Consider the following 43,554-nt stretch of genomic DNA (forward strand, 5'->3'; position numbering starts at 1 on the left):
CGCTACAGGTACAGACCTAAAATGGTATGCGGCTGCTAATGATGGTACTGAGCTTGCTTCTACAGAAGCGATAACTACAGGTAACTACTTTGTGTCGCAAACGCTAAACAACTGTGAGAGTACAAGAACTCAGGTAGCAGTAACTGTAAATGTTACTCCTGCTCCTACAGCAACAGCTCTTTCTTTCTGTAATACTGCAACGGTAGCACAACTTACAGCTACTGGTACAAACCTTAAATGGTATGCTGCTGCTAATGGTGGTACTGAGCTTGCTTCAACTGCTACGGTTACAACAGGTAACTACTTCGTGTCGCAAACATTAAACAACTGCGAGAGTACAAGGACTCAGGTAGCGGTAACTGTAAATGTTACTCCTGCTCCTATTGCAATAACTCTTAGTTTCTGTAATACTGCAATGGTAGCACAACTTACTGCTACCGGTACAAACCTTAAATGGTATGCTGCTGCTAATGGTGGTACTGAGCTTGCTTCAACTGCTACCGTTACAACAGGTAACTACTTCGTATCGCAAACGCTAAACAACTGTGAGAGTACAAGAACTCAGGTAGCAGTAACTGTAAATGTTACTCCTGCTCCTACTGCAACAGCACTTACCTTCTGTAATGCTGCAACAGTAGCGCAACTTACCGCTACAGGTACAAACCTTAAATGGTATGTGGCTGCTAATGGTGGTACTGAGCTTGCTTCAACGACGGCGGTTACAACAGGTAATTACTTCGTATCGCAAACACTTAACAACTGCGAGAGTACAAGGACTCAGGTAGCGGTAACTGTAAATGTTACTCCTGCTCCTACAGCAACAGCTCTTTCTTTCTGTAATACTGCAACGGTAGCACAACTAACTGCTACAGGTACAAGCCTGAAATGGTATGCGGCTGCTAATGGTGGTACTGAGTTTGCTTCAACTGCTACGGTTACAACAGGTAACTACTTCGTGTCGCAAACATTAAACAACTGCGAGAGTACAAGGACTCAGGTAGCAGTAACTGTAAATGTTACTCCTGCTCCTACAGCAACAGCACTTAGCTTTGTAAATGAGGCGACAGTTGCAGACCTGACAGCTTCAGGTACTGATCTAAAATGGTATACAGCCTCAACAGGAGGCTCGGAACTAGCAGATACAACACCGCTTGCATCAGGAAGCTACTTTGTATCACAAACAATTAATGGTTGTGAAAGTAGCAGAACGGAAGTGATTGTAACAATTACAATAGAGATCCCTACTCCACCGGCACCGGTTGCAACGGATCTTGAATTCTGTAATGCTGCAACGGTTGCGGATCTTACAGCTGAAGGTACAGATTTAAAATGGTATGATATTGCAACAGGCGGTATTGAACTATCATTAAATAATGAGCTTTCTACAGGTAGTTATTTCGTAACGCAAACCGTAAATGGTGTAGAAAGTGAGAGAACAGAGATAGAAGTGACCATAAATGTAACAGCGCTTCCGGAAGTGATGCCATTAACATTCTGCCAGATAGCAAATACTGCTGATCTAACAGCAACAGGTACAAACCTGAAATGGTATACAACTGATAACGGTGATACAGAAATAACAGAAAACATCCTGCTTTCTAACGGTAATTATTATGTTTCGCAAACCTTGAACGGATGCGAAAGTTTAAGAGCTATGGTTCCGGTTACTATAAATGTTACTACATTACCTTTAGCCGAAAACCAAACTTTCTGTGAAGGAGCTACAATTGCTGAACTTACAGCAACTATTACCGGTGAAAACCTAAGTATTTATGAATCACTAACTGCGGATACCCCTCTTAGCGAAAACACGGTAATAACTTCAGCTAGTTATTTCATATCGCAAACCATAAACGGATGCGAAAGTCAGCTTAAAGAAGTGGTTGTTACAATACATTCTACAGATGCACCTGTGGGTAATACAGAACAAATATTTACTGAAGAAGAACATACAATTGCAGATCTTGTTGCAGAGGGACAAAACATAAAATGGTATGCCACAGAAGCTGATGCGCTTTCGGGCGAGAATGCTTTACCTGAAACTACCGTTCTGACATCTGAAACAACATACTTCGCAACCCAGACAATAGACGGATGTGAAAGTAATTCTGTTCTTGCAGTAACCGTAACACTAACACTTGGACGTGATGACGTAAATAAGTTCAGCTTTAGTTATTTCCCTAATCCTGTAACAGACAGACTTCAGATTATTTCTGATGAATATCTTACAGCGGTAAAAGTATTCTCATTAACCGGTCAATTGGTTATTGACAAACAAACGGATACTCAAAATGCAATTATTGACATGTCAAATTTAGAGTCGGGAGTTTATATCCTGAAACTAAACTTTGGAGATGTTGAGAAAACAGTAAGAATAGTGAGAAAAAAATAGTTTGTTTAAATAGTTTCTATCCAGTACAGGCTGCCAATTGGCAGCCTGTACTTATTATAAAACAACCAAAAAATGCTAGTTTACAAAAAAGAAAAGATTCGTTTATAAACACTTAACAACAATGCTTTTCTAAAAGTGTTAAATAACCATGCCGTAACTATTTGGCAATATTTATTTAGGCATAGCACAGAACGCTATTTATAATTTTACACCAAATAAAAACAATCAGAAAATGAAACAAATTTACGTTTTAGCTGCTGCACTAGCGCTAACTGCAGTAACTGCAAATGCACAGGACAATCTTATTATAAATGGTGATTTCGAAAACTGGACAGGTACAAATCCTGAAAATTTTGATCCAGCAGGAACTACTGTTCTTTATAACGACCTTATCACTAAAGAAACAACAACATCTCAGAGCGGTAACGCTGTTAAACAGCAATCTAAAGCTCAGGGAACTACACAATACCTTGAATACAGTGACCTTATACCTGTTGTACCTGGACACAGCTATACTATCAGCTACTGGTATTTAGACAACGATACTCAGGCAAGAACAAGACTATGGTCAAGTTGGCTTGATGCTTCTAATACAGCTCTTGCAACAGCTTTACAATCAAACATACAGCTATCTGACTATTCTGTAGACGGTGCTAACTGGGTAAATCAAACTGTAACTGTAACTGCACCGGAAGGAGCTGCTAAAATAAGATACCAGATAAGAGCATACCATCAGGATGGTGCAAGCGGAGGTTACATCTATTATGATAACCTATCGTTTGTAGACAATACAATTGCTGGTGTAAACGACAATAACATTGAAGGTCTTCTAATGTTCCCTAATCCTGTTTCTGACAGTGTATTAAACATCACTTCATCTGCTAATACTGAAAAAACTGTAGCTATATATGATATGCTTGGCAAACAGGTTCTTGCTACAACAGTAAACAACGGAACTGTAGATGTATCTAACCTTACTGCAGGTATTTATGTTGTAAACATTACTGAAGAAGGTAAGACTGCTACAAAAAAATTAATTAAAAAATAATTAGGCTTATATTTTTTAAGAGCATCCCGTCCTGGGGTGCTCTTTTTTATTTGTACCTGTTGCAACCATGAAAAAAAGTTTACTCCCGCTATGCTTATTAGGGTTATTCGGCCTTTGCAAAGTAACCGCGCAACAGCATTTACAGGTTAATGATTCCTATAGTGCGGAACAACTTGTAAATGCCTTAATTGATAATTCCTGTGCACAGGTTTCTAATATTAACATACAGGGATCTCACGGAAATAAAAGTTATGGCCATTTTACCAATGGCTCAAATACTTTTCCCTTTACAAACGGAATTGTTTTAAGCACCGGATTTGCTACATCTGCAACAGGACCTAACAATTCTCTCCTTAGCGAAGGCTCCACAGACTGGTTAGGCGATAACGATCTTGAAATCGCCCTTGGTGTAAGTAATACCATAAACGCTACTGTACTTGAATTTGATTTTATACCCTATACCGACAAAATAAGTTTTGATTATATCTTTTCGTCAGAGCAATACCTTACCAGCATTACCTCTCAAAATCAATGCAACTATACTGACGGCTTTGCCTTTTTAATAAAAGAAGCCTCAGGTAATACACCTTATACAAATCTTGCTGTTGTTCCCGACACAAACATACCTGTAAAAGTAAATACTGTAAGAGGCCTAGGAGTATGTCCTTCAGCTAATGAGCAGTATTTCGACAGCTTTAATGATTTTGAACATCCAACAAATTTTAATGGGCAGACTGTAATCCTACAGGCCAAAACCGATGTTATGCCCGGCACGACTTATCATATAAAACTCGTTGTTGCCGATCAGGGAAACAACCTTTATGACTCAGCTATCTTTTTAGGAGGTGGCAGCTTTAAAAATGTTACCGATCTGGGAGCTGATCGATTATTTGAAACTAACAATCCTTTATGCTCGGGAGAAACAATTCAATTAAATGCCTTCACACCTAATGCAACCGGCTATAAATGGTATAAAGATGATGTTTTACAACCTGTTACCTCATCAACATACAATATTACTTCGGGAGGTAATTATAGTGTAATTGTTGAATTTGGACTAGGCTGTACCTCTACCGGAAAAATCAGAATAGAAGAAAGTAACCCTCCAGTAGTTTCAGCATATACATTAATTCAATGTGATGACAATAATGATGGAATAACAACATACAATCTCGACCTTGCTTATAATATGGTCACAAACAATGATACATCACTTTTTGTATATTATTACCTAAACATGAATGATGCTCAAACAAGCAGTAACCATATAACAAACACAGCATCATTTCACAACAGTACGCCAAATCAAATCATCTACGCACAGGTAATGACACCTTACAGCTGTTTCAGCATAAGCCCAATAACCTTAGTAACATCCAATAATACACTGATTACTCCCTCGCCTATAGACAGCTGTGACGACTATGGCACCGATGACGGGATCACTATATTTGATTTAACCCAACGCGAATCACAAATACTACAGAACCTCCCATCAGGCTTAAGCCTTCAGTATTTTATATCTGCTAATGACGCTTTATTAGCTATTAACCCAATTGCAGATCCACAGAATTTTATAAATACAACTCCTGGCCACCAAACAATTTATGCCCGCATATACAGTAGTGGAGATTGTTACGGAATTGTACCAATAGAACTTTTAGTATACTCATTTGGTAGCGACCTTAATGATGAAGAAATTACACTTTGTGAAAACAAAACTCTTATCCTTGATGCCGGAAACAGCTATACCTCCTATGAATGGAGTACAAATCCGCCACAGTACTCTCAAAGAATTTCAATAAACGAACCAGGAAACTATTCTGTAACTGTAACAAACAACCATGGATGCGCCGGGACAAAAAATTTTATTATTACCCCCTCGGGCAAAGCCACAGGTGCCAATGTAATAATTGATGATTTTAAAGGCGAGAATAACATTGTAACTATAGAACCTGTTGGAAACGGTAATTATGAATTCTCTCTGGATGACAAAAATTATCAGGACATTAACACTTTCAACCATCTCCCCTCAGGAAAGTATAAAGCTTACATAAGGGATAAGAATGGCTGTGGAACATTAGAACTGGATTTTTTCATTCTTGATTATCCACGTTTCTTTACACCCAACAATGATACTATTAATGATGTCTGGACAATACGTTACCTAAACTTTATATCGGAAGCCGAAGTATATATTTTTGACCGATACGGAAAAGTTATTACAGGTTTCAAAGGATCCGGTAGTTGGGACGGGACTTTGAATGGAAAACCATTACCTGCAACAGATTACTGGTTTGTAATTACCATTAACAGCAGAAGCATTAAAGGACACTTTTCCTTAATGCGATAAAAATACCCCCAAATAGTGTTTAACTTTTTGGGGGCAGTTCAAAATGAGGCTTTTTTTATTTTTGCTTTATCAGATAAACATAAACCGGTAAGTGATCACTATAACCTATATCACCATTCCAGTTCCTGTTAGGATATCCTTTATATTGACCTGAAGATTGCAACAGATAAGGTTTTTTAAACACACCGCCTTTCCAATACCTGTAAGTAGTATAATCTTTTCTGATCAATGGCTCAGTAATTATGATTTGATCAAAAAGATCCCAGGCATCCCTGTAGGCAAGTGTACCTACACCGTCTTTAGACATTTGCTCCATTGGGTTAAACATACCGTGTGCCTTTACATCTTCTTTTTTTCCTTTAGCTCCTAGTACCTTTTTTATACTTTTATTATACGGTCCATCATTAAGGTCACCCATTGTAATAAGTTTCAAATCCGGATTGATCTTATATAAAGAATCTATTGTCTTTACATTCAGGGCAGCTGCGGCTTCACGCAAATGACTACTGGCCGCTTCTCCACCCCTTCTCGAAGGCCAGTGATTAACAATAAAACTTACCTCTTCACCATCCAACAAACCAGTTACCAATAGCTGATCCCTGGTATATATCCTCTTTGACTCACTATCTGCTTCAGAATTGTCTTCAGAATCTACCTTATCCAGACTAGCAACCGCTGCCTTTTTACTATCAGGTTTGGCAAAATCATCATAAATATATAACGGTATATTTATAAAGCTGGTTGGTTTAAAGTGTTTCTTCTGGTACAAAAGAGCAGTATCAATACCTCGTCTGTCCGGCGAATCAAATTGTACAATACCATAATCTTTAGAAGCAAGTTGCGGATCTTTAACCAAAGCCTCCAAAACTCTTCTGTTTTCAATTTCTGCCAAGCCAATAACCGTTGGAGAATTAGGATTCTCATCAGTACCTATTAATGAAATAACCTTAGCAAGGTTATTAACCTTTTTTCTAAAATTCTTAGCGGTGTATACCCACTCATCATCATTTGTTTTTGGATCGTTAATAGTGTCGTAAAAGTTCTCGACATTATAAAAAGCGATTGTGTGAACTTTGAATTGTTTTTCCTGTGCCTTTAGCCCGAATAATGTAGAAATAACGAAAGCTAAGGTTAAATAATTTTTAATCATTTTGACGAATATTATGTAAATATCAAGTTTAGTTTAAACCCTGCGACAAAAGTAAATAGGATAATCAAAACATCTAATTTTGTGCCCGTTAAGAAATTTTTAACTTAATGATTGGAGATTAACTTTACTTAAATTTATGAAAAAAACGCTACTCGGCCTTTTGCTTTTTCTGCAGGTCATAACGTGTTGGGCACAACAGGTTTCGCAGGTAAAAGGTACCGTAATCGATTCTAAATCGAAAAAACCATTGCAGGATATTGCTGCAACCCTTCAAAGCACAAATCTAACCGTTACAACAAATGCAGAAGGGGTATTTATCTTTGAAAATATAGCCGAAGGAAAACAGGCTATTGTAGTTCAGAGTGCCGGCTATGCACCAAAAACATTCAATTTGGAAATTAAGTCCGGACAACAGGCAGATCTTGGAATTATTTCTCTTGAATTAGACATAACTTCAGAACAGGAACTAAGCCTTATCACCATTACAGAAAATGACCTGGGTGATGATAACAGTGGATCTGAAAACACCGCAGGATTACTACAGGCATCACGAGATACATATCAGCAGGCTGCTGCCTTTAACTGGGGTTTAGCCCGTTTCAGGATAAGAGGTCTTGACAATGAATATGGTGTTACCATGATAAATGGTATAGTAATGAATAAAATATATGACGGAAGACCTCAATGGAGTAACTGGGGAGGTCTTAATGATGCTACCAGAAACCAGGAGTTCACTATGGGTTCGGCACCGTCTGATTATACTTTTGGTGGACTTTTGGGTACTCAGGAAATTAATACAAGGGCATCTATATACCGCCCGGGTACGCGTGTCTCATTCTCAGGCACTAATACAAATTACAGCTGGAGAGGAATGGGTACTTATGCTTCCGGGCTAAACAAAGACGGAATTGCATTTGTAATTTCAGGCTCAAGAAGATGGTCTACAGAGGGTTATTTTGAAGGTACCGATTATAGTGCCAATTCATTCTTTGCCAGTGTAGAAAAACGTTTTGGCGATAGTCACAGTCTTAACTTTACAAGTATTTATGCTGAAAACAGCAGAGGAAAAAATTCTCCTAATACACAAGAGGTTACTAACTTAGTTGGAGAAAAATACAACTCATACTGGGGATGGCAAAATGGCAAAAAAAAGAACTCAAGAGACAAAGATGTTGATGAACCTGTCTTAATGCTAAGCCATTTCTGGAAAATAAGCGAAAAAAGCACACTAAATACAAATGTTGCTTACCAGTTCGGAAAAATTGGCAACAGTCGTATTGACTATCAGGATGCCGATAATCCTGATCCTACTTATTACAGGAATTTACCGAGTTATTATACTTCTCAATACACAGATTCTAACAATCCTGAAGATTATTATCCCGGAGGTGTTGGTGGAAAATATATTGGTAATGATGAAGACATAGTAAGGATAGCTGATAAAACAAGAGAAGATTTTAAAGCTAATTCTCAAATTGACTGGGATGGAATGTATACAGCTAATACAACAGCGATTACCGATGCAAATGGTAATATTATAGGACGAGCACCTTCTAAAAGTAAATATGTATTGTATGAAGACAGAACAGATGATAAACTATTTACGGCTAACAGTATTTTTCACTCACAGCTTACGGATCACTTAAGTCTTGATGGTGGAGTGACTTATAAAAACCTGAAATCTCATAACTTCCAGAATCTTCTTGATCTTCTTGGTGGAACGCATTATGATGATATAGACTCTTTTTATAGTGGTAACCAGGCACAATCTGATTTGAATAATCCAAACAGACAAGTAGGTGTTGGTGATACTTTTGGTTACAACTATAACCTTCTGGCAAATACCATTGACGCTTTTGCTCAGGGAAGATTTACATATAGCAAAGCAGATTTTTATGTTGCTGCAAACTATACCCGATCAGATTATCAAAGAGACGGATTGTACAGAAATGGTATATACGCAAACAACTCTTTTGGAAAAAGTGAAAAGGTAAACTTTGACAATTTAGGTTTTAAAGCAGGTACTAACTATAAAATAACAGGAAGACATATGCTTACCCTTAATGGTATTTATATGACCAAAGCTCCTACCCTTAGAAACACTTTTCCTAATGCAAGGCTAAACAACAGTATTGTAGACGGTTTGGATAGTGAAACCATTTATGGTGGTGATCTTAGCTACATTATTAGAGCCCCTAAATTAAAAGCAAGATTAACAGGTTTTTACTCAGAGATACAAAACGCTACAGAAACATCATTTTTCTTTGCAGAAGGTATTGTTGAAGCAGATGATTCGGCAGATTCAAATGCCTTTATCGCCGAAACAGTTACAGATATAAATAAAAGGCAAATGGGTATTGAAATGGGTATAGAATACCAGTTCACTCCTACTATTAAGGCTATGGCTTCGGCTTCATACGGTCAGTATACTTACTCAAATAATCCTACCGTAAGCATCAACAACGATGGTATCGCTGCAGATCTTATTGAAACAAATCCCGGAGATGTAAATACTTCAGTAACTAACTTTGGTCAAGCATATCTTAAAGATTATAAACTACCGGGTATGCCACAACAAGCCTACTCTTTAGGAATTGAGTACAGAGATCCTAAATTCTGGTGGATTGGTGCTAATGGAAACTATCTGGCAAGTAACTACATAGATGTATCTGCCTTATTAAGAACAGATCACTTTTTGATAAACCCTGAAACAGGCTATCAATTCGGTGAAATTACAGATACCCGCACAAGACAGTTATTAAAACAGGAAAAATTTGATGGCTTCTTTTTAGTTAACCTTACCGGTGGTAAGTCATGGAAAATAGGAAATAACACTTTTGGATTCTTCGCAAGCATCAACAACCTTTTTGATGTTTCATACAAAACAGGTGGCTTCGAACAGGCAAGAAATGCTAATTACAGACAATTAAATCAGGACGTTTCAAGCGGAACTCCTTCTTTCGGTCCTAGGTACTTTTATGGATACGGCAGGACATATTTTGTTAACCTTTATATAAATCTTTAAAAAAAATATACTATGAAAACAGTTTTTAATAAATCAGTGATTGCATTGATACTAGCATCAGGCTTACTACTGACAAGCTGTATAAATGAAGACGATTACGATACTCCTACGCTTGATTGCCCTGAAAATTATATTTCAACAACATTAGAGCCTCAACAGGTTCCCGCTCCTGCAGTAGCAGCAAAATATACAAAAGAAGATGTTATAGCTGCTTATGTAGTATCAACGGATATTGAGGGTAACTTCTTTAAATCAGTTTCACTACAAACTGCCGACGGATCATTTGGTTTTAGCGTTCCGGCTGATGTAACGTCTATCTTCAAAAGAATGGAACCGGGACGTATGGTGTATGTAAAATTAAATGATGATTTTATTTATACTGACAAAAAATTTGGTTCTCTAAGAATTGGTGCCCTGTATCAGGGAGAAGTAGGAAGGTTGGCACCTGCAGATTTCAGAGAAGTCATTGTACCTTCTTGTACTATTATTCCTGAAGACCAGTTAGTACAAAAGTTAACAATTCAGGAAGCTTTAAAAGACGCCCGAATTAATACACTTATTGAACTTCAGAATGTAGAGTTCGTTAAAGAATCTGTATACGATACTTACTATGACGCCAGCAATGCAATTGGTGGTGCTACTAACCACTATCTTGAAGACGCAACAGGAAGAAGGGTTATTTTCAGAACAAGTGAGTTTACGGCTTATGCTTCACATACTGTTCCAAAAGAATCAGGAACTGTTAGAGGTGTAATGACTAAATATAATGACGATTACCAGTTTATTGCCCGTACTGAGGCTGATATAAAACTTACAGAAGCAAGATTTGGTGAAGCTCCACCGGAACCGGGACAAAGCCAGTCTGCTCAGGTGGGTTCTGCTCTTGCTTACACTGGAAGTCTGACAGAAGGCTTTGATAGCTATGCGCTTAATGCATCTTCTTTTCCAAAATACATTACTGATTATACAGTAGGTAACAGATACTGGCAGGTTAAACAGTTCCCTGCCGGTACAGGTAACAAATATATTGAGATGACTTCGTTTTCTGGATCAAGTACTCCGGGTGTAGATTCTAAAACGTATTTCTTTGTACCTGTAGATTTTACAGCAGCAAATACATTTAGCTTTAGTAAAGAGATACGATATATGACAGGAGAAGCTTTAAAAGTATATTATATTAAAGATGCAGATTATCAGGCAGGTTTTGATATTGACGAAACTAAACTTGTAGATATCACCAGTAGCTTCACTAATTTAATTTACCCTGCAAGCGGACAATCTCAAAATTCATTTACAACAGCAGGATCTTACAGCATCCCTGCAACACTTACCGGAAATGGTTATTTTGTTTTTGAATATACCGGATCGGCTAACGTTACAACCACAATTCAGATTGATGATATAGCTATAAACTAATCCATTTAGTTAGAATTAAAAAATCCATTTTACTTAATTGTAAAATGGATTTTTTATTTAGGGTTTTAAAAGAACTTAATCTCATAAAAAAAGAGGCTGTTTTAGGCAGCCTCTTTTGCTTTAAAATAGATTTACTCCTCTTCAACGCTATTCATCGCTTTCATAAGCAACGAATAAGCATTCTTAATAACCAGCTCTGAATTTGCAGACACTTTTTCAGAACTTATTTGCTTCATACCATTTTGAACAATACCAACAGTTACCGGTATCATTTCATAGCTGTTTTCTATTTTATGTTCAAAAACATAATTTTTGCCTTGCCACTCTGTTACGGCTTCTTCAGGTACAGTCAGCGATTTTTTATTGGATATGCTAACGTCTGCATTAACAAACTGCCCGGGAAGCAATGCGCTGTCATACCTGTCCAGTTTACAAATAATCTCTGCTGCCCTGTCACCATTAAGGCTTTGGTTAATGTACATAACTTTAGCAGATAACTTATCGCTGCTTCGATCGTTTAGATACACCTCAACCTTTTGACCTGTTTTAAGATAAGGTATATCTTTTTCAAAAGCATTGAATGTTAACACAATATCCTGCACATTTATAAGTTCAAAAAGCATTTCAGTAGCTGCAATATACTTCCCTACGTTTACATTTACTTTAGACACCAAACCGTTAACCGGTGAAACGATAGATAAGGATTTAGAAATTGTTGAAGCGGTAAGCCTTGACGGATTTACCCCCAGCAACGTCAATTTTTGACTTAATGATACCATGGTAATCCTATGTGTCTCTTTTTCGGCTGTTACCTGTTCAAAAAGCTTATCACTACTGGCTTTCTTTGCATTAAGTTCTTTTTGTCTGTTATATTCCATTTCCGAGAGTCTGAACTGCTCTTTTGCAGTAAGATAATCCTGTTGCAGCTGAATGTACTGCATATCTTCAATAACTGCCAAAACCTGTCCTTTTTGAACCTGCATACCGGGCATCAGGTTTGTTTTCCTTATGTATCCGCCAAGTGGAAAAGTAACATGTACAATACTTTGGGGGGGTACGGTAACGCTACCCTGTAACTGAATGGTACCACTCAGTTCCTTCTCCAGAGGTTTTCCTGTTTCTATGCCCGCATTTTTTGCCTGTTCAGTTGTGAGTTCAACCACGTTAGCAGCAGCAGTCGCAGGTTGTTTTTCAGTACTGGTTTCAGTTTCTTTTTTTCCACATGAAAACAATGTGGTACAAGCTAATATTGATACTATATAGCGTTTCATGATATTACAAATTGTTTAAGGTTTGCAGCACGATAACTGCCTTGTTATAATTATTTACAGTATCCAGATATTCATTTTTAATGGTAATGGCCTGATTTACCACCAGTACCCATTGCAGATAATCGATATCACCATTAGTAAACTGGCTATTTGCAGCATCTATAATAGTTTGTGCATTAGCCAGGCCGTCAGTTTCATAGTAATGCAAACTCTCCCTGAATTTTACAACCTCTTTATGAGCGTTGACCAATTGGGTAGTCAGTTCTGTTTTTACAGCTTCGTTTTGCGATTCCATATTTTGCCACTCGGCTTTAGCCGCTTTGTTTTTCGCCGACTGGCTACCAAAGAACAGCGGTATGCTAAGTCCCGCTGTAACATAACTAAATCGGTTTCCTGGTCCATAATAGCTGTCATTACCCGCCTTGTCAGTCTGATAACCTGTAATGCTCAGGTTATTATAACCAAGAGTAATATCCGGAAGCATACGTGCACGTTCAGACTTCCATCTCCATTTAGCAGCTTCTGCCTCCGACCGGGATAATTTAGACAACGGAAGATTACCGGCATCTGCCATTTCCAATGGAATTGCGAACTGAATTTTTATACTGTCTGTTTGAGGTGTATACACAAGGCTGTCCTGAAGAATAGTATTAAATGATCTTGAAGCGATTTCAATATCCTGCCTGATCATATTGAGCTGGTTTGTATAAAACTGCCTTGCCGATTGTGACGCACTTTTTTCCAATACATTGGTCTCCCCTACTTTAAACCTTAATTGGGACTTTTCCTCCATAAGACGGTAAACGCTGTCGGCATAGTGCAATAATTCCTTTTTGCTTTCAAGCCACACCAATTCATAAAACAAGGTTCTTACATTAGCTTTCACTTCTTGCAAAGTAAGCTGTGATTGTGCCTGGGCTGCATTATAATTTTCGGTAAGTGCTTTCTTTTGCCTTGAATACACTGTGGGAAAATTAAAACTCTGAATTATACTAAAACGGGTATCATTCATACGGCTGTTAAACTGTCCATAATCACCATCTATAACTGTTTTAGGGATATCATAGCCTGATTTAGACCTGTACTCCTGAGAGCGTTCGTTATGCTTTGCCGCCTGTAAACGTTTATTGTTTTTTGTGGCAATTTCTTCAGCCTTTATTAAAGGCACTTTAACAGGTTCCTGGGCTTTAACGCCAAATACTGTAAAAAGTGTGATAAGCAAAACCGTGGCTTTATTTTGCGTTTTATTTTTCATCTTTTTTCTGAATATTTTAGCATGGTAGGTCATAAGATAAATGGCCGGCAGTACAAAAAGAGTAAGCAGGGTTGCTGTAACAAGACCTCCTATAACTACAGTTGCCAACGGTCGTTGTACCTCTGCTCCTGCACCATTGCTTAATGCCATTGGCAGGAAACCTAATGATGCAACGGCCGCAGTCATCAGTACCGGGCGAAGCCTGTTTTTTGTACCGGTAAGTATTATATCTGAAGGATTGGTAATTTCTCCCTGTTTCTGGATACGGTTGAATTCTGATATCAAAACAATTCCGTTAAGTACTGCGACTCCAAACAATGCTATAAAACCAACTCCTGCCGAAATACTGAAAGGCATATCCCTAAGGGTAAGGGCAAAAACACCACCAATAGCCGAAAGTGGAATTGCAGTAAAAATGATGATACCTTCTTTAAATGACCTGAAGGCAAAATACAACAGTGCAAAAATCATTAGTAAAGCTGCCGGAACTGCTACCCCCAACCTGCTTTTTGCCTGTTGCAGGTTTTCAAATGCCCCTCCATAGGTTACATAATACCCGGGATCGAATTTGATTTCAGCATTTACCTTTTTTTGAAGCTCATCTACAATGCTCTGAACATCACGTCCTCTAACATTAAATCCTATTATTATTCTTCGTTTAGCATCTTCACGCTGAATCTGGTTTGGCCCTTCTACCTCATTTACTGAAGCAACCTGATACAATGGTATTTGCGCACCTGATGGCGTTGCAACCAATAAATTGCGTACATCATTGATATCTTTCCTTCCGCTGTTCCCTATACGAACTACAAGATCAAACCGTTTTTCACCTTCATAAATATTACCGGCTACTGCACCTGCAAAAGCTGCATTTACAGTACGATTTATGTCCTCTACATACAAACCGTACTTAGCCATTTCTGCCCAATTATAGTCTATAACAATTTGAGGCATACCGGTTACTTTTTCTACATATAGGTCTGCAGTTCCTTTTACAGTTCTGCTTATAGCCCCTAACTGCTCTGAATATTTTGCAAGCTTGTCTAAATCTTCTCCGTATATTTTACAAACCACATCCTGTTTAGCTCCGGTCATCAGCTCATTAAACCGCATCTGAACCGGATACTGAAAACCGGTTGAAACTCCCGGGGCAACATTTTGTATGGTTTCACCCATCTTTTCTGCCAGCTCAGGAAATGACGAGGCGCTTATCCACTCTGATTTGTCTTTAAGCACAATAATCACATCCCCTCCTTCAATCGGCATTGGATCGGTAGGAATTTCGGCACTTCCTATCCTTGAAACAACCTGTTTTACTTCAGGATATTTCTTTTTAAGTTCGGCAGAAATCTTTACAATAGTTTCAGTTGTAGTGGTAAGGTTTGTTCCTAAAAGCAAACGGGTTTCTACAGCAAAATCTCCTTCTTCAAGTTGAGGAATGAATTCGCCTCCCATCCTGCTAAAAAGAAACAGTGCCAAAGCAAACAATACAACTGCAGTGGCAACTACTGTCTTACGAATCTTTAAGGCTTTAACCAGCCAGCCTTCATACCAGCCCTCTAGCTTTGCCATAACCCTGTCGGACAAGTTAGGTTTGTGACTGATTTTTTTACTGATAAAAAGGGCACTAACCATAGGTACATAGGTTAACGACAATATAAAAGCTCCTAAAATGGCAAATGCAACCGTTTGAGCCATAGGTTTAAACATTTTACCTTCTATACCTTGTAATGATAATATAGGCAGGTAAACAATAAGGATGATTATTTGTCCAAAAACAGCAGCATTCATCATTCGCGCAGCCGATCCGGTAACTTCTTTATCCATATCTTCCTGAGATATGCTATTTACTGATTTATATTTCTTTGCTGAATGAAGGTGATGTAAAATAGCTTCAACTATAATTACGGCTCCATCTACAATAAGTCCGAAATCAAGTGCTCCAAGGCTCATCAGGTTACCACTCACTCCAAAAGTGTTCATCATGATAATGGCAAAAAGCATAGACAAAGGTATTACTGATGCTACTATAAATCCTGCTCTTAAGTTACCCAGGAAAAGCACCAGTACCAGTACTACTATCAAGGCACCTTCAACAAGATTCTTTTCTACAGTGCCAATGGCATTATCAACCATTTTGGTACGGTCAAGAAAAGGTTCAATCTTTAAGCCCTCCGGAAGTATCTTTTCAACCTCAGCTACTTTTTTCTTAACGCTAACGATTACATTGTTGGCATTTTCTCCTTTAAGCATCATCACGATACCACCTACGGCTTCACCGGTTTCATTGGTAAGCGCACCATAACGAATTGCCGAAGACAGTTTTACCTCAGCAATATTTTTTATAAGCACCGGTGTGCCTGCCATGGTAGATTTTACAACTATATTCTCTACATCCTGCATGCTTTTGGCAAGACCAACACTTCGAATGTAAGATACTGTAGGCCCTTTTTCTATATAGGCTCCACCAGTATTTTGATTGCTTCGGCTAAGTGCTGTAAATACATCGCTTATGGTTAAGTTTTGTGCTTTTAATTTAGCCGGATTAACAGCTACTTCATATTGCTTTAACTTTCCTCCAAAAGTAGACACATCGGCTATACCGGGAGTTCCCAGCAATTGCCTTCTGACTGTCCAGTCCTGTATGGTTCGTAAATCTTCTAATGAGAATTTGTTTTCATAGCCCGGCTGTGGTTTTAGCACATACTGGTATATTTCGCCAAGACCTGTAGTTACAGGTCCCATTTCGGGCGTATTGGCATTCTCATCAATCTCAACTTTCTGAAGTCTTTCTGCTACCTGCTGACGAGCCCAGTATACATCAGTATCATCTTCAAAAACTATGGTCACTACTGATAGCCCAAAACGCGAAATACTCCGGCTTTCTTTAAGTTGAGGAATGTTACTTATCGCCTGTTCTATTGGAAAAGTTATCAGGCGCTCTACATCTTCAGCACCCAATGAAGGCGCAGTAGTTATAATCTGTACCTGATTGTTAGTGATGTCAGGTACGGCATCAATAGGTAAACGGCTTACTTCATACACCCCGTAGACAATCCACAGCAATGTGAAGACACCAATTGCCAGTTTATTCTTAACTGAAAATTGAATTATTTTATTAAGCATAATATCGTATTGGAAATAAATAATATACATACCCACCGACACTAAAGTGCCTGAGCATTATTTTAAAATCCGGAAAAAGATATTAGGCAATAGGAGGCCTGAACAAAGCTCCTAAATGAGGATTGTGAAGAAAATTATTTTTGTAATGATTCTCTACCTGAGAATCTATTGGTGTAATTCTGACCGAAGAAGAATAGAAACGATTTGGTAAAAACACAAAATGTGTTACATCATGATGATCTAGTTTTTTATAAGGCAACTGCATATCACGGTCTTCATCATTATCTTTTGTGTTCCTGCTTCCATAATGTTGAGCAAGGAATTCACCAAAACCAATATCTGCGTTTCGTTGCTGATGTTCCATAAAATGCTGCACCAGCACAGGAACCTTTAATAGCTCTTCAAAAAAAGAGGTATTAAGGTTAACCAGGAAAATCAGTATGTAAACACAAAGCTTTTTCACGATGGCAAAGGTATAACAGCCTGCATAAACTCACAATGGTTTTACTGTTAATTATAGGTTAGTAATAATACGCAATTTGCTCTCTAAATCTGGAAACAATTAGGAATCTCAAAATTTTAAAACCGTTTTAATTTCATGCAGCAATCATGTTGACGGCTTTCAATTAAACGTTACCTGATATTTATCATTTTTTTACAATGCTCTCTATGATACTTTTGATATTGAAAAATCAAATTATATGGAAACATCAATAGTACAAAAATATAATGTTCCCGGTCCAAGGTATACCAGTTATCCTACTGTACCTTATTGGGATAATGGAAACTTTTCGGAACAGATTTGGAAAGAAAGCGCTATACGTTCCTTTAAAGAAAGTAACGCCAAAGAAGGTATAAGCTTATATATTCACCTTCCATTTTGTGAAAGCATGTGTACCTTTTGCGGCTGCAACAAGCGAATTACAAAAAGACACGAAACTGAGATACCTTACATAAATGCGATTCTTAAAGAATGGGCAATGTACAGAAGCCTGTTTAAAACAAGACCGCTCATAAAAGAATTACATCTTGGCGGAGGAACACCAACTTTTTTTAGCCCCGAAAATCTAAAAAAACTAATAAACGGCATATTTGAGCTTGCAATAGCTGCTCCCGGATATGAATTTAGTTTTGAGGGACACCCCAACAATACTACAAGAGAACATTTGCAGGTACTCTATAATCTTGGATTCAGGCGTGTGAGTTTTGGTGTGCAGGATTATGATGAAACCGTGCAAAAAGCTATTAACAGAATACAACCTTACAGCAATGTGGCCAATGTTACCTTAATGGCAAGGGAAATTGGCTATACATCCATTAGTCATGATCTGGTGTTTGGACTTCCATTCCAGACTATTGAAACTATGGTAGATACCATTGAAAAAACCAAAGCGCTGGAACCTGATCGTATCGCCTTTTACAGTTATGCACACACTCCATGGATGAAAGGTAATGGACAACGTGGTTATGACGAAAATAACCTTCCAAAGGATGAAGAAAAAAGAAGGTTGTATGAAATTGGAAAAATGATTCTGAATAAAGAGGGATACCATGAGTTAGGAATGGATCATTTTGCATTAAAAAGCGACAGCCTTTACCAATCATACCAACAAGGTAGCATGCACCGCAATTTTATGGGATATAGTTCCTCAAAAACACAACTAATGATTGGATTGGGGGTTTCTGCAATAAGTGATAGCTGGTATGGGTTTGCACAAAACGAAAAAAATCTTGAAGATTACTATATGAGAATTGAAGATAATGAGCTTCCGGTATACAGAGGCCATGTTCTCACTGCAGAAGATCTCATTATACGCAAACACATACTTAACCTGATGTGTAATTTTGAGACATCCTGGTGCAATGAAAATGAATTTTTGCCGGACTTACTGGAAATTGTACTGAGTCTGGAAGAAATGAAAAATGACGAGCTTATTGAGTTCAGTAAAGACCACATTAAGGTTACTGAAAAAGGAAAACCTTATGTAAGGAACATCTGTATGGCATTTGACCTAAGAATGCGGAGAAAATTACCCAATACCCAATTATTCTCCATGGTGATATAAAAAAATCCTCCTTTAAAAAGGAGGATTTTTTTATTTGCAAACAGAGCCCTGTTGTACAAAAAGACTGAAATCGGATGGTGATATGTAAGGAATACCTAATCCGAGACCACGAACAATAAATAACATTCCCATAAATACCATAGCATAAGGAACCAGCTTATTTAATGTGTTTCGCTGTTTAGGAGTAAACATACCGCCTGCAAAAACAACAATACTCATTAACGGTATGGTTCCTATTCCATATAAGATCATGTAAAGTACACCATAGCTAACATCCTGCATTGCTATAGCACCAAACAATGCTGCATATACAAGACCGCAGGGTAATAATCCGTTGAGCAGGCCAATCATAAAAAAGGTTTTATTATTTCGTTGCTTCAGCCTGCTGCCAAGGCCGGTTTTAATTTTCGAGATAATTCGGTAAACCGGTTTGGAAAAATTATACTGCGCAAACTTATTTTCCGGTATCATCACTATGATAATAATCACAATACCTGCTATGATAGATAACTGCTGCTGAATCCCGGCAAGGCTTAAAACCTTTCCGGCAATCCCGAAAAAGGCACCTAATATTCCATAAGAGAACAGCCTGCCTGTATGATACAATAAAAGCTGTAATACTCTCTTGGCCTCATTATTCCTGTCAAGCGGCAGCATCATGGCAATAGGGCCACACATACCTATACAATGGAGGCTGGATAATAAACCTAATATAAGTGCTGAAAAAAGCATCTGTATTAATTTAGTAAATGACAGGCATATATAAAATATCTGCCTGTCATTATCTTTAATTTGAAATCTATTCCAGGTTAAGCATCTGTTTATTCAGATAGCTTTTACCGTGATATTGCCAATCGGTAATAATGTCCCAGCGGCCGCCTGCCAAATCACTTTTAGGTATGAGCAGATGATTAGACGTGGATAATGCTATCTGGAGTTCATTATCCAACTTTTGGTCAGACGGCCTGTATAGGGACACTTTTCCTTTTATATCGTTTGGAGTAAAATCTTCAGGAAAGGTTATCAATATACCTTCCTCAGTATCTTCAATTTTTACTTTTTGATCAAGTTGTGCTGCATTGGCTTCTTTATTCAGCACATCTTGTAATATTCTTTCCTGTTTGTAGTAATCTTCCACAACCAGTTCGTTGTCATATTTTGAATCGCTTTGCACCCTGAATACAAAAAAGAGTATAAAACTCATAAACAGTACAAATGCTATAACTATTCCCGTTCCCCAATTTATTTTCATAATCTTAGTTTTTAATTAAAAGTACGCGGACCTAAAAAATTTGTAGCTTCAGTATCGAGTAATTTATCGCCTGAATACACTTCGAGAATCACCCGTGTTTTATCTCCATCAAGAAAAGCCGGATTAATCTCTATAAACAGTGTTCCCTGCACCATTTGCTCCCTGGCTATAGAAAAACTGGTTTTCCCTACCGTTCTCACACTACCTTTAGGCGACCTGATCCTGAAACTTACGTTTTTAAAATCTTTAGCTGTCTTGTTTACAATCTTATAAGTATATACATTGCTGATATTTTCTCCTTTATGCTCATAGAGCTGTCCCGGCAACCTCAACACGGTAGCTTCTACCTCATTCCTAAGGAAAAGCATCCCAATAAAAATCCCAATAAGAATAGCCAATACTGCAGTATAACCTTTCATTCGTGTAGTGAAAACAAATTTCTCTTTCTTTGTTATTTCATCTTCACTTGCATATCGTATAAGCCCCTGTGGAAAACCCACCTTGTCCATTACGGTATTGCATTCATCTATACAGGCTGTACAGTTAATACATTCCAGCTGAGTACCGTTCCTAATATCAATTCCGGTAGGGCAAACATTCACGCAAAGCTTACAATCTATGCAATCTCCCTTGCCAACTACATCACGGTTTTCATTCTTAACAACTTTACCACGGCCGTTCTCTCCTTCTCCTCTTTTATGGTCATAGGCAACTATAATAGATTTATTATCCAATAATACTCCCTGCAACCTTCCATAAGGACAGGCAATGATGCAAACCTGCTCTCTGAACCATATATAGATAAAATAGAATACAGCCGTAAAAATGAGCAGTGCTACCAGCGTACCAATATTATTTTGTGGTCCTTCCGTTACCATTTGCACCAGCTTTTCACTTCCGGTCAGATAGGCCAGGAAGACATTGGCAATCATGAAAGAAATGATAAAAAACACGAACCACTTTAAGGCTTTCTTCCTTATTTTTTCACCATTCCATTCCTGTTTATCCAGTTTCATCTGCGCATTCCTGTCGCCTTCAATCCAGTATTCAATACGCCTGAAAACCATTTCCATAAAAATAGTTTGTGGACATATCCATCCGCAAAAAATACGGCCAAACACCACTGTAAACAGAGCTACGAAGATTACACCTATAATCATCGAGATAACAAACAAATGGAAATCCTGGGGCCAGAAAGGAAATCCAAAAATGTTGAATCTCCTTTCGATTACATTAAATAATAAGAACTGATTTCCGTTGATTTTTACAAACGGTGCCAGGAAAAGGAAGGCTAATAAAAAGTAGCTTACCCACTTCCTGTACTCATATAATTTTCCTGAAGGTTTTTTGGGATAAACCCAAACCCTTTTACCTTCGTCATTAACCGTGCCCAGTCTGTCGCGGAAATCGTCATTCTGTGCTATACTCATAATTTGCTCTTGTTATTTAGCAGGTGTTTCTGCCTTTTCTTCCCATAAATCCCCGTCAGGTGCTTTTGGATCTTTAGGGTTTGACCCCTGAAGCGATAGCACATAACTTGCAACCAGTTGTATTTCGGATGGTTTTAGCGTTCCTTTCCAGGCCACCATACCTTTACCATCACGACCACCTTCGGTTATAGTATGGAATACATTTTTAATTCCTCCTCCAAGTATCCAGTATTTATCGGTAAGATTAGGTCCAATCGCTCCACCGGCATCTGGTCTGTGGCAAGCTACACAGTTTGTCTCAAAGATTTTTTTACCCGTAGCTATATCACCGGCATCAGTAAGTAACGTTACAGAGTTGGCATCAATAAGATCTTTTGCTGTTTTCTTATATTCTTCAACTGCCAGCTTAGCTTCGGCCATTTCTGTTTTAAACTCTGCTGCCTGATCTTCACCATCAAAAATATGGTAACGTACAAGGTATACTACTCCAAAAAATATGGTAACGTAGAAAAGGTTAACCCACCACGGAGGAAGAACATTATCAAGCTCCTGAATACCATCGTAGTCATGATGTAACAGGATTGAGCTTTCCTCTTCAATTGGTTTGGATTTTACAAACCATCCCTTTATTTTTTTGTAAAGAGCAGTATCAGTAAAAGCAATAGCCTCTTCTTGTGCCTTTTTGGCTTTCTCCTCCTCAGTCAACAGATTGTAATTTAGTCTCTCGAAAGCAGCATAAACAATCTCAAGCGTTATCTGAAAAAAGAGAAATGTTGCAAGAAATATAGATACCTCAGGATATTTTAGAAAAGCAGGTCTGTCACCACTGTCTATAAAAAACTCCAAAGCCATGAATACAAGTGCAAAAATCAGCGGAAGCCTTACATAAACCGGAAAAAACTTTTTCATATCGTTCTTAGTTTATAGTGTTATTTTGATCATCCCCATCAAAAGGAATATTACTCAATTCGGTTATCTTCTCTTTTTTATATGTAAATACCCAGGTATAAAGCACTATAAAGAAAAGAAAGAAGATAAGCAGTGATATGATTGGAAAGACCTCTACTCCCGAGATACTTTCCAGATTATGTTTTACAAACTTTAGCATGGCTTCTTATTTTTGAGTATTATCAGCAGTTGTTTTAATTTTTATATCGGTTCCCAAACGTTGCAGGTAAGCAATTAAAGCTATAATTTCCCTGTCTTTCATTTCGATAAATTGTTCACCTCTGGCTACGGCAGCTTTTTTGCTTTCTTCGTAGCTTTTCACAAAATCAGGATCCGTATGAAGGCTCTTTTCAATTTTAGCAGCTTGCTCTTTTACTAATAGAGGAGCTTTTGCAATCTCTTCCTCAGTATAAGGCACTCCAAGCTTAACCATTACCTCCATTTTCTTTTGAGTTTCGCTGTAATCCATAGGCTTATTATCAAACAACCATTTATACGATGGCATTATTGAACCTGCCGATGTACTTTGCGGATCCCACATGTGGTTAAAGTGCCAGTTATCGCTATACTTGCCACCTACCCTCATCAGGTCGGGACCTGTACGCTTAGAACCCCATAAGAACGGGTGATCGTACACATATTCACCGGATTTTGAATATTCACCATAACGCTCTACTTCTGATCTGAACGGACGTATCATTTGTGAGTGACAGCTAACACATCCCTCACGGATATATAGGTCACGCCCTTCAAGTTCCAGTGGTGTATAAGGTTTTACAGTACTAATTGTTGGTATGTTAGATTTTACCATTATGGTAGGCACAATCTGTATAACGCCTCCTATCAAAATCGCAACCGTAGCAAGTAATGCGAGCTGAATAGGCCTTCTTTCTAACCAAGGGTGGAATTTCTCGCCCTTCATTCTTTTTGTTGTAATTCTTTCCAGAGCAGGTGCCTCTGCAGCTTCATCTTCAATCTTTTGACCTTGTCTGATAGTCTGGATAATATTATATACCAATACCAGCATACCTATTACAAACAGAGTACCACCTATAGCCCTCATCCAGTACATCGGCATAATCTCTTTTACTGTCTCAAGGAAGTTACCGTATTTAAGTGTTCCATCAGGGTTAAACTGTTTCCACATCGAAGCCTGAGTGAAACCGGCAACATATAGTGGTAGCGCATATAATATAATACCCAGTGTACCTATCCAGAAATGGAAGTTGGCAAGCTTAACAGAGTATAATTTGGTTTTGGTCATTCTTGGTACCAGCCAGTAGATAAGGGCAAAGGTTAAGAATCCGTTCCATGCAAGGGCACCAACGTGTACGTGAGCTACGATCCAGTCAGTAAAGTGAGCAATTGCATTTACATTTTTAAGCGATAGCATAGGCCCTTCAAACGTTGCCATACCATAACCTGTAATCGCCACTACAAAGAATTTAAGAACAGGCTCTGTACGTACTTTATCCCAGGCTCCTCTAAGAGTAAGTAGTCCGTTAATCATACCACCCCATGATGGTGCAATAAGCATGATTGAGAAAACAACACCTAAATTTTGAGCCCAGTCAGGCAAAGCTGAATATAACAAGTGGTGCGGACCTGCCCATATGTAGATAAAAATCAGTGACCAAAAGTGAATAATTGATAATCTGTATGAATACACCGGTCTGTTAGCCGCTTTTGGCAAAAAGTAATACATAAGCCCAAGGAAAGGTGTAGTAAGAAAGAATGCCACAGCATTATGACCATACCACCATTGCACCAACGCATCCTGTACACCGGCATATACCGAGTAACTTTTCAGTGCTCCCACAGGAAGTGCAAGACTGTTAAAGATATGCAGAACTGCAACTGTTATAAATGTAGCCAGGTAAAACCAAATTGCTACATACAGGTGGCGTTCCCTCCTTCTCAGGATAGTACCAATCATATTAATTCCAAACACTACCCATACCACAGCAATAGCAATATCTATAGGCCATTCCAGCTCAGCATATTCCTTTGAAGAAGTATAACCTAAAGGAAGCGAAATGGCTGCTGCAACAATAATGAGCTGCCAACCCCAAAAGTTAATGTTACTTAAGAGGTCACTATACATTCTGGTTTTAAGCAACCTTTGTAAAGAATAATAGATACCGGCAAAGGTAGCATTACCCACAAAGGCAAAAATTACCGCGTTGGTATGCAAAGGTCTTAATCGTCCGTAGCTAAGCCACGAGATACCTTCGGTAAGATTGGGAAACATATACATTGAGGCAATCAAAAGGCCTACAAGCATCCCTACAACGCCAAATACAATACAGGCATAGAGGAACTTTTTGACTATCTTATTGTCATAATAAAATTGTTGCACTTCCATAGTTAATTTGAGTTATCGTTTTTGCTTTGGTTTTTTGTTAGTTCATCATCAAAAAGCATCCGTACGGATGGGGTGTAATCGTCGTCATATTGCCCACTCTTTACAGCTTTTACAAAGGCTATAAAAAAGGAAATAGCAACCACGATACTAATGGAAATTAATAAATAGATTACGCTCATACCTCTAAAATTTATGTTAACAAAGCTATTGTAGCCCGGTTTCTAAAAACATGATATTTGTCATAAACAGCCATTATTACTAGTATTTTTTAGTGTCTTTTTGCATAATAATTACTCATAATGGTTACAAAACTTATAATAGTTACTGTACTTAATGGCATAATAATAGCCGCTGTTAACGGAAATAGTTTTCCGGTCACTGCAAATGAAAGTCCCACAACATTATACAGTAGCGATAATGTAAAGCTCATCTTAATGGTTTTGATTGTGTTTTTAGACAGCTTCATGAAAGAACTGATCTTAGTGAATTGCGAAGCGTCAAGTATACCGTCGCATGCGGGCGAAAACACATTTACATTTTCAGATATCGCTATCCCCACATTACTTTGAGCCAATGCACCTGCATCATTTAGCCCATCCCCTATCATCATTACATTATGCCCCTGCTTTTGGAGGTTCTCTATAAACTGGAGTTTTTGCTCCGGCTTCTGATTAAAAATAAGCTGGGTATCGGCCGGCAAAAGATTAGACAAAGCTTCTCTTTCTCCCTCATTGTCTCCTGACAGAACCTTAAGACTGTATTTGCCTTTCAACTGATGAAACAAAGCAGAAAGTCCGTTTCGGTAACTATTGGTAAATACATATCGGCCTATACAATTCCTGTTTATTGATATGTATACCAACGTTTGTGAAGAAACTTCTGTATCATTCCCAACAAAAGTCGCAGAGCCTATTCTTATAAAGAATCCATTTATGATACCTTCTATGCCCTGCCCGGTTATCTCCCTGAAATCCTCTACAGGCAATAAGTTCGCTTGTGGTAAGTAATCATACAATCGTCGGCTCAATGGATGGTTTGAAGCCCTAAGCAAGGACTTAATAAAAGTTGACTGTTTATGATCGGGTTCTTCACCTTCAAAATAAATTTCTGATTTTTTATTTGTGGTTATGGTACCGGTTTTGTCAAAAACTATCGTATCTATTTTTGCCATCTGTTCTATAACAGTTGCATTTTTAAGATAGAGTTTTCGGTTACCCATTATTCGGAGTACATTACCCAATGTAAAAGGTGCGCTAAGCGCCAATGCACAAGGGCAGGCCACTATTAGTACCGCAGTAAACACATTAAATGCCGTGGTAACATCTATAAAGATCCAGACAGAGAACGATACTATAGCAATAAGTAATAGAATTGGCGTAAAATAACGGCTTATGGTATCGGTTAGTGTTTTATAATTATTAGCATCTTTTTTTGTAAAAACATCATTACTCCATAGTTGTGTAAGGTAGCTTTGGGAGACTGAACTAAGCACTTCCATCTCTATAACCTCTTTCATCTGCCTTCCCCCGGCAAAAAGCTTATCGCCTGATTGTTTTTCTATAAGCGCCTCTTCTCCGGTAACAAAACTGTAATCAATTGCTGTATTTTTACTGATAAGAATTCCATCTACAGGAATTAACTCCTGATTACGGATCAAAAGCCTGTCACCCTGCACTATATCATAAACAGGTACCGATACTTCGGCTCCTCCAGGTAAAATCTTTGTTACTGCGATTGGGAAATATGATTTGAAATCACGCTCAAAGGATAGGAAATTATAAGTTTTCTGCTGAAATAATTTTCCTAACAACATAAAGAATACCAGTCCTGTAAGAGAGTCAAAAAATCCCTGACCCAGATCAAAAACAATGTCTACTGTGCTACGAACAAACATCACCACAAGGCCAAGAGCAATTGGCACGTCAATGTTAAGCATTCGGGAACGCAGGCTTTTCCACGCCGAAATGTAATAGCCACTCGCAGCATAAAAGAAAGAAGGTAGTGATAACGCAAAAATCAGCCATCTGAAAAATCCTCTGTAGTTATCAAGCCAGTACTCCTCTACCTCAAAATATTCGGGGAAGGAAAGCAACATGACATTACCAAAGCAAAAGAAGGCTACACCCAATTTATAAATAAGGTCTCGGTCTACCTTTTTTTTAGTTGCCTCATAATTTTCCAGACTTATATAAGGCTCATAACCAATTTTACATAACAGCTCAACAATTTGTTTGAGTGAAATATCATCCGGATTATAAACTATGCGAACTTTTTTCTCATGGAAGTTTACCTGGGAGTTACGTATATTAACATTCAGTCTGTTAAGATTCTCCAGTATCCATATACAAGAACTGCAATGTATATGGGGTATGTATAATGATGCTATTGCAGTACCTGATTCTTCAAATTCAAGCAGTCTTTTTACAATATCATCATTATCAAGAAAGTCATACCTCCCGTTAATATCAAGGGGCGTTGCTCCGGGATTACTTTCAAACGCGTAATAATCCGTTAGCCCATTAAGACTGAATATTTCATATACGGTTTTACAACCGTTACAACAAAACGATTTATCATCAAAAATGATCTCATCTTTTTTTATAACGTCTAATCCGCAATGAAAACAATGTTTAGTTTCCATATTTTTTGCTCATTTACCTACAGCAAAATTCAGAATCCGTTAAATAAAAAAATATGATATTTATCATCTGATGAATTTAATATCTTTGTAATCATAAAATCCCTACAGGATGAGTAAATGTGAACAATGTATCGTTCGTGAATTCAGTTCCTTAAAAGCACTGAATAAAGAAGAGATACTCAGAATAGCTGATTGCAAATCGTCGTATACCATTAAAAAAGGAGAGCCCATTTTTTCTGAAGGAGAAAATGTAAATGGTATCTTTTGCATAAAAGATGGTGTTTGTAAAATGACCAAACTTAGCGCAAACGGTAATGAACAAATCCTAAAACTTATTACTAAAGGAGAATTGCTTGGGCAGCGATCTATGATAAGCGACGAACCTGTAAATCTTAGTGCTGTTGCACTTGAAGACATGGAGGTATGCTTTATACCTAAAAATGAAGTAATGCGCTTTTTTAACCAAAACAACCAGTTTTCCATGAATGTGCTGAAAAACATTTGTGGCGATCTTAAAGAAGCCGATGACCATCTAGTAGCTATGGCACAAAAACCGGTTAAGCAGCGCCTTGCAGAAACACTGATTTATCTTTTTGATTCGTTTGGAACAAATCCTGATAAAAGCCTGAATATAAAATTATCGCGTGAAGAAATAGCGAGTATGGTGGGTACTGCTACCGAAAGTTGTATAAGATTATTGTCTGATTTTAATAAACAGGGAGTAATACAACTGTCCGGTAAAAAAATCATTATACCGGACAGAGATAAACTATCAAAACTTACGCAATAATTACTTTAAAACTTCGGCATCAGACAGATTAACAATTGTTATTCTTTGCCTGAAGAGTTTAAGATTTTCTAAAATGTCGTTTTTAGCCGACTCAAAAAAGCAGGATGCTTTAAAAACATCCTCATAATAAAGGACTCCCTGCAACAGGTTACTTTTAAACAGTTCCCATTTTTTTATGAGAGCCGGTGTAAGCTGTTCTCTTACTTCAGCGATATTATTTTCAAGATACTCAACATATAAGCCTAATTCTTTTACAAACACATTAGGCCTGTACTCCTGAGATAGTATAGACTGATAGCCATAAATATGGCGGACCATATCCTTTAAAGAGACTTCTTTGTCAAAATAGGCCATATTAGGCCCCGGACAAACAACTACCCCCTGAGCTTCGCCTTTAATCGGAATATCATTTTCCAGATAAGCAGGATTAGCAAGACCTACACAAAGGCAGGACTTCACAGTAACGGATGTGGCAGTTTTTTCAAATTCGACAGATGATAAATTACAAGTAGTTTCCTGAAGTTCTTCCAGTTTGAGCTGCTGGTACTTTCGCGATGCCGTACAAATTCCTTTTTCGTCATACTCTTTGCTCAATGCCAATAGCTTTTTAGGACATGAACTCCCTGCTTTATTCTGAAGAATCCTATGCGTTTTAATGTATTCATTCGTAGTACCTACTAACGTATTGAAAGGTACTCCTAATGGCGAAATATCACTACGGTAAAAATCTTTTTCCTTCGCATTGGCTAATAGCATACGGGTAGCTTTATCGGTTGTTGTTGCTTCGGGCACCAATAAAAAAGGTGATCCCCAGCCTACAGAATCCATTTCATAATAATTTAATAGAAAGTCGTGCTCCTCAGCTGTACCTACCCCACCCTGAACGGTAAATTTAACCTCAAAAGGTGACTCAAAAATATTCTTTCCTTTTAATGAAAGTGCTTTTTGAAGTAAACCATCTGTAGTATTTATAAGTTCCTGCTTTCGGTCTTTAAATTCCTGCATTATGGGACCGAGAAGTAATCCATCGGTTGCAAAGGCATGCCCTCCACAATTAAGTCCTGATTCTATTCTATACTCCGATACCCATATTCCTTTTTTTGCTAAAAAGCTTCCCTGGATCATTGCCGACCTGAAATCACTTACTTTCAAAGTAACTTTCTTTTTAAGTAAACCACTATCGTCCGGTAAAAAATCGTCAAATTCAGCTATATAACTGAACAATGAAGGATTCATCCCGGCAGATAATACAAGCGAGGAGCTAAGATTACTGTTGGCAAAGCCTCTTAATGCAGAATGTGCATCATTGTAAATGTTAGGTAACGAATCGTTTTTATCATAATTGGTCTTATCAACCTTTGTCATGATATTTACATCTATAGCTCCCGGAAATAAATTTTCGCTCAGATACTTTAGTATATCGGATGATTCGCTAAACTGGTTTGAAAGATAAGCCTCAAGGTTTTTCTTAACCGATGAAATTTTTGGAAGCATTGCAACAAAATCATTCAGGGCTTTTTTGTTCGTTGCAAGTTCATCACAAAACGAATTAAATTTTTTCTTCACAATCGTATCTACAAGATTGAGATAAGATGTAATGCGTTTCGCTCTGTAATCGTAGGTTTTTTGAGTAATTTCCTTATATGGCAGTTCAAAATTCCTGCTGTAAAAAGCATTCATTTTTTCTATCAGTTCGTCGTCCACTATTGAAATAACAGAGTCTATTCCAAACCTGGAAACTTTAATCGGACTATCAATAGTATATGCCAGCCCCATTACAGGAATGTGAAAATTATGTAATTGTTGTTTTATCATTATGTCCTAATTAAGAATAATCAGCAAATATGATAATTGGCAATATTTTAAAAACTGACGGATATCATGTATTAGTTCTAATATTTTGATATTACATCAAATTTAATGACTAACAAAATACAATAATAGGGAAGTCTGTATAAAACAAAACAGCTCAGAAATACCTGAGCTGTTTTGTTTTATTCTATAGTTTTAAATTTCTTCATCTCCTCCATTGGTTCTATACCACCATATTCTTTCCATACAGCCGGATCATAACTGCTAAGTTGCATGTACTCAAAATCAGAATCTGTAACCTTATCAAAATCAGCTTCAGTTATCTCTTCCTGAGCCATCATAAAATACTCTTCCTTTTCTTCTACATTAGCTTCGACTTTCAAATTAAATGCAACATAATGCTTATCTTCTTCCGCAATCTCCAAAAATTTCAAAGGCCTGTTTACATATACGTATTGTCCTGTTGTAACTGAACCATATTGCAGGTTATATCCTTCTCCTGATTTCTTTTCTTTAAATATTAGCGTTCCTCTACTAAGGTTTTCAGATTGTTTTACACCAAACAGAAATTTTAAATTTACCCCACCCAGTTTTTTACCTTCCCCAAGAGTATAATCTGACCTTAGTACTGCATAATCCTTTTCGGAAACATAAAGCGTTCCTGTATATTTCCCTTTTCGCTTTTTTGGACTGAATTTTATGATGTAAACGGATGTATTATTTTCTGATTGGGTTGTACCTGCAAATGAATAATCATAGAGTTCCTGTAGTGTAATAAAATCAAACTTTGTACTTTGCAAATTACTTCCATTTACAAAAGAAGTCACTTTATTTTTTGCCAAATTCAGCTTTTTCTTTACAGCATCTTCCTGAATAGTATTCACACGATATTTTTTACTTTCATAAAAAGCACCATTAGCAATAACAGTATCTCTTGTTCCTAACAGTCCGCTTTTAATACGGTAATATTTATGCGGATCTAAATGCTTAAACAATATACCTGATGCCATTTTTTCCATTTCATTAAGATCTACCCCGCGGCTCCTGTCTTTTAACTGTGTTGCCTTTATAACATTGAATTTGGTTACAGGATGGAGTTTTTCCTTATGCATTTTTGATGCCATATAATAATTACAAAGCATATCGGTAAATTCCTGTGGAGGATGAGAGATCAATTCATTTGTAAAAGCTTTCAGCTCAGTATTGGCATCCGTGAGCTGTTTTTTAGTATACCCTTCTGCGCTGGTCATTTCAGCTTTAAGATTAATGGGTTTAAATGCAAGTCCTTCTCTGTAAAAAATCTTTTTGCTGTTAGCTTTATTATCCCATCTGTAATTTTTAGGCAAATTTCTTTTAACGTTTGCCATAACACTATCAACGCTCATTGACGTGTTAGATACATACACAGTTTCTAACTCAAAACTCCCCGGCTGAAGCTTAACAATATAATTGCTTTTTTTAAGTTCGCTCAAAGTTACAAGTACGCTTTTATAGCCTAAAAAAGAAATTGAGAGTAAAGCATCATCAGTATATTTATCAGAAATTGTAAAGTATCCGTCTTCATTACTTACAAGATTTTCAGTATCGTTGACTACAATACTCGCATGAGATAAATTTTCAAAAGTATTGGCATCAATAATTCTTGCTGAAATATTCTGAGCTACTGTGTTTAACATCCCTGCAAGAAAAAGTAGGCCTATAAAGATTTTTTTAAGCATATTATAGTAGAGGTTGGTTATTGGTTAAGGATATAACGAAACAATAATTGGTTTATTTTCCTTACAATTATCCCTTTCTATAAAAGCTTTCTCTTAATTATAAAGACCTGAATAAAATGCCCTATGATTATTTATCGGCTTCCTTATCTTCAACTTCCTTTTCCATTACCTTAATCTCTGTTTTTTCCTTTTTAATAGCCTGACGTAAAAGGGCAAAAACACTCATGTACGCATTGGCAACAAATACCAGTGCAAAACCGGCAATCAGATATCCCTTCCACCCTGTTAATAAAAGCTGGTAGCCGGATAGTATTAAAAAGAAAAGGGTAACATAATGACTAAAACAATACTCGCAGGTAAACAGGTAAAAGAATTTTCTTTTAAGAATTGTTTTTCCTTCTTTAGAACATTTTATACAATATTCTCTTGGCTCCCTGAACACTTCCTCGTGAGTAACCGTCCAGGCGACACAAGCTATGGGAATAGCTAGTATAAACAGCCATATTATCTGAGTATGCAGTTCCATAATGCTTTCCTTTTAAGATTCTTGCTCAGGTACGGGCGCTACCTTCTTTTTTCTAAAAACAAAAGACTTCGGCAAATCATTGCTCAACAGATACCCCCAGGGTTTTAATTCATCTATCCTGTCAAATATTACTTTTAGTATAGCCATTATTGGTATTGCTAAAAACATTCCTGTAATCCCCCCTAAAAGCCCACCTACTATTATACCTATAATTGAAGCTATAGCATTTATCTCAACCTTAGAACTTACAATCATAGGTACCAGTAAATTATTATCAAGTAATTGAACAATTACATTAACTATAATTATACCAGCTATAATTGATAGATCTGTAGTTCCAGTGAGTGATGCAATTATAGTTAACACTCCTGCTATAAGTATACCTATGTAAGGAATCAGATTAAGCAATCCGGTTATAAGTCCTAATAAAATAAAATATTTTACACCTATTATCATTAGTCCTAAAGCAGTTAATACGGATACAATTACAAATTCAATCATTAACCCAACTATATAGCTTTGAACGGAAACCTTAATAGTCCCCATGATATCTTCAAGAGTCTTATGATGCTTTTTGTCAAACAACTTACATAAGAATTTTATAAAATGTGTTCTGTATAGAAGGATAAGGAAAATGTAAACAGGAATCAGAACAAGATTCATCACAGAATCTGTAAATGATGATAATGTACTGCCCAACATTTGCTTTCCTGATTCAACAGAACTATCAGCAGCTTTATTAATTAGTTCTTCCTGTTCTTTCCTGCTAAAACCAAACGTATCCTTAACATAAGCTTGTAAATTAATATAATGCTGATGCAGATTGGTTTTCATTTTATTCCAGTCCTCGGTCATATCCAATACCTGAATTGAAATAAAATAAAACAGGACTGCAAATACCAAAACAAACAGAATTACCGTAATCAAAGCGGCCATTATATTAGGGATGCGCATTTTTCTCTCAAAAAAGTTAGAAACAGGTCTGAGCAAAATGGCAAATAGAAGCGACATAAGCAATGGCATAATAACCGATTGCCCAACATAAAGAATAAATGTTATCGCAATAAGTATAAACAATACCAATGCAAATTTTGCATAAAATGGAAAACGTAGTTCCTGCCTCATAAAATTTTGACTATTATTTAAAACAATAATCAAATTTACACCGACATTATTAGTATGTATCTTAAATTTATTACAATACTTACTAAAAATAGTATTAAAACTTACATCCAAAAAATCGAAAAGCCCCTAAAGTCCGAAGACTTCAGAGGCTTTTACCAACCAATCAATCTATTTTCGTTTTATGAGCAATTATTCCCATCCGCCACCAAGTGAACGATAAATGTTCACAGTAGCGTTTAATTGCTGAAGTTTAGTCTCTATAAGGTCAAACTTAGATTCTAAAGCATCTCTTTGTGTCATTAAAACTTCCATATAATCAGCTCTGGCCGACATAAACAGGTCGTTAGAAATATCTATCGACTGATTAAGTGCGTCAACCTGTTGCGATTTCAGGTCGAAAGCTTTCTTTGAATTGTCAATTTTAGCAACCTGATTGGCTACTTCTATATAAGCATTCAAAATAGTCCTTTCATAATTATATACTGCCTGAACCTGTTTAGAGTTAGAAGTATAATAAGCAGCCTTAATTGCATTTCTGTTAATTAATGGTGCTGCAAGATCACCTGCTAATGAATAAAGTAATGATTGCGGCTTGATCAGATAAGTAGGGTCAAATGCCTGGTAACCTATTCCTGCCGAGATACCCACTTGAGGATAAAATCTAGCCTTAGCTACTTTAATATCCAGTTTGGCTGCAGCAAGATCCTGCTCTGCCTGACGAATATCAGGACGGTTTTCCAAAAGCTGCGAAGGGATACCTGAGTTGATTTGAGAAGGTACTAAATCTGTAAAATTAGAAGAAGACCTGTCTACGTGCTGAGGAAATCTACCTACAAGGAAATTAATCCTATTTTCAGTCTCAACAATCTTTTGCTGAATATCATACTGAAGACTTTGCGTATTCAAAACCTGAGCCTGGAACCTGCGTACTGCAAGTTCGTTCACTCTGGCAGACTCCTTTTGAATCTTAACGATCTCCAATGCATTCGTCTGAAGTTCTATATTCTTTTTAACCAGTTCCATTTGGTTATCAAGAGCAAGAAGCTCATAGTATGAATTAGCAATCTCTGCAACAAGATTAGTCACCATAAAGTTCTTACCCTCAACCGAAGAAAGATATCTGTTTACAGCGGCTTTTTTAGCGTTGCGAAGTTTACCCCAGATATCAAGTTCCCAGTTAGCATAAGCACCAATCATATAATCAGGAAGCGGTTCCGGATTTTCTTTGCCGCGAACAATTTCAAGATTCTTTTCTGTAGCACCATTTCTGGTATACTCACCTACTTTTTCAAATCCGGCACCACCTCTTAAACCTACAAAGGGTAAATATTCTCCTTTACGGGCTTTAATCTCGTTTTTGCTAATCTGAATTTCCTGAAGTGTTATGTTCAGCTCCTGATTATTAGTAAGTGCAGTATTGATAAGAGCCACCAGATTCTGGTCTTTAAAAAACTCTTTCCACTTTACTTTACCTGTGTTAATGGTATCCTGTGCAGTACCTTTTACATACTCTCCCGGAACCGATTTATTTTCCGTGCGTTGCACTGCATCTGCCGGTAGCTTACAGCCGGTAACAGCCAGAGCAGCTAAGGCTAATGCTAAATATATACCTTTATTAAATCTCTTATTCATGTTCTTCAGTGGTTTTGAAGTTGTCAATTTGATGAACAAACTCTTCTGTCAATGAGCTGTCTTCTTCATCTTTTATCAGTTTTCTTCCGTCTGCCATAGAGCCGAAGATATAGTATAGACCCGGTACGATGATTACACCGAAAATAGTACCGAATAACATACCTCCCATTGCTGCCGAACCTAACGTCCTGTTACCAATAGCTCCTGCACCACTAGCAAGGATCAACGGAATAAGACCTGCGATGAAGGCAAATGATGTCATAAGGATTGGACGGAAACGTACTTTTGCTCCTTCGATAGCGGCATCGTATATAGACATACCCTCGTGTCGCTTCTGGACGGCAAACTCTACAATAAGTACCGCGTTCTTACCGAGTAGCCCGACAAGCATAATCAGACCAATCTGAGCATAGATATCATTCTGTAAGCCCATTAGTTCAAGTAAAAGGAATGAACCAAATACCCCAACAGGAAGCGAGAATACTACCGCTAATGGAATGATGAAACTTTCATACTGTGCTGCAAGAACGAAATAAACGAATGACAATACGATAAGGAAAATATAAATAGACTCATTTCCTTTATTAGCCTCGTCAAATGAAAGACCTTCCCATGCAATATCATAACCTTTTGGTAGTGTCTCTTTTGCCACTTCACGAACGGCCGCAATTGCTTCAGCTGTTGTAAAACCTTTTGCAGGAAGACCCTGGATTGCTGCCGAGTTATACATGTTATAACGAGTAATCTCATTTGGCCCCTGTTTCTTAACCAGTTTCATAAATGCTGAGTATGGCACCATCTGACCCTGATCATTTTTAATATAAAGGTTTAAGATATCTGAAGGCAATCTCCTGAACTTAGGATCTGACTGAACATAAACTTTAAAGAAACGCTCAAATTTGATGAATCCCTGTTCATAAGTACTACCAATAAGAATATCAAGGTTATCCATGGCTTTACCTATTGATACTCCTTTTTGCATTGCCAACTGATTATCAATTTCAAGTTCATATTGAGGATAGTTAGCCGCGAAGAATGAGAATAGACCTGAAAGCTCTTTACGTTTGCCAAGAGCATCCATAAACTGTTTGTTGATCTTGTCGAAATCCTGATAATCTACGGTAGTATTTTTGTCAAGAAGACGCATAGAAAAACCTCCTGACGAACCGAAACCTGGAATGGCCGGCGGTTCAAAGAACTCAATTTTAGCTCCTAAATCTCTGGTCTTCTCCTCAAGTTCTTCCATGATCTCAGTAACCGAATGCTCTCTTTCTGACCATTCTTTAAGGTTGATAAGACATGTACCTGCGTTAGATCCCCTACCCTCTGTCATGATCTCATAACCTGCAAGAGACGATACTGATTCAACACCATCAACATGCTCACATATTTTCTGAAGTTTTTGCGAAACCTGGTTTGTTGTTTCTAGTGTCGATCCCGGAGGTGTCTGGATAATCGCATAAATTGTACCCTGGTCTTCACTTGGAATAAACCCTGAAGGAAGTATCTGGTTCACAAAGAACGTTCCCGCACAGAATGCTATAAGTACACCAAATGTCACTACCCTTCTGCTTACAATACGTTTCAGGATATTAACATATTTTCCTGTCATTTTATCAAACCCACGGTTAAAGCTGTCTAATGCTCTTGTAAACAGGTTTGATTTTTTCTCGTGACCATGATGATTTTTTAGAAGCATTGCACACAGTACAGGTGTAAGTGTAAGTGCAATAAGTGCAGAAATTACAATCGAACTCGCCATAGTAATAGAGAACTGACGGTAGAATGTACCTACAGGACCCGACATGAACGATATAGGAACGAATACAGAAACCATTACCGCAGTAATAGCTATTACCGCACCACTAATCTCTCCTAATACTCTTTTAACTGCCTGATAAGGCGTTATATGAGGAAACTCCTCAAACTTGGCGTGAACGGCCTCGACGACGACAATCGCGTCATCCACCACGATACCAATCGCCAATACAAGAGCAAATAATGTTACAAGGTTAATTGTAATTCCGAAGAACTGAATAACGAAAAATGCACCAATCAACGATACAGGTACCGCTAATATCGGGATAAGCGTCGATCGCCAGTCTCCAAGGAAGATAAATACAACAAGTGCAACAAGTATGAATGCATCTCTAAGCGTATCAATTACCTGCTCGATTGAAGCATCAAGGAATTTAGATACGTCATAACTGATTTTATAATCAAGTCCCGGAGGGAACGACTGTTTCATCTCCTCAAGCTTTTCTTTAACCTGCTTGATTACGTCATTCGCGTTACTACCATAGTTCTGTTTCAATACAATTGATGCAGACGGGTGTCCATCAAGGTTAGAATAGATATCAAAGAATTCACTACCAAGTTCGGCATGACCAATATCTCTCAGACGGATGCTTTCACCTTCGGCGTTAGCACGTATGATAACATTCTCATATTCTTCAGGCTCACTAAACCTTCCTTTGTATGTTAATACATATTCCAGAGACTGTGCTTTGATACCGGAACTTTGTCCGATACGTCCCGGACGTCCAACAATACTTTGTTCTCCTAATGCTTTCATTACCTCTTCGGTCGAAACATTATAAGCTCGCATACGATCCGGATTAAGCCAGATACGCATTGCATAGGTACGGCTACCTAATATCTGCGATCTTGCCACACCTTTAATCCTGTTGATTTCCGGAAGCATTTTTACGTTGGCATAGTTATACAGGAATTTTTCATCCATGTCTTTGCCTTTGGCATAAAGATTCACGTACATCAACATACTTGGCTGGATAGGCGTAATTACAACCCCTTCCCTTTGCACAAGTTCCGGTAGCAGAGGCATAACCTGGTCAACCCTGGTCTTAACCCTGATTACCGCCTGATTGGGGTCGGTACCCGGCTCAAAGATGATTCTTAATGTAGCTTCACCGGCACTGGTGGCATCGGTAGCCATATATCGCATGTCCTGAACACCATTAATAGCATTCTCTAATGTAATAAGTGTAGATTTCACCAATACATCCGCACTTGCACCTGGGTAAGCAATAAATATGTTTACCGTAGTAGGAGCAATATCCGGAAATTGGGAGGTTGGCAATTGTTTGATTGCCAATGACCCCATAAACACGATCATAATCGAAATTACTATCGCAAATACAGGTCTATGTATGAATTTACTAAACATGTTTTCTTATTTATATGATAGTTCGATTATTCAGCGTAAAGCTCAAGATGCGACATTACATTTTCCGGTTTTTCCAGTTTGTATTCGATCTTTTCATTTTCTTTAACTAAACGTAGTCCCTCAAGTAGGATTTTGTCATCAGTAGAAAGTCCTTTGCTAACAACAAATATGTGAGGCAGCTCAGCAGCAATGGTAATTTCTCTTGATCGCACAGTATTATCTTTATCAATTACATAAACATATTTTTTGTCTAGCACTTCAAAAGTCGCTTTTTGAGGAATCAGAAGAGCATTTTTAATAGGCACTTCCATTTGAATGTTACCTGTCTCACCATGTCTAAGCAAACCTTTAGGATTTGGGAAAGTAGCCCTAAAAGCAATATTACCGGTCTCATTATTAAATTCTCCTTCAATAGTTTCTACGACTCCAGGATAATCAAATAATTTATTATTTGCCATTAATAGTTTTACAGTTGGCTTACTATTTTGGGCAGTCGCTTTATAATCAAGATATTCCGATTCAGGCACATTGTAGTAAACCCACATTTTACTGTTATCAGAAAGATTGGTCAATAAATCTCCCTCATCAACAAGGCTTCCAAGTCTCACATGAAAACGATCTATAATACCATCAAAAGGCGCTCTGATTTCTGTGAACTGAAGGTGAACTTTAGTTAATGCTAATTCCGCTTTGGCTTTGTCAGCTTTAGCCTTAGCCATTGCAAGTTCATTAGGCGCAACAACTTTACTATCGGCAAGTCTTTTGGTATTTTTGTATTCTATTTCTGCAAAATCAGCTTCTGCCTGTGCCTTTTGCATCTCGGCTTCATACAGTTTAGGCATAATCTGGAACAACAACTGACCTTTTTTTACAGATTGTCCTTCATCAACATATATCTTTTGCAGATAACCCCTTTCCTGAGCTCGTAACTCAATGTGTTGGATTGAATGGATTTGAGACACATAATCTTTTATGATTGCCGTGTCCTTTTTAATTGGATTAGTAACCAAAAAATGGGTTTCTTCCTTCTTTTCTTCTTTTTTAGATGTGCAGCTTGCAAAGAACAATACGCCACACACGCCTGTAAGCATGAGGATTTTCTTCATAATTAATTCGCTTTAAAAGCAGTACGATAAATTTTAGGTAAAATATTTTAAGGAAAGTGTAAAACACTGACATACAATAACATTTTAAAAAAAAATGTATTGCAAAATAGGGGTATCGGAAACAATTCAGCGAGAATTGCCCGATAGGATTAAAATCAAATTCTGATTACTCGAAATGCGATATATCGCTTGTAAGAAGTAAAATGAAAAAGGTTGTCCGTGGCCGGAGTATTCTTTTTATCATCATGATAAAAAGAGGCCAGAACACTATTAAAGAAAGCAGCTATATGATAACCATTAAGCTGTAGGCTTTTCTTAGAAGTATGATTTAATTCTTCTTCTTCACCTTCATTATCCGTTGCTCGAAGTTTACTGTTATCCGGTTCAAAATAACGAGAAGACCTCATAAAGTTGGTCTCATTATTTACAGTAACATCACAGCGAACCTTGCCAATATTCTCAAGAGTCTTATATAACGTGGTATTTGTACTTGCCGCATAGCTGTGAGCATCTAACTGACCATTGCCAGCAAACACAAGTACTAAAAGCGTTATAAAAAATCTTGATAAAAATTTCATGCGGCGCAAACTTACTAAAAGTTACTCACACTGACAATATTATAATTATGAAATATCGTCCTGTAATAATCTATTGGTTTTTAACCTTTAAACAAATACCCTGCCAAAAAACAAAATTAAAAATATTAATAATTATTTTTAATTTTCAATTTTTAAAATAGCCGTCTTCAAACCTTCTGATTTAGCAATCAGTTCTACTTCTGAATTATCATTTAATTCAACAATTATCTGAGCTAACCCATTAAACAACTTACGTTTCCATTTTTCAGCAGGTCTAACAATCTGTACTACTCCCGGATTAGAATTGATAACATCCCAGTCTTTAACCTTATGAATCGGAGTCGCTACTATAACAATACTATTCTCGCCTTCTTTTAATACTTCCTTACCAAGTATATATTTCAGTGAATCTTCCGTTGAAGCATCTACCTTTATACCATTAACAAACACCACACAATTGACACCTATCTTCTGATAAAAGAAGGTAACCAAATCATTTTGGTTTTTGTTTTCAAGTATAAACTGTCCCTTGTATACATAAGACGGAGCTAAATTTTTATAATCCCTGTCTTTAAAGGCTTCTCTCCAATTATCAGGATATACAGGAAGCTGCTTAGGCAAATTATCCCCGGTAAGTGCCTGTTCTTTAAAATCCGTAATTGAAACTGTTTTAATCTCATCAATAAACTGATCTTTTTCAAGAGAAGTTGGATTACCATTACCAACACCCAATATCCTTCCTCCCTTTATTTCAAATGAAACTTCATTATCTGCGGTAGGAACATGCAATCCTTTTTTATCGGTTATTTCAACTGTTACAATAGCCACATTAGCATTCTTATTACCTAAGAATCTATCCTGAGATAATTTGATATTTTGCCCTGCTCCTGTAGTTTGCTTTACATCCGATAAAATCTTTTTACCATTTTTATAGCCAATAGCCTCCAGTTTGCCGGGTTCGTATTTTACTTTCCATTCCAGATGCCCGTTATGTTCAATTTTTTTCTTACCTAAACTCTTTTTATTAAGAAATAGTTCTGCCTCATCACAGTTAGAATAAACCCAGATATCTATTTCGTTACCCTCCATTCCCTGCCAGTTCCAGTGCGGAAACACATGAAGCACGGGTTCTTTCCCCCACCACGATTTTAGGTAATACACGTTATCTTTAGGAAATCCGCAAACATCCATCATACCAAAATAAGAAGTAACCGAAGGCCATCCGTAAGGCGTAGGCTCTCCTCTGTAATCAAATCCTGTCCAAATAAACATCCCTGCCAGATAAGGCCTTGCATCATAAAACTTCCATCCCTCTTCTATACTATAAAAAGATGGTCTTGGTTTGGCGTCATAAGCACTTTTAAAATGTTTTGAATCATCTGTAAAGTAAATGCCTCTGGTCGCAAAAGTCGAGCCTTCTTCAGTTCCCATTCCCGGCTGTTGCTTAAATTCGTTCCTATGAGCATCTATATCCCCATTCCCCATGTAGTTATACCCCATTATTTCTACTACTGAAGATATGCCGCTTTTGAATCCACTACTGATTCCAACAGTTACCGGACGTGTAGGGTCAATACTTTTCACAAAAGACTGCATAGTGTTAGTGATACGCTCTCCTGTTATATTCCCTTCAATATTCCACTCCTCATTTCCAACAGACCAACAAATTACACTGGGATGATTACGATCGCGTTCAATCATTTTTTTAAGACTGCCAAGATGCAAATCGTTAATACCCATAAGTCGCGTTTCGTCAATCACAAGCATACCAAGTCTATCACAGGCTTCCAGCAATTCAGGTGTAGGCGGGTTATGAGAGCATCTGTAAGCATTTGAACCCATTTCTTTTAATTTGCTTATTCGATAATACTGCATAGCATCAGGTAACGCAACACCAATTCCGGCATGATCCTGATGATTATTCGTCCCTTTTAGTTTTATATTTTTGCCATTCAGAAAGAAACCTTTTTCTGCATCAAAATCTATTGTCCTGATCCCAAAAATAGTCTCGTAGCTATCTACAACTTTTCCATCTATTATTATTTGTGAGACTAAACGATATAGATATGGAGTGTCTAAATCCCAAAGTAGTGGTTTTTTAACTGTTAATTCCGATTGAATTAAGGTATCATCATAATATCCTAAAGTATTACTTTTACTTATTGCAGAAGTAACCTGAATCCCTTCCGGATCAAAAATTTTCTGATGCAGTTCTATATTTCCTTTGTATTCTCCAAGATTCTGAATTTTCACTTCTGCTTTTACTACCGCAAAATCTTTAACAACATTTGTCGTAATATATGTTCCATTAGTCATTATATGTAACGGAGATGTTTTTTGCAGATACACATGCCTGTATATTCCGGCACCTTCATAAAACCAGCCTTCTTCCATAGAAGCATCAACACGAACAGCTATAGTATTAGTTCCTCCATAATTTACATAAGCTGTAACATCATATTCAAACCCGTTATACCCGCTCTCTTCTGTTCCCAAAAAATGACCATTAAACCACACTTTAGAATTACGAAAAACGCCATCAAACTTAATTGTAATGATTCTGCCTAAATCGCTTTGAGGAATATCTATTCTTCTTCTGTACCAACCAATACTCTTATCAGGAAAACCTTTACCCGCCGCTTTAAAACCATGACTGAAACTCCCCTTTTCACTAAACGGTTGCTCCACTGCCCAGTCATGAGGCAAATTCAATACTCTCCATGCTCGATCATCAAAGCCAGGTGAAGCGGCTCCGTCCCCATTCCCTGTTTTGGCTAAATATGAAAAGTAAGCGGTGCCATGATTAAAATCTTTTTCTGTATCTGACGGATCCCCTAAAGAAAACCGCCAACCAGAATCTATCAGTATTTTTTCACGTGATTGGGGAGTCTGTGTAAAACACAATTGAACAGTCAGAATTAAAACGGTAAAATATAAATGATGCAATTTGATTTTCATGAAAGGTCGCAAAAGTTAACAAAGGGCATAAAAATATCGTTTTATACTATATCTGCTTAATAGTATTTCATCAAATATCAATATTTATTTCAAGCTATCCTATAAAAACAAAAACCGGGCAGCTGTTGGCTGCCCGGTTCTTTTTATTGTTTTTGCATTCTTATCTCTTCAGTGAGAAATGCGATTTGAATTCACGTATCACGGTTGTTGTACCGTCAAATTCAGGGTAGGTTACCGTAAACCAGTAGTCGGTTGCCGGTACCGGTGTACCGTTGAAGGTACCATCCCATCCGTCACTGTCAGGGCTGATCTGTTTGATCAGTTTGCCGTAGCGGTCAAAGATGTAGATGACCGATCCGGTGTCCTGCAGCCCGATGATGTTCC

General features: G+C 37.5%; 29 protein-coding genes. 7 read left to right on the top strand and 22 right to left on the bottom strand.

The annotated features are described in order from the left end of the window. The 3 genes from ACFSR3_RS08585 to ACFSR3_RS08595 form a co-directional block, all read left to right on the top strand. Window positions 1-2,392, top strand: a 2,392-nt coding sequence (locus tag ACFSR3_RS08585; RefSeq protein WP_379820605.1) for an Ig-like domain-containing protein, incomplete at its 5' end; no start/stop codon positions are given. A 232-nt stretch (window positions 2,393-2,624) separates the two neighbouring features. Next, window positions 2,625-3,440 (top strand): T9SS type A sorting domain-containing protein, encoded by an 816-nt coding sequence (locus ACFSR3_RS08590; RefSeq protein WP_379820606.1) that lies wholly within the window; start codon window positions 2,625-2,627, stop codon window positions 3,438-3,440. A 67-nt stretch (window positions 3,441-3,507) separates the two neighbouring features. Then, a complete protein-coding gene (locus tag ACFSR3_RS08595; protein WP_379820607.1) occupies window positions 3,508-5,793 on the top strand; it encodes a T9SS type B sorting domain-containing protein in 2,286 nt (761 codons plus the stop codon). 55 nt (window positions 5,794-5,848) lie between these two features. On the opposite strand, the gene ACFSR3_RS08600 is transcribed toward ACFSR3_RS08595, so the two are convergent. Then, window positions 5,849-6,943 (bottom strand): endonuclease/exonuclease/phosphatase family protein, encoded by a 1,095-nt coding sequence (locus ACFSR3_RS08600; protein WP_379820608.1) that lies wholly within the window; start codon window positions 6,941-6,943, stop codon window positions 5,849-5,851. Between the two features lie 136 nt (window positions 6,944-7,079). On the opposite strand from ACFSR3_RS08600, the gene ACFSR3_RS08605 reads away from it, so the two are divergent. Next, window positions 7,080-9,968, top strand: coding sequence for a carboxypeptidase-like regulatory domain-containing protein (locus tag ACFSR3_RS08605; protein ID WP_379820609.1), 2,889 nt, complete (start codon window positions 7,080-7,082; stop codon window positions 9,966-9,968). Window positions 9,969-9,980: 12 nt separating this feature from the next. Beyond that, window positions 9,981-11,384 carry a DUF5689 domain-containing protein gene (locus tag ACFSR3_RS08610; RefSeq protein ID WP_379820610.1) on the top strand — a complete coding sequence of 468 codons (1,404 nt, stop codon included), beginning with the start codon at window positions 9,981-9,983 and terminating at the stop codon, window positions 11,382-11,384. A 131-nt stretch (window positions 11,385-11,515) separates the two neighbouring features. On the opposite strand, the gene ACFSR3_RS08615 is transcribed toward ACFSR3_RS08610, so the two are convergent. The 3 genes from ACFSR3_RS08615 to ACFSR3_RS08625 all read right to left on the bottom strand — a co-directional run bounded on the left by ACFSR3_RS08615 (window position 11,516) and on the right by ACFSR3_RS08625 (window position 17,499). Beyond that, the gene (locus ACFSR3_RS08615) at window positions 11,516-12,655 is read right to left on the bottom strand and encodes an efflux RND transporter periplasmic adaptor subunit (protein WP_379820611.1); all 1,140 of its coding nucleotides are present in this window, start codon (window positions 12,653-12,655) and stop codon (window positions 11,516-11,518) included. 4 nt (window positions 12,656-12,659) lie between these two features. Further along, window positions 12,660-17,036, bottom strand: coding sequence for a CusA/CzcA family heavy metal efflux RND transporter (locus ACFSR3_RS08620; protein WP_379820612.1), 4,377 nt, complete (start codon window positions 17,034-17,036; stop codon window positions 12,660-12,662). 82 nt (window positions 17,037-17,118) lie between these two features. Then, window positions 17,119-17,499 (bottom strand): hypothetical protein, encoded by a 381-nt coding sequence (locus ACFSR3_RS08625; protein ID WP_379820613.1) that lies wholly within the window; start codon window positions 17,497-17,499, stop codon window positions 17,119-17,121. Window positions 17,500-17,737: 238 nt separating this feature from the next. On the opposite strand from ACFSR3_RS08625, the gene hemN reads away from it, so the two are divergent. Then, window positions 17,738-19,102 carry an oxygen-independent coproporphyrinogen III oxidase gene (gene hemN / locus ACFSR3_RS08630; protein ID WP_379820614.1) on the top strand — a complete coding sequence of 455 codons (1,365 nt, stop codon included), beginning with the start codon at window positions 17,738-17,740 and terminating at the stop codon, window positions 19,100-19,102. 30 nt (window positions 19,103-19,132) lie between these two features. Here the strand turns inward: hemN and ACFSR3_RS08635 are convergent, their stop codons facing one another. The 8 genes from ACFSR3_RS08635 to ACFSR3_RS08670 all read right to left on the bottom strand — a co-directional run bounded on the left by ACFSR3_RS08635 (window position 19,133) and on the right by ACFSR3_RS08670 (window position 27,738). Next, complete coding sequence (locus ACFSR3_RS08635; protein WP_379820615.1) at window positions 19,133-19,834, bottom strand: sulfite exporter TauE/SafE family protein; 702 nt, start codon at window positions 19,832-19,834, stop codon at window positions 19,133-19,135. Between the two features lie 67 nt (window positions 19,835-19,901). After that, entirely contained in the window at window positions 19,902-20,354 is a 453-nt protein-coding gene (locus tag ACFSR3_RS08640; protein ID WP_379820616.1) for a FixH family protein, read from the bottom strand. Between the two features lie 11 nt (window positions 20,355-20,365). Further along, window positions 20,366-21,784 (bottom strand): cytochrome c oxidase accessory protein CcoG, encoded by a 1,419-nt coding sequence (gene ccoG / locus ACFSR3_RS08645; protein WP_379820617.1) that lies wholly within the window; start codon window positions 21,782-21,784, stop codon window positions 20,366-20,368. Between the two features lie 12 nt (window positions 21,785-21,796). Beyond that, the gene (locus ACFSR3_RS08650; protein WP_379820618.1) at window positions 21,797-22,693 is read right to left on the bottom strand and encodes a cbb3-type cytochrome c oxidase N-terminal domain-containing protein; all 897 of its coding nucleotides are present in this window, start codon (window positions 22,691-22,693) and stop codon (window positions 21,797-21,799) included. 7 nt (window positions 22,694-22,700) lie between these two features. Next, window positions 22,701-22,892, bottom strand: coding sequence for a CcoQ/FixQ family Cbb3-type cytochrome c oxidase assembly chaperone (locus ACFSR3_RS08655; protein WP_169522159.1), 192 nt, complete (start codon window positions 22,890-22,892; stop codon window positions 22,701-22,703). A 6-nt stretch (window positions 22,893-22,898) separates the two neighbouring features. Continuing rightward, a complete protein-coding gene (gene ccoN / locus ACFSR3_RS08660; protein ID WP_379820619.1) occupies window positions 22,899-25,097 on the bottom strand; it encodes a cytochrome-c oxidase, cbb3-type subunit I in 2,199 nt (732 codons plus the stop codon). 2 nt (window positions 25,098-25,099) lie between these two features. Continuing rightward, window positions 25,100-25,276 (bottom strand): cbb3-type cytochrome oxidase assembly protein CcoS, encoded by a 177-nt coding sequence (gene ccoS / locus ACFSR3_RS08665; protein ID WP_114759524.1) that lies wholly within the window; start codon window positions 25,274-25,276, stop codon window positions 25,100-25,102. An 89-nt stretch (window positions 25,277-25,365) separates the two neighbouring features. Beyond that, window positions 25,366-27,738 (bottom strand): heavy metal translocating P-type ATPase metal-binding domain-containing protein, encoded by a 2,373-nt coding sequence (locus tag ACFSR3_RS08670; RefSeq protein ID WP_379820620.1) that lies wholly within the window; start codon window positions 27,736-27,738, stop codon window positions 25,366-25,368. Window positions 27,739-27,847: 109 nt separating this feature from the next. On the opposite strand from ACFSR3_RS08670, the gene ACFSR3_RS08675 reads away from it, so the two are divergent. Beyond that, a complete protein-coding gene (locus ACFSR3_RS08675; RefSeq protein ID WP_114759522.1) occupies window positions 27,848-28,528 on the top strand; it encodes a Crp/Fnr family transcriptional regulator in 681 nt (226 codons plus the stop codon). Here ACFSR3_RS08675 and ACFSR3_RS08680 read toward each other — a convergent pair whose 3' ends face one another. The 10 genes from ACFSR3_RS08680 to ACFSR3_RS08725 all read right to left on the bottom strand — a co-directional run. After that, window positions 28,529-30,343 (bottom strand): hypothetical protein, encoded by a 1,815-nt coding sequence (locus ACFSR3_RS08680; protein ID WP_379820621.1) that lies wholly within the window; start codon window positions 30,341-30,343, stop codon window positions 28,529-28,531. It lies immediately after the preceding gene. Between the two features lie 179 nt (window positions 30,344-30,522). Continuing rightward, complete coding sequence (locus ACFSR3_RS08685; RefSeq protein WP_379820622.1) at window positions 30,523-32,058, bottom strand: carboxypeptidase-like regulatory domain-containing protein; 1,536 nt, start codon at window positions 32,056-32,058, stop codon at window positions 30,523-30,525. Between the two features lie 127 nt (window positions 32,059-32,185). Then, window positions 32,186-32,584, bottom strand: coding sequence for a hypothetical protein (locus tag ACFSR3_RS08690; protein WP_379820623.1), 399 nt, complete (start codon window positions 32,582-32,584; stop codon window positions 32,186-32,188). Window positions 32,585-32,596: 12 nt separating this feature from the next. Next, the gene (locus ACFSR3_RS08695) at window positions 32,597-33,709 is read right to left on the bottom strand and encodes an AI-2E family transporter (protein ID WP_379820624.1); all 1,113 of its coding nucleotides are present in this window, start codon (window positions 33,707-33,709) and stop codon (window positions 32,597-32,599) included. A 189-nt stretch (window positions 33,710-33,898) separates the two neighbouring features. Further along, complete coding sequence (locus tag ACFSR3_RS08700) at window positions 33,899-35,341, bottom strand: TolC family protein (protein WP_379820625.1); 1,443 nt, start codon at window positions 35,339-35,341, stop codon at window positions 33,899-33,901. Next, entirely contained in the window at window positions 35,334-38,528 is a 3,195-nt protein-coding gene (locus ACFSR3_RS08705; RefSeq protein ID WP_379820626.1) for an efflux RND transporter permease subunit, read from the bottom strand. Before ACFSR3_RS08705 ends, ACFSR3_RS08700 begins: the two co-directional genes overlap by 8 nt. Window positions 38,529-38,554: 26 nt before the next feature. Next, window positions 38,555-39,634 (bottom strand): efflux RND transporter periplasmic adaptor subunit, encoded by a 1,080-nt coding sequence (locus ACFSR3_RS08710; protein ID WP_379820627.1) that lies wholly within the window; start codon window positions 39,632-39,634, stop codon window positions 38,555-38,557. Between the two features lie 155 nt (window positions 39,635-39,789). Then, window positions 39,790-40,212: a hypothetical protein gene (locus ACFSR3_RS08715; RefSeq protein WP_379820628.1), complete on the bottom strand. Its 423-nt coding sequence runs from the start codon at window positions 40,210-40,212 to the stop codon at window positions 39,790-39,792. A 138-nt stretch (window positions 40,213-40,350) separates the two neighbouring features. Then, window positions 40,351-43,170 (bottom strand): beta-galactosidase GalA, encoded by a 2,820-nt coding sequence (gene galA / locus ACFSR3_RS08720; RefSeq protein WP_379820629.1) that lies wholly within the window; start codon window positions 43,168-43,170, stop codon window positions 40,351-40,353. 160 nt (window positions 43,171-43,330) lie between these two features. Continuing rightward, the coding region (locus ACFSR3_RS08725; RefSeq protein WP_379820630.1) for a T9SS type B sorting domain-containing protein at window positions 43,331-43,554 on the bottom strand (224 nt) is incomplete at its 5' end.

Source organism: Flavobacterium suzhouense, assembly GCF_042684765.1.
In the GTDB taxonomy this organism is placed as follows: Bacteria; Bacteroidota; Bacteroidia; order Flavobacteriales; family Flavobacteriaceae; genus Flavobacterium; species Flavobacterium suzhouense.

Bases quoted from the DNA above. Each gene is read 5' to 3' on its own strand.
- ACFSR3_RS08590 (WP_379820606.1), top strand. From the start codon at position 2,625: ATGAAACAAATTTACGTTTTAGCTGCTGCACTAGCGCTAACTGCAGTA.
- ACFSR3_RS08595 (WP_379820607.1), top strand. From the start codon at position 3,508: ATGAAAAAAAGTTTACTCCCGCTATGCTTATTAGGGTTATTCGGCCTT.
- ACFSR3_RS08600 (WP_379820608.1), bottom strand. From the start codon at position 6,943: ATGATTAAAAATTATTTAACCTTAGCTTTCGTTATTTCTACATTATTC.
- ACFSR3_RS08605 (WP_379820609.1), top strand. From the start codon at position 7,080: ATGAAAAAAACGCTACTCGGCCTTTTGCTTTTTCTGCAGGTCATAACG.
- ACFSR3_RS08610 (WP_379820610.1), top strand. From the start codon at position 9,981: ATGAAAACAGTTTTTAATAAATCAGTGATTGCATTGATACTAGCATCA.
- ACFSR3_RS08615 (WP_379820611.1), bottom strand. From the start codon at position 12,655: ATGAAACGCTATATAGTATCAATATTAGCTTGTACCACATTGTTTTCA.
- ACFSR3_RS08620 (WP_379820612.1), bottom strand. From the start codon at position 17,036: ATGCTTAATAAAATAATTCAATTTTCAGTTAAGAATAAACTGGCAATT.
- hemN (WP_379820614.1), top strand. From the start codon at position 17,738: ATGGAAACATCAATAGTACAAAAATATAATGTTCCCGGTCCAAGGTAT.
- ACFSR3_RS08635 (WP_379820615.1), bottom strand. From the start codon at position 19,834: ATGCTTTTTTCAGCACTTATATTAGGTTTATTATCCAGCCTCCATTGT.
- ACFSR3_RS08640 (WP_379820616.1), bottom strand. From the start codon at position 20,354: ATGAAAATAAATTGGGGAACGGGAATAGTTATAGCATTTGTACTGTTT.
- ccoG (WP_379820617.1), bottom strand. From the start codon at position 21,784: ATGAGTATAGCACAGAATGACGATTTCCGCGACAGACTGGGCACGGTT.
- ACFSR3_RS08650 (WP_379820618.1), bottom strand. From the start codon at position 22,693: ATGAAAAAGTTTTTTCCGGTTTATGTAAGGCTTCCGCTGATTTTTGCA.
- ACFSR3_RS08655 (WP_169522159.1), bottom strand. From the start codon at position 22,892: ATGCTAAAGTTTGTAAAACATAATCTGGAAAGTATCTCGGGAGTAGAG.
- ccoN (WP_379820619.1), bottom strand. From the start codon at position 25,097: ATGGAAGTGCAACAATTTTATTATGACAATAAGATAGTCAAAAAGTTC.
- ccoS (WP_114759524.1), bottom strand. From the start codon at position 25,276: ATGAGCGTAATCTATTTATTAATTTCCATTAGTATCGTGGTTGCTATT.
- ACFSR3_RS08670 (WP_379820620.1), bottom strand. From the start codon at position 27,738: ATGGAAACTAAACATTGTTTTCATTGCGGATTAGACGTTATAAAAAAA.
- ACFSR3_RS08675 (WP_114759522.1), top strand. From the start codon at position 27,848: ATGAGTAAATGTGAACAATGTATCGTTCGTGAATTCAGTTCCTTAAAA.
- ACFSR3_RS08680 (WP_379820621.1), bottom strand. From the start codon at position 30,343: ATGATAAAACAACAATTACATAATTTTCACATTCCTGTAATGGGGCTG.
- ACFSR3_RS08685 (WP_379820622.1), bottom strand. From the start codon at position 32,058: ATGCTTAAAAAAATCTTTATAGGCCTACTTTTTCTTGCAGGGATGTTA.
- ACFSR3_RS08690 (WP_379820623.1), bottom strand. From the start codon at position 32,584: ATGGAACTGCATACTCAGATAATATGGCTGTTTATACTAGCTATTCCC.
- ACFSR3_RS08695 (WP_379820624.1), bottom strand. From the start codon at position 33,709: ATGAGGCAGGAACTACGTTTTCCATTTTATGCAAAATTTGCATTGGTA.
- ACFSR3_RS08700 (WP_379820625.1), bottom strand. From the start codon at position 35,341: ATGAATAAGAGATTTAATAAAGGTATATATTTAGCATTAGCCTTAGCT.
- ACFSR3_RS08705 (WP_379820626.1), bottom strand. From the start codon at position 38,528: ATGTTTAGTAAATTCATACATAGACCTGTATTTGCGATAGTAATTTCG.
- ACFSR3_RS08710 (WP_379820627.1), bottom strand. From the start codon at position 39,634: ATGAAGAAAATCCTCATGCTTACAGGCGTGTGTGGCGTATTGTTCTTT.
- ACFSR3_RS08715 (WP_379820628.1), bottom strand. From the start codon at position 40,212: ATGAAATTTTTATCAAGATTTTTTATAACGCTTTTAGTACTTGTGTTT.
- galA (WP_379820629.1), bottom strand. From the start codon at position 43,170: ATGAAAATCAAATTGCATCATTTATATTTTACCGTTTTAATTCTGACT.